The sequence below is a fragment of the Sphingobium cloacae genome (genome assembly GCF_002355855.1).
Classification (GTDB): Bacteria; Pseudomonadota; Alphaproteobacteria; order Sphingomonadales; family Sphingomonadaceae; genus Sphingobium; species Sphingobium cloacae.
Window position 1 is genome coordinate 167,986 of record NZ_AP017656.1, and the last position, 55,674, is coordinate 223,659.

A 55,674-nucleotide genomic window follows, 5' to 3' on the forward strand; every position below is an offset into this window, starting at 1 on the left:
TCGCCGTCTTGAGGATCCCCGCAAGAGGGCTGAAGGCCCTGCCGCTCGGCGAGTCAGCCAAGGCCCATGTCGGCGACTATGTCGTGGCGATCGGCAACCCCTTTGAGGTGGGCCAGACCGTCACCGCCGGCATCATCAGCGCGGTACGGGCGCCGTCCGCGGGGGGGCCGCCCTATGTTCAGACCGATGCCCCCATCAATCCAGGAAACTCGGGTGGGCCGCTGATCAACATGCGCGGCGAGGTCATCGGCATCAACAGCGCAATCATTGGTCCCAGCGGCGGCAATGTCGGTATCGGACTTGCCGTGCCGTCGGATATCGCGCGACGAGTGGTCGAGCGGATTGCGGGCTCGCGATTGGCTCCTGCAGAAAGCTGACCCATATCATCAGTCGCGGAATCGTGCCGCAGCAATGGGGGTCGTCGGGCAGGAGCCGATCGCAACTCGCTCGATGAGCCCCGGCTGAATTAGAAGGTAGACGTGCGGCCGCGCGTCGGGCGACAATTCACGTGGGGATAGGCCGGCACTTCAGCAGCCCGTTTGGAATGAGTGGATGGTTCAATTTAACGACTGGTGCGATGCGGCCGATACTCCTTTGGGCAATCACCATGTCCGCGTGATGACCGGACGCACAGCGGATGCCGCCATGGGCATCGAGCTGACGGCGATGGCGGTTCCCGCCCACTATGCGGCGGAGGAGCGTCTGGCAGCTGCGCTCGCGCGGCTGGGCAAGCCGGCGGCAGCCAAGATGGTTACCGATCTTCTTCCGCAAACACCGCAGATACGCTCCGGTGATCTGGGGGAGATCTACGCGACCGAATGGATTGATGCACACAGCGGCTACCGGGCTCCCATCAAGCGATTGCGGTGGAAGGACCACCGCGACATGGCGATGCGCGGCGACGATGTGATCGGCATGATCCTCGATCCTGCGACGCAGCGCCTACGGTTCCTCAAGACCGAGGCGAAGAGCCGCATCGATCTGCGGGCGCAGACCCTTCAGGAGGCGCGCGCCGGGCTCGACAAGGATGGCGGCCTTCCGTCGTCGCACGCCCTGTCGTTCATCTCGGCGCGGCTGATGGACCTCGGGACGGACGCGCCACTCCTCGACGCCATCGACGAGGCTCTCTATCGCCACGGCATCCCGCCCGATCATGTCCGGCATCTTCTCTTCACCTTCTCTGGCAACGCGCCGGAGGCACTGCTGACGCAGGCGCTGCAGGCCTATCCCGGCCCGATCGGACAGTGGGGCGTAGGGCTGCACGTGGACGGGCACGCCGCCTTTGTCGGCGCGGTCTACGCTCAGGTGATCGCCAATGCCAACCAGCCCTGAGGCGATCTCCGCCGCCATCACCGATGCAGCCGCCACCGGATTTCGCGGTCGTCTGATCGCGCGCGGCCAGGCACGGGCGATGATATGGCGGGAGGGCGTGCTCCCGGCGGGCGCACCGGCCTTTTCTGCGCAACTGAACTTCGACCTGCACAGCTACGGTTACGGGCTGCTCGGGCTTGGGCTGCGTCTTCTTGAGCTCGGTGGCGACCCAGCCCAGGCGCGTGTCGCCTTCGAGCAGGCCGCGACCGCCCTTGAGGCGGTCATGGCCAAGGGCAATCGCGCCGAAGCCGACCGGGACTTTCACTTCGTGATGGCGGCTGCGAGCTACCATCTCGCGCATCTCTCCGCCCGTGCCTACTCCCTCCTTGCGGTCGTGGCGGAGGAGGAGAACTTCTCGCTCATCGAGCAGGCGCTGGCGCTTCTCATGCGGCGGGATATCAACGAGCTGCGTGCCCGGGTCTATGCCTTTCGCCTCGATGGTCGGGGATCGGATGAGGCCATCACCGCGCTCTTCCAGCAGCGTCTTGCCGATCCGCTTGCCGGCGACGCGGCCGAGCGGGATGGCCACGATTTCCTGTTCGAGGGCCTCGACCTCGCTCTAACCGATGCCTTCTTCGGTGCCGTGTCGATGTTCCTGCTCGCGCTTGACCGCGGCGAGCGCGCTCTGATCGACCGTGCGATCGCCCAACTGCGCGAGAGTCTCGCCATTTGCGCTGAGCTGAACCTCTTGCCGCAATGGTGGGCGCACCGCGTCGCGATCCATCTGCTCTCCGACCTATGGTCGAACACGTTTCATGAGAGGGTGCCTCTCATTCCGGCTGGTGGGGAGGCGCCGCCGTGGCGGGGCTTGCGCGATCTCTTCATCGGACTGCTCGCCCGCCGTCCGAGGGCGGAAGTCGACTTGTGGCCGTCACAGATCGAGGCCGCCGCGCGCGCGGTCGATCAGGCTGACAATCTCGTGGTCTCGCTACCGACGAGCGCCGGGAAGACGAGGGTCGCCGAACTCTCGATCCTTCGCTGCCTGGCTGCCGGGCGCCGCGTGATGTTCGTCACGCCACTTCGTGCTCTGTCCGCGCAGACGGAAACGACGCTTCAGCGAACGTTCGGCCCGCTCGGCAAGACCATATCCGCCCTGTACGGTAGCATCGGCGTCTCTGCGTTCGACGAAGATGCGATCCGCGAGCGGGACATTGTCGTCGCAACTCCGGAGAAACTCGACTTCGCCTTAAGGAACGATCCGTCATTGCTCGACGATGTCGGTCTGCTCGTCTTCGACGAGGGCCACATGATCGGTCCGGGCGAGCGCGAAGTTCGCTACGAGGTCCAGATCCAGCGCCTTCTCCGCCGACCAGACGCGGAGCAGCGCCGGATCGTCTGCCTGTCGGCAATCCTGCCCGATGGCCCGCAGCTCGAGGATTTCTCGGCATGGTTGCGGCGTGATCAGCCAGGCGATCCCATCAAGGACGACTGGCGGCCGACACGCCTGCGGTTTGGCGAGGTGGTCTGGTCATCCCCCCGGGCACGCCTCAACCTGAGGGTCGGCGAAGAGCAGCCCTTCGTGCCCGGGTTCCTCACCGGCGTAGCACCGCCGCTCTTCCTACCGCCGAAGAAGCTGCGGACCCGGCTGTTTCCCGACAATCAGCAGGAGCTCAGCCTTGCCACCGCCTGGCGTCTGGTCGACGATGGACAGACCGTCCTGATCTATTGCCCGGAGCGGCGCAGCGTCGAGCCGTTCGCCAAGGTCATCGTCGACCTGCATACGCGAGGCGCGCTTGCGTCACTGCTCACGGTCGATCCGGTGCGGCTGCAGACCGCGATCGCGCTCGGTGAAGAATGGCTGGGCGCGGACAGCGATATCCTCAAATGCCTCCGCCTGGGCGTGGCCCTCCACCACGGTGCGCTTCCGACCGCCTATCGAAAAGAGGTTGAGAGGCTTCTGCGAGACGGCGTTCTGAAGGTGACGATCTCATCACCCACTCTCGCGCAGGGGCTCAACCTCTCGGCGACGGCGGTCGTCATGCATTCGCTCTATCGGCATGGCGAGAAGATCAAGGTCTCCGAGTTCAAGAACGTGATCGGACGCGCCGGCCGGGCCTATGTCGACGTCGAAGGCCTGGTGCTCTTCCCGATCTTCAGCGACACCCAGAACAAGAAGCATGACGAGTGGGTGGGCCTGATCGGGGATCTCGGCGCCCGCGAGATGGAAAGCGGCCTCGTTCAGCTCATCTTTGCGCTCCTGAAGAGGATGCATGCGCGGATCGGCGGCAATCTCGAGCAGCTCGTCGACTATGTGGTCAACAACGCCGCGGCCTGGACCTTCCCCGAAGTGGCGGGCGAGATCCCCGAAAAGCGCGAACGAGCGCTCAAGCAATGGGAGCGCTCCATGGCGACGCTCGATACGGCGATCCTCAGCCTGATCGGCGAAGACGATGTTCCCGATGACCAGATCGAAGCCGCGCTCGACACGGTTCTTCAGTCCTCTCTCTGGAACCGGCGCCTGGAGCGCCTCGATGCCGGGTCGCGCGCCGCTTACCGTGCGACGCTCCTCACCCGGAGCCGCTACATTTGGGCCAATTCGACTGCCGTCTCGCGCCGCGGCTATTTTCTTGCGGGGCTGGGTCTCGAGGCGGGTCACGCGCTCGACGCGGTGGCGCCGGTGGCCAACGACCTTCTGGTGCAGGCGAACGCTGCGCTGCTGGTTGGAGATCACGAGGCTGCGATTACGGCGATCACCGGCATCGCCGAGCGGGTCTTCTCCTTCTATCCGTTCGAGCCGGACCCATTTCCGGACAACTGGCGCGACATCCTTCGTTGCTGGCTGCTCGGGCAGCCACTCGCCTCCACCGTCGCGGGGCAGGAAGGCGATGCGCTGCAGTTCATCGAGGGCGGCCTCGTCTATCGCCTGCCGTGGGCGATGGAGGCGCTTCGTGTGCGTGCGGCCGCCAACGGTGATGTCGTTGGCGTCTTCGGCCTGGCCCTCGCCGATCATGAGCTGGGTCTAGCGGTCCCTGCCGTTGAGACCGGCACCATGAACCGATCGACTTCGATTCTCATCCAGGCGGGCTTCAACTCGCGTTTGGCAGCCATCAAGGCCGTCGTGGACACCGGCGCGACTTTCACGTCGGGTGCGGAATTGCGGACATGGCTGCGCTCGCCTGTCCTCGCGGCCTGGTCGGCTCAGCCGGACTGGCCTTCTCCCGAGACGCGAGCAATGTGGCTCGAGTTCGTCCAGGAAGCCGCGCCTGCGGCGAACCGGACCTGGGCACGACGGGACTATGTGGGGAATGTCGAGTGGTTCGCGGCGCCGGCTCCGCCCGGCTCTCCCGTGAGCTTGCACAACTGGAACGGCCAGCCGTTGGTGCTCTCTGCCGATGGGCGCGGCATCGGCCGCCTCCAGCATCCGCTCAACCATAATCGGCGTGGCCTTCTCCGCGCGACAGTCGCGCCGAACCCTGCGGAGCTCGACCTGAGCTATCTCGGACCCGATGACCTTTGGGCTGTGGCATAGCCGTGCCCATCTACCGAGCCACTGTATCGCATCGGGAAGATCATGATGACAATCTGCAAGACCGCCGAGACGCTTCGCGCCTTCTCTGATACCGAGGGGGGCCGCCAAATGGTGTCTGGGCGGTTCTAGGCCATGCTTGTCGCCCGCGCCCAGCTCGATTTCATTCGGGACCTCGTCGCCCGCTTTCAGCAGGACGACAGCATGATGCGGCCTGTTGCCGACTTCGAGTCGCAATATGTCGCGATCGTTGCGCTCCTGCGGTCGGTTGGACATGTGTTCGCCAATGTCGACTGTCACGATGCCGCTCGGCGCGAATACAGCCGCGAACAATGGCCGATCTGGCGGCGAGATCCGATTTTCAGCGAGTTCATCGAGCCGACGCGCAACGCCCTCCTGAAGGAATTCCAAGGCGGCCTTGAACTGCGCAGCGAGGGCTTCGGAACGATTGCCGTGGTGGTCGATCCGACGATGCCGGGCAACGTGGCTCACGTCGCTGCGTTCAACGCGCGAGAGGTGCGGGATCGTCTTGGCCGGCCGGTATTGCCGAACTTTCATGCCGCGATTGCCTTCTGGGACCGCTGCCTCTCGCAGGCAGAGACAGCTTTCGGCGAAGCGCCCACGTTGCGCAGTTGAGCCGTCGCGAAGGACCGAGCGGCTGCTTTACGGCTATCTCAAAAGGGCTTCGGCCACGTCCATATACCGGCTCGGGTGGACGCCGTCGCGGGAGCGGAAGCGGCCGAGATCCAAGGTCTCGTCACTAAAGCGAGCAGCGACGGCGCTGACGGTGTAGGCTTGGGGGCGGGCGTATGGCAGCAGCCAGATCACACGGTTGAAGCAGAACTGCGCACGTATCTCAGCGAGGCGGGCGGCGAGAGCCGGTCCGGCCATGTCATTGGAGCCCATCGAGAAGATGCAGGTATTGTAGCGTTTTCCCGGTCTTCGCCAGGAAAGGACCTGGGCGGCCGTGGCCCGCTCTGCGGCCTGAACGTCACAATGGCGCTCGTAGCGCGCGTTTATCGCCTGCGCGGTGCCGACGCCCGTGCTGTCCCCAAGGATCAGACACTCGAACATCAAAGCTTCCCTCGGCCTCCGGTCGGCGGCGGGGGTCCATCGCCACGGGCTCGATGTTGGCCCGACCCTCGCGGGTCGGGCCAACGCGTCAGTAGCAGCGCCACACGCGGAGATGCGGTGCTTCCCAGCGCCACCCGCAATGCCGGTACCACCGGCCGTGCCAGCGGTACCAACCATGACGAGGGCCTGGTTCGGCTATCCACACTGGGCCGCGCCATCCTGGCGCCCAGACCTGAGCCGCTGCGGGGGTAAGGGACGTGCCGAGGAGCGCCAGCAGACCGACGATTGCCGACGTCAGCACCTTCATCACGCGCGAGGGCCAGCGACGCGCCTCCGATCGAGAGGGTGGCGTCTGGCTCTCCCGATGGCGGAGCGGGTTGTTGTGGGAGCTATCGGCAGCACCGCGCCGGCGCCCACGGATCAGATCGCGAATAGTCCTCATATCCAAATCCTCTGCATGAGCAATTCGGGCATGAGATGCGCCGGAGAGAGAGCCGGCGCCCTCTAGTCCCAGCCGAACCCGCTATGGCGTTCGGCGTCAGTCGAGCTAGTATTCCTCGGCTCCCCGTCAAGGGTCTAAGGCCAGGCTTTGGCGGCCAGCAACGATTATAGAAACCGGAACGAGGGCAGGCACTTACCCGGATGGCGGTGCGAGTAGGTACGGTCGAAATGGCGCAGCTGACGCAACTCGAATTGGCGAACTGGGCAGCCCTCTATGCTGCTACGGCGCTGTGCTGTGCGATCGCCCTCGCCTTGTCGATTGTCGGCGCTGGAGTGCACGTCTTCCGCGAACGCGCCTGGAACGAAGTACGGAGCCTTCGACAAGCAATCCTCTTCGTGCCCAAGCTCTGGTGGCTGTGGCAACGGCTCTACTTTCGCGCGACGCCGGTTATCATCGCCATTGTGGGCGGGTTCGCGATGACGCTTCGCTGGAGCTGAGAGGCACGGGGCTCAACTCACAGGTCCAGGGCGGCGGCAATCTTTCGCGCTACCCGGCCCAGCACGAGGTCGCCGGAACTGAGGCAGAGCAGCGGAGCGATCTCGCACAGGCGAGAATGCCCGCTGGTGCTCGATCCGTCATGCTCGTCGTCACCGTGGTCGATGGCGTCGATCGCCAGACGCTTGATCTCCCCGGTGATCCGCGAGCGCGCCTCGATCAGGAAGTCCGGTCGCGCAGGGCCGAGCGGCGTCAGAATATCGAACACGGGCTTTTCGATCGCGGCATCGATGCCATGCCGGTGCAGGTTGCGCTGGATCGACAGCAATTCGCGCAGCAGGCTGCGCTCGAACTCGGAGTCGACCGGGATGAACCGCTGCCCCGAGTAGATCGGCTGCGCGTAGGCGCGAAGCGGAGCATAGCCACGCGCCTCGGGATATTGACCAGCGACGACGATCACGAGGAAGGGGCCACGGACCAGGTTGCCCCTCACCGACGGGGACTGCACCCGATTGGCGACGCGCACTGGCCGGTTGTCGGCGGTCTCGATGACATGGCCGGTGATCTGATGCGAGAAGAGCGCGAAGAACGCCTGCGGCGCGTGGCCGGGAGGCCAGTCTCGGGAGAGACGCCTCAGAACCGCATAGGCGCGCCGGCTGTGCAGGGCATCGGCGTGGGTCCAGAAGGCGCGGCTGAGCTCGATGCCGGGCGCGATCTCGATCCTGCTGCTCGCCTTCACCAGAACATCGAACTCCCGCTTGATCGAAGGCTCCTCCGCGCCATCCGACAAGGGAAAAGCTCGGGTCGTCCCTGCAACGTCGAGGAGGCGCCATAGCAACCGGGCGAGCCGAGGCACCGAGGCGTGGCGCGTACGATCGTCGCTGGCGTCGCTCTCGGGCTGTTGCGCGAGCTTGCTGGGGGCAGGCCGCAGGACCTCGAAGAAGCCCTCGGGAGGCGCCGCCGGCGTTTCGCGCGATCGTACCTCCGAGATGCGATGGGTGACCTGATCCCGGAAGAAGGGGCAGTCGGCGCGGTGGTCGGGTCGCTTCGCGCTGGTCAGCCGGCGGAGATAATAGGTCTCCGCCTCCGACAGGAAGGCGGGCGTGAGTATCGGCGGCGGATCGTCCGCGGCCAGGCAATCACAGGCGATCCACTTGGCGCCGATGCGGGCGTTCTGGACGAGCGTGATTCCTGCCTCTTCATCGCCAGGCGATCCCTGGCCGATGTACCAACGCACCAGCGCCTCGCGGAGCGGAGCGGGCAGCGCGATCCGAGGGCCGCGGCCATCCGTATCTCGGTCAATCAGCCACATGATCCAGTTTCGGGCGATCCAATGCAGCCATAGTTTGCCCGCTCCAGGGAATTGACAACTGCAAATCGCCTGATCTCAACTTCCTGAACCAGGGGTCAGGGAGGTTTGATATGCGTGCGTTGTTGCTCGCGAGCACACTTGTCATCGTTGATAGCGGGGCCGCGCTCGCGGCGACCCAACGCGCCGCTTCGCCGGTGCGCAGCGTCCAGCTGATCAGCATGACGGGGCGGTCGGACGTCGCCGCCGACGGTAAGGATGGGACGGCCGGGCCCAGCATGGAGGGTCCGGCCGAGGCCGTCGTAGCGGATGTGGAGGGCTTCCGGGTCCACGATCTGAGCCGTCGCTGGGTCGAGTATCAGATGGGTGAAAGACTCGCGGCAGAGGCCGGCGCAACGACGGCGGTCGCGGAGGAGGACCCCTTTGCCCCGGTCGGTGTTGCCCAGCTCGGCGCCCCGGCCAGTCAGACGGCGGCACTTGCTCCATTTTCCGCGATCGCCGTGCCGGCATGGATGCGCGGCGGCCCGGTATTCGCTGCGGCTGCCACGACCTTCGTCCCCGGGTGCTCGCCGACAGGATACCGGCGAAGCGGCTTCCTGCCCGCCGATGCCGAAGTCCGCCGCCAGACATATTTCTCGATGATGAGCAACGTCGCCTGCGAATACGGGATTCCGGTCGGGCTGTTCGATGCGATGATCATTCGGGAGAGCCGCTACAATGCCTCCGCGGTGTCCCCGAAAAGCGCATTTGGCCTCACGCAGCTGATGCCTGGGACGGCCGCGGGTCTTGGGGTGAACCGCTACGACGTGGAGCAGAATCTTCGTGGCGGAGCGCGGTATCTGCGTCAGCAGCTCGACCGGTTCGGTGCCTATCACCTGGCGTTGGCGGCCTACAATGCGGGGCCCGGGCGCGTCAGGAACGGGAGTGTGCCGCGGATCGTCGAGACCCAGGATTACGTCTCGAACGTCCTGCTCAACTGGTCTCGGCTCAGCGGCGTTTCGAGAGTTGCGACTATCCAGACGAGTGCATCGCCGGCACCGCGCCGTGAGCCTTTCGTTCGCGCCGCCACGGTGTCGAGCTTCTGAGAAGTCGTGCCGATCGCACGGGGTGCCCCGCGCTAGAGGAGTGGGTCGCGTCCCGATCCGAATTGCGAGCGACGCTGGAGGACTGCCGTGATCTCGGTGACCATCCGCTTGATGACCGCCGACTGGAAGTAGGTGCCCCACTCGCTGCGGATCTCGCTGCCGTCCATGCCCTCGAGCTCCTGAAGAGCCTCGACGAGCCGGTGGGGCAGACCTTTGAACAAGGTGCTCAGCATCGCCACGAGTGCGGTGAAGCGATCGTCCTGCACGAGCTCCATCTCGCGGGTCATCTCGACGCTGATGACTGCCTGCATGAGGTCGATGTTAAGGGCCCTGAGGATCGCCTGAAATTCCGGCAAGCTCATCGAGGCGCGCTTCTCCGGGTCCCGGTGAAGGATCGTGCCGAGCCTGCTCTTCTTGATACCTGAGCGCAGCGCCATGGTCCGGATGCCGATGTCGTTGGCCTCCATCGCGCGCATGATCATCGGCACATAGTCGGCCGCTGCTTCAGTTTCTGCCTCGAGGGGCAGCTCCTGCTCCATTCGATTCGTAAGCGATGACACTTTTCGCCCCCGCAGTCCTTTTTGCGGACAGAGCGACACAATCAAACCTTATCGGTCTTGGCAAGCCCTTCGAGAAAAGCCCGAGCACCCCTCACATCCGAATTTATCTAATGCGCACAACCTTTTCGCCCTCGTCACGACCACGCCCGCGCGCGGTTTTTGGCGGCTTATGCTCGTCGATTCCGATCTTGCTCAACAGCTTGGCGGTGCCCTGCTCAACCACATAATCGAACAGCAGCATGGAGATAGCGTCGCCGACCGTCAGGGCCGATCCGAGATGCTTTTCGAGTCGCCGCTTGGCCTCCGTCAGGCTTTCCGCGCTGGTCTTCGTGATGCTTAGATAGATGCGGATCGGGCCCTTGGTCGGCACCTTCTCGAGGTGCTTGCGCAGCGTTTCCACATCGTGCTGCTCGATCGCGCCTGCGGCGCCGGCGGTGGCCCGCGCGTTCACGAGGTTCCCGAGCGACTGGTAGCGCCGTGTCTGATTGGAGTGAATCCGCAGGCTCTCGGTGGTCAGCCGAAACAGATACTCGGATACGTCGAGGGTGTACCCCCGCATTGCCTGCCCGCCCATTCCCGCATGTCCCTGCTTGCCTGGCTTCGGCTGAAGTCGCCAAGGTGAAGTGACATCCCCCTATACGACTCGTCCGGGGCGAGCCAAGTGTACCCGCACAGGGACTTGCCCGCAAAGCCGGACCTGGGTCCGCAACCGCGGACAGCGCGCCTAAAAGCCGGGACAAGGTGTCCGCGAATCGAGATGAAGAATCGTTCTTCGCGGACGATGTTTGGCTCTGCCGAAGGTTCTTTAGGCACGGCCGCTAGATAAATCCGCCGAGAGCCCTGCGGTTCCAACAAAAGCCGGTTGTAGCGAAAGTCGTCGGGGACCCACCCTTCATTTGGGCGCGGAGGTGCCGCGTCTCCATCGAAGGGAAACTCTTATGCAGTCTCTGCTGAATCGGAGCGGGCGCATGGAGATGGCGATCCTCGCCCTCGCTGTGATGCTGTTCGCGCTCCTGTGGTTCGCCGGGCCGGCCTTTGCCGGTGCGGATACCACGTTCGACACGGCCCTTACGAAGTTCACCGACTTCCTCGAGGGGTCGGGCGGCAAGGTCATTACCGTGCTGTCGCTCGCCGGCGGCATCGTGGCGCTCGCCTCGGGCCGCTTCTCCATGGGTCAGATCGCCATTCCGGTCGGCGTCGGTGTCGGCGCCGGCACGGGCATTCCGATCGTCACCTCGACGGTGACGGCGACGATCTGACGCAACGAGCCTGGCGCGTCGGGGTGGCAGCCTCGGCGCCGCACAGGGGGAGGGTGGTGCAATGGCCGCAGACAAGTACGCGATCCCATCTCATCTGGACGATCCAGAACTGATCGGGCTGTGGACGCTGGATGAGTTCCTGGCGATGGTTACGCCATTCGTCTGGGGGATCATGACCCAGCACATCGTCATCGGAACGGCGTTGGCATTCGCCGGCTGGTGGGGATTGAAAAAGGCAAAAGCGGGTCGTGCCGCGTCTTGGCTGCTCCATCTGGCCTATTGGCATCTTCCGGCCGGCTTCACTGGCCTGAGGGCCACGCCACCCTCTTATCTCCGACTGATGGCGGGCTGAGATGGACCTCGCATTCAGCCACGCAAGCAACCAGCGGGTTCTTCGCCAGCGCAACTTCCTGGTCGTGGTCGCCGGCGCGCTCGCGGCGATAACAGCGCTGCTGCTCGCCTTCGGCATCTCGCGAGACCGCGAGATCGTCCTCCAGCCCGTACTGCGCTCGCCGGTCACAGTCAGCAGTGCCGGCGTCTCCCGCGAATATCTCGAGATGATCACGCGCGACGTGGTGGTGCTCACGCTCGACCGCAGTCCGCAAAACCTCGAATATTGGATGAACGCGGTGCTCGAGATCACATCGCCGCGCGTTCAGGGCAAGATCAAGGCCGACCTCCTCAAGATCGTCAACGAGCAGCGCGGCTCCTCGATCTCTCAGTTCTTCACGATCGAGTCGATGGACATCGATCCCAAGAACCTGCGGTCTGAGGTGACCGGCGAGCTCCACACCATCGTCGGCAACAAGGTGATCTCCAGGGAGCGCCGCACCTTCCGCTACGACTGGGAGTATGAGGGCTTGTCGCTCCGCCTGGTCGGCTTCGGGATGGTCCGCACCGGCAAGGAGCAAGACAAATGATGGCTTTCTATGCCGTCGGCAGCGCGGCTGCAGGCACCATCCTCATGTCCCGCATCTACTGCATCCTGAGCAGGGTGGCGGGCGCATGCCTGATCACGCTGGCGGTCTTCCTGTTCGCGCAGCCGGCATGGGCAGACCAGACGGTCGTGGCCGCCGACAGCGCCCAGGTCGACTGCCAGGCGTCGGCGAAGGACCTGACCCGGATCAGCCTGGTCGATGACGAGTTCGCGAGCGTGTCGAAGATCTCGACCGGCAACCCGCAGGACGATTTCTCGGTCGTCAACGAGCCGGTCCGGGGCGACATCTACCTGAGCGTGCCCGAAGGTTTCGGCCGCCCGGCGCTTTCCTTCTTCGGCACGAGCAAGCGCGGCTACGTCTACAAGTTCGTCTGCCGGATCGCCGGCGACCAGGCGGCGCAGGTGTTTGTGTCCAATCCGGCGATCGCCCGGGAAAAGGCAGCCGAGGGCTCGCCCCAGCAGGTCGCCGCGGGGCCGCAGGATGCCGCGGTCGAGCTCGTCCAGGCCATGTACGCCAACAGCGTCGCCGACGGCTATGAGATGCGGCAGCGCGCGCTGAAGCCGGTCTATGTCGGCAAGCTCAAGGTCCAGATGATCGCTGAATATCGCGGGCAGGACCTGACCGGCAAGGTGCTGCGCATCGAGAACACGGGCGATGCGCCGACCGAGCTGACCGAGCGCACGGTCGCTCCGGCAAGCGCGCTCGCCGTCTCCATCGCCGAGCCCAAGCTCGACCCGGGGAAGGTCACGACGGCCTACCTCGTCTCCCAGACTGTGAGGTAAGCCATGGCCTTCTCGGACATTTTCAATCGTAAGCGGAGGCCCCTCGACGAGGCGGAGGGCGAGGGGGTCTCGCCTGTCGGAGGCGAACTGGCGGGCAACGAAGCGGTGCGCCGCAAGCAGCGAATGCTGCTCGCCGGGGTCGCCGGCGTCGGGCTGGTTCTGTCCTCCATGTGGATCTTCAGCGGCGACGAAGGAGAGAAGGCCGCCGACGCCGATGGCGCCGAGAAGGTCGAGGTCTCGACCAAGGATCTGGTGAACCGCAACCTCTCGCAGCAGGAGTGGATGGCGCTCTCGGAAAACCGGTTCGAGTCCACCGAGAACCAGCTGAAGTCGGTGAACGGCCAGCAGGCGAGAATGGACAATCTCGCCGCTCAGATCGAAGCGCTGAAGGGGCAGAACTCGTCGATGCAGGCCGATGGCCAGCGAGTGCTGTCCGCTTACCAGGCGGAGAATGAGCAGCTCCGCAAGCAGCTGAACGAGCGGCCTTCGGCGCCGCCCCCGGCGCCTGGCCCGGCGGCACTGTACGGGCGAGGCGGCCCGCAAGCCTATCAGCGGCCGGACGCGCCGGGCGAAGCCGGCGCAGCGCCTCCGCTCAGCCGCGCCGCCGAGGTCAAAATGGTCAGCTTCTCGTCTTCCGACACGGGGACCGCGTCCAAGGTGGCGAAGGGCAGTACGGTCTATACCGACAGCCCGAACTATCTGCCGCCCAACAGCTTCGCCTCCGCCAAGGTCATCGTGGGCGTGGACGCGAGCGCTGGCGTGAACAGCCAGACCGACCCGCTGCCTGTCGTTCTGCGCGTTACCGGGCCGGCGCGCTCGGTGCTGCAAAACGGCAAGCTCCTCACGACCAAGATCCAGGGCTGCCTCATCAACGGCGCGGCGCGCGGCGACCTTTCCAGCGAGAAGGTCTACGTCAAGCTGCAGAAGATGACCTGCCCGCAGCCCGGCGGCCGCTACGCCGTCTCGGAGGTCAAGGGCTTCATCGCGTTCGGCGGCAAGACCGGCGTGCGCGGGCGGGTGGTCAGCCGCGAGGGTTCGCTTGCCATGCAGGCATTCCTCGCAGGCCTCGTCGGCGGTGCCGGCAACGCGCTGAACACGGCCTTTCAGCAGCCGCTGGCGACGATCAGCACCGATGGCGAGGGCGGCATCAACCGCACCCCCAGCCTCGGCAATGTCGGCCTGCGGGCGCTCGGCGGCGGTGCAGCGGAGTCGGGCAGGGACGTCTCGAAATATCTGATCGAGCGCGCCGAACAGTACCAGCCGGTCATCGAGATGCCGACCGGCGTCGATGTCGAAATCGTCTTCCTGGAGGGTGTTTATGTCCGCAATTGATCGCTTGCGCCGGAGCGCGTTCGCGCGCCCCTGGAAGCTGCTCACCGGCGTCGCGGCGCTTGGCGTTGCCAGCGTTGCCCTCGCGGCCCAGGTCGCGGGTCCGAGCAGCGTCGAGGTCACGAACCTGCTCAAGACGCGCCTGCCGAAGACGCCCCTGACCCAGGTCAATTGCGAGAAGGTGCGTGGCCTCTGCGAGGTGACGGCTGGGTCGAACCTCTTCTACGTCGACGCCGGCGCCCGCTACCTCATCATCGGCCGGGTCTATGACATGGAGACGCGCCAGGATCTCACCGCCGCCCGGCTGCTCGAGATCAACCCCGACATGCTCGTCGGCGGTGCGGCCAAGGCCAATGCTGCGGCTGCGGAAGGCGAGGGCCAGGGAATGGAAGCGGCTCCGGCGCAGGCCAGGGTCGAGAAGACCGCGCTCCCCGCGCGGCCGACCAGGCTGGCGCTGGAAGGACTTCCGAAGGACGGCGCGATCGTCTGGGGCAATCCGGCGGGGCAGACAGTCACGGTCTTCACCGACTTCCGGTGTGGCTATTGCCGCGCGCTGACGAACGTGCTGCGCAGCATGGATGTTCGGGTCGTCGAGCGGCCGATCTCCGTTCTCGGCAGCCGCGATATCGCCGACCGCGTCTATTGCGCCAAGAATCGCGAGGAGGCGCTGCATGCCGCCTATGCCGGCGAGCCGCTCAAGAGCGGCCCGTCGTGCGATACGTCGGGCCTCGATGCGAACGAGGCTTTCGCTCACAAGCACGGCCTGAGCGGGACGCCTGTGATCGTGCGCAGCGATGGGGCGATGCTCGAGGGCTATCGGCCCAGGGAGTTCCTGCAAAGCTGGCTCAAGGACGGACGCTCGTGAGCGCGCCGCGCCTCAGCCGTCGGGCCGCTGTCGCCGCGCTTGGCTTCGGCACGCTGATGAGCCTGAACGGCTGCACGACCTTCGGCGGCAACGTGAAGGGCAGCTTCACCTGCCAGGCGCCGGACGGCATCTGCGCGCCGTCCTCCACGATCGACGATCGCGCGCTGGCGATGATCTCCGGTGACGCCGGCGATGTCATGATCCCGGCAGGGCCCTATCCGACACCGGCACAACAGCCCCGCGCCCTGCGCACCGCTGTGGCAGCGCCGCCCTCAGACGCACATGGGCAGGTCGCGCCGCGAACCCGCGAGAAGGTGCTCCGCATTGTGTTTCAGCCCTATGTCGATGACCGGGGCCGGCTGCATGAATCGAGCGCCGTCCACGCGGTCGTCCAATCCGAGTGGCAGGCGCAGGCGCTTGCGGGTGCGACCCCCATCCCCGACAGCAGGTCGGCTGATGCACCTGTTCAGCTGAGCCTTGTCGATGCGGTCGAGCGCGAGGCTCCCGGTGTGGTGGACGTTGCCGCGTTCGACCCGAACATGCCGGACCCGAATGTGGTGGCGGCTGCCCGGGCCAGAAAGCCGGACCCGGTGGAAGCAATCAAGGCGGATGTCGCGAGCCGTCTGGCCACCAAGGTCAAGGCGGCGGGCGGCGCGCCGACGGTTGGCGCGGCCGCCCCGGCATCCTCTGCGTCGGGGTCGCAGCGGCCGACTGCTTCGGTCATGGCCACCAAGCGCGCAGCTGGCGGCGGCGAGACCGCCGCGGCGGGTGTGCCAGCCAGCCGGCGAAGCGAGGCGCCGGCTCAAGCCAAACAGCGATCGGAGGGTGCTCCCGCCACGAGCACTGCGTCCGGCCAGGAGGCAGCTGCGCGCGTGAAGGCGAGCCAGGAGTACCAGGAAGCGCGCGAGCGGGTCGAGGACAGCGCGCGCGGCGGCGCCGGAGCGACGCCCGGGGCGGGGCTCACGACCCTGACGAGCCCCACCGTCCGCGCTGCGAGCTTCCCCGCCGCGGTTCCGGAGGACAACTGACATGAGCGTAAAGCCCCGTTTCTACGACAACCTGCTCTCCGGTCTGTTCGGCGATAGCAAGCGACCAGAGGCCGAGCGTCCGGACTTGGCCGTGCCGATGCTCGCGCATTGGCTGCCCTATCGCAGCTACGACCCGAAGACGGGCATCTTCTACAACTCCGCCTCGCGCGGATTCGTGATCGAGGTCTCGCCGCTCGTCGGGGCGGATGAGCGTACCGGCGAGATCCTGACACAATTCTTGTCCGAGGGCATCCCGGTGCCCGGATGCCTGCAGTTCCACGACTGGATGAGCCCGCGGATCAGCGAGCGGCTCTCCAAATGGTATCTGCCCCGCTACTCGGCGAGCGGCGTCTACGAGCGGATGGCCAAGCATCGGGTCGACTTCCTCACGGACGGCGTGTGGAACTCGCTTTCGGCCGATGCGCCATTCTGTCTTCGCAACCACCGCGTCGCCATTTCCTATTCGACGCCGGAAAGCTCGCGTGTCTCGGCCGAGGAAATCGTCGCCGTGATGGACGGCCTCATCTCGGTGCTCGGCTCGATCGGGGTCTCCGCGCGCAAGATGGATCCGGTCGCGCTGATCGGGTGGATCGACGACATCACCTCGCCGACCACGGCCGCGGGCGACGACGTCATCAGCTACAATCCGCTCGACCCCATCGCTGACCAGGCGGTGCGCCGCGACATCGAGATGAAGGTCGACCCGGACCGCATCCTGCTGCGGACCGAACGGTTCCGTCCGACCGGCAAGGAGGTCAACGGCGCACCCGAGATCGGCGAGATCTATCCCGACGTATTCGACGTGCGCTCGTTCTCGGTCCGCAATCTTCCTCAGCGCTGGGCGCCCTGGGACTGCGCGCGGCTGATTGGCGACATGTTCGCCGACAAGCTGCGAATGCCGTGCCCGGTCTCCACGAACTTGTGCCTCGACTTTCCCGATCCCCAAGCCTCGAGCAACAAGGCCGGCTTCAAGTTCATGCGCACCACGAGCCTCGCCGACTCCAAGTCCGCGCGCTTCCTTCCCCAACTCCGCGACCAGTCCCAGGAGTGGAAGTTCGTCAATGACGAGATCCGCCAGGGGCGCAAGCTCGTGCGCCTGTTCTACAGCGTCACGTCATTCTCTCCCAAGGGGAAGGGAGACGCCAACGAGCGCGTCCTCAAGTCGGTCTACCGGGCCGCAGGCTGGGACCTGCTCGACGACCGCTACCTCCAGGTGATGGGCCTCTTGTGCGCGATGCCCATGACGATGGCGAACGGGCTGTCCCGCGACCTCGAGCGCATGAAGCGCATGCGGACCATGCTCAGCACGACCGCGGCGAACCTGGCTCCCATACAAGGCGAGTATCTCGGTGGTCACACGCCGCACCTGCTCCTGATCGGCCGACGGGGGCAGCCCTTCTTCTGGAGCCCGTTCGAGAACGCCGCAGGCAACCACAACGTGGCGGTGTTCGGCAAGTCGGGATCGGGCAAGTCGGTCGCCCTGCAGGAGCTGTGCGCCTCGTTGTGCGGCGCGGGATCCAAGGTTGTCGTGATCGACGACGGCCGCTCCTTCGAGCACTCGGCCAAGCTGCAGGGCGGTGCCTTCGTCGAGTTCACGATGTCGAGCGGCTTCTGCCTGAACCCGTTCTCGATGATCGACGCCGCCCAGGCGGCCGAGGACGAGGACTATCTCCTCGACTGCATGGCGATGCTCAAGGCCATCGTGAACCAGATGTCCCGCCACATCGACCGGCTGACCGACACCGAGCGCGGCCTGATCGACGGCGCGGTCAACCGCGTCTGGGAGGCCAAAGGCAGGAACGGCTCGATCGACGACGTGATCGCCGCGCTCAACGAGACTGGCAACGAGCTCGCCTCGCATCTCGCCATCGCGATGATGCCGTTCTCGAGCGCCGGCACCTACGGCAAGTTCTTCCAGGGTGAGGTCTCGTTCGAGCTGCAGGCACAGCTCACGGTGTTCGAGCTGTCCGACCTGTCCTCGCGCGAGGAACTCCGCAGCGTCGTCCTGACCGCGATCATGTTCATGTCGCAGCAGATGATGCGGAAGGTCGACCGCTCGATTCCCAAGGCGCTGCTCCTGGACGAGGCCTGGCAGATGCTTCGCGGTGGGGCGATGGCCGATTTCATCGAAACCTACGCCCGCACGTGCCGCAAGTATGGCGCCTCCTTGGTGACGGCCACGCAGTCGCTCAACGACTACTACAAGTCGGCCGGGTCCATCGCGGCCCTCGAGAACAGCGACTGGTTCGTGATCCTCCAGCAGAAGCCGGAAACGATCGCCGACTTCAAGAAGCACGATCGCTTCGAGATGGACGACTATACCGACGCACTGCTCCGCTCACTCAAGCGCAACGGCTTCGAATATTCCGACATCATGATCAAGGGGCCGGAGACGCTGGCGGTCGGCCGGCTGGTCCTCGATCCTTTCTCTGCCGCGCTGTTCTCGTCGAGTCCGCGCACCTTTGCTGCCATCGAGGCGATGGTTGCCGGCGGGCTCAGCATGGATGAGGCGATCGAGCGGATCGCGTTTCCCGAAAACCCCGAAAAATGGACGATGCCCGCCGGTGATACGGCGGCAATCGCTGCGGAGTGAACCCATGGCGACCATGCTCACAAAGCCGACCACGCCCAGCTCACGACGCCCATCGCGCGGGCTCGATGTCGGCTTTCTGCTTTACTTCTACCTCCACATGGCAGGGTTCCTCGCGTCGACCCTGCTCATCACCTGGGGCCTGTTCGTCCTCTTCTTCCTCGCCATCGGCGGCTTCTCATTCGACGGGATGATGCACCAGCTCGACAATCTTGCGAGCCGGTACGTCGCCGCCGACGCCGCTCGCATCACGTCATTCCGGCACGTCCTGATCGTCGCGCACATGCTTCTCGCGGCCGCGGTCATCTTCTTCCGCCGGCACAGCATCCTGCCTTCGCGCGATCCCAAGGGGAGCAACACCGATGTCTGATCAGCCCCAGCTCGACCTTCAAGCTCCTCCGGCGGCGCCGAAGGCCGCTGCGCCGGCCCGTTCGGGACGTGGTTTCGGCGGGTTCACGCGGGCTCAGCTGGTGATGGGCGCGATCCTGATCGTCGCACTGATCTGGGCGATGTGGGTGACCAAGGCCCTCGTCGAGCCCCGCGAGGAGCATATCGTCAAGGCGAGCCTCTCCAACATCGTTGGCGAATATGTGAGCGCGCAGGCGCGCTCCGCGTCGCCGCCCGGGCAGGTCGAGGCCGAGATGCGTGCCTTCATGTCCTCGCTCGACCACGAACTCCAGCGCCGCGGGGCGGGCGGGCAAGTGGTGCTGGTCGGCGAGGCGGTGCTGACGAAGAACGTGCCCGACATCACCGACAGCCTGCGGAAGGCTGTCTATGCGAGCGGCGTTCGCCAACCCCGGCCGGCGAGCGCTCAGGAGATGCAGCAGCTCCAGCAGCAGATGGCGCCGGGACTGGCGACGCCATCGACGCCCGGCGGGCCCGCTGCCGCTGCCGGCGCAACGCTCGAGCCGATGGCGGCCGTCCCGGCCGGAGCAGCCATGCCGCAGGCCGGCTCCGGTGCCGGCACTGCGCCTCCCGCGGCAATCCCCGGGGCAGCGATCACCACCTTTGGAGGTCCCGATGGCAGTGGCGGTCAGTAATGTGACGGCCGCCCGCTGGCGGCCGCGCAAACGACTTTGGGGCCTGTATGGCGGTCTCGTCGCGGGAAGCGTGGTGCTCGGCGCGATCAGCGACTGGCGCGACAATCACGCGCTCCTGATCAACACCACCGACTCGCTTCCGAACTGGGCGTTCGTCATCCACCGGAGCAAGGTGCCGGTCAGGGGCGAGTACGTCTTCTTCGATCCGCCCCCCAGCGACCTGGTGCGGCGCCATTTCGGCGACAAGCCGCAGATGTTCGGCAAGATCGTCTACGGCCTGCCGGGCGACGTTGTGGCGCACTGGCACCGCGCCGTGACGGTGAACGGACGGGTCGTGGGCTACACCAAGCCCACGACCAGAAGCGGCGAGCGGCTCGCGATCGGGCCGAGCGGCGTGATACCGGCGGGCTGCTACTATGTCGGCACCCCCCACAAGGATGGTTTCGACTCCCGCTACGCAGCGATCGGCTTTGTCTGTCGGCGCCAGATTGTCGGCACCGGCGAGGCGATCCTGTGATCCGCGCGGTCGCTGCCTCGCTCGCCGGTGCTGCCTGTCTGGGCGCCGGGGTCCTGGTCGCAGGATCGGAGCGCGGCGAAGCGCGGGACTTCGGCCAGCTCGGGCAGACGTTCCCTGTCATCGAAGCCGACCTGCTCTCCACGATCGAGGCTCGGTTACAACGCGCGCAGGCGACGGGAGAGATGGACCGCGTCAACGCAGCCTTCGCCAAGCGCGTGGAGGCCAAGGTGCGGCGCCCGGTGCCGGTGGCCGGCATCACGCCTGCCGAGGAGCCGCGGGCCTGGGACTATGACCCGAGCATCACGCTCGAGCGCGAGATCCGGGACCACAAAGGACAGGTGATCGCGCAAGCCGGGCAGAGGATCAATCCGCTCGACTTCGTCTCGATGCGGCAGAGCCTCGTCTTTGTCGACGGCGACGACACAGCGCAGGTCGCGTGGGCGACCCGACGGTTCACCGAGCTCAACGCGAAGATCATCTTCGTCAACGGCTCGCCGATCGAGTCGATGACGGCGCGCAAGCGCCGGTTCTTCTTCGATCAGGACGGTCGCCTGACCGCCAAGTTCGGCATCCGCCACACCCCGGCCGTGGTGTCGCAGACCGGCAGTCTGCTGCGCGTCTCGGAGACCGTCCTCAAGCCGGGAGCAAAGAGCTGATGCCGCTTTGGCTGGACCTTCTGCGGACCCCCATGGCCGCACCGGAAACCGGCGCCCTTCGCCGCATGCGGCTGGTGTGGCAGGGGCTGTGCCTGTCGGTCGCGTTGGTCGTGGGGTTCTTCGCGCGGTTCCATGCCGCCCTTGGCCGGGCTGCGCCGTGCCTCGCGGCCGCGCTGCTCGCCGCGGCGGCGCTGTACACCTGGCTCTATCTTCGCCGGAAGAATGTGGCCGACACCGCCTTCCTCCAGGAGACAGGGGAGGCGGGCTGATGCGCTGGCTGAGGGCCATCCTCGGCGTCTTGGGGCTGCTGCTCGTGGTGGTGGCCTTGGCGCCGCGCGCCGAGGCGGCACCGACGTGCACGGGCAAGTTCGTGAATCCCATCACGGACGTCTGCTGGTCGTGCCTCTTTCCGCTTTCGATCGGCGGGGCGAAGATCTGGCCGGGCAACCGCCCCGACACCAACAATCCTGCGTCGCCGGTCTGCGCGTGCGCCGACCCCTTACCCCGGATCGGCATCTCGGTTGGCTTCTGGGAGCCCGCGAGGCTGGCGGACGTAACGATGAAGCCGTGGTGCTTTTCCAATCTCGGGGGAACGCGGATCGCGCCGGGCTTCGACATCGGCCAAGGCTACCTAGCCGGGCCGTCGATGGTAGGCGGCCGATCACAGAGCACGGCGAAGTGGCACGTCCACTGGTACGTCTACCCGCTCCTATACTGGATGGAGATCCTGACCGACTTCATCTGCTTCGAGCAGGCATCGTTCGACATCGCCTATATGACCGAGGTCGATCCGCTGTGGCAGGATGACTCGCTGACCGCGATCATCAACCCCGAGGCGATCGTCTTCGCGAACCCGATCGCGAAGGCGGCGTGCGCGGGCGACTGCATTGCGGGAACCGCCGCGCTGCCGCTCGACGCGCTGTTCTGGTGCGCGGGGTGCCAGGGCAGCATGTATCCGCTCAACGGCAACATTCCCGCCTCGATCGGGCATGTCCAGTCGTCGCGGCTCGCGCTTTCCCGGTTCGCCTACAAGATGCACCGCGAAGGCCTCGCCTGGGGCACGATGGGCTCGCAGGGGCTCTGCAAGAAGTACCTGATGCCGATCATGCGGAAGCAGCAATACCGCTTCCAGATGGTCAATCCGATCCCGACGGTGAGCGGCCGGTTCGCCTGCTCGGCGATCGGCGCCTCGACCATGCCGCCCGATGCCGGACGCGCCTTTCCCGCCGGCGGCGAGGACATGGGCTACCTCGTCTGGCGCAAGCGCAACTGCTGCGTGTTCTGAGGAGAGAGACATGCGTCTTCTGACATCCGGCATCGTCGCGCTTCTCGGCACCGCTGGCCTTTCGGCATTGCTCGCGCAATCCGTCGAGGGGGTCGACGTTCAGGCCGTCAAGAAGCGCGCGGCCGACATGGCGGCAGAAGCGCAGGCCTTCGTCGACCAGGTGAAGGACCGCGGTGACGAATTCCGCGAGCAGGCGAGCGTCGTCCGTAAGTCGGGCATCGACAACATGCAGCGGGTTGCCGCGACCGATCTGCCAAAGGGACCGGAAGGTAAGATCGACTTTGACGAGCTGGTGCAGGGCGCGGCGACAAATGCCAATGTCCCAGGGGGCGATGCCCCGCAGTTCATCGCCTTCGCCAGCCTGTCGATGCCGCCGGCGTCGCTCAAGCAGTTGATCGCCGATACCGCGCGGGCAGGCGGCGTCGTCGTTTTCCGCGGCTTCCCCAACAACTCGGCCAAGGAGTTCGTCAGCCGTCTCGGCCAGGTCGTGCAGAAGGGCGACATGCCGAATATCGGCATCGACCCGCGGCTTTTCCGCGCCTTCGACGTGCAGGCGGTACCGACATATGTGGCGGTCTCGTCGACCTTCGACTTGTGCGCCGGATTTCACTGCCAGACCAAGGTTCCGCCCCATGATCGCATCGAGGGCAACGTCACGGTCGACTATGCCCTCAACACCTTCGCGGAGGCCAACGGACCGGGCGCGCGCATCGCATCTGTGGCGCTCGGCAACCTGGCGCGGAGCCGGCGCCAATGAAGCTTCGCGCCATCGTGACCGTGCTTGCCGGCGTCTGCCTGACGATCAGCTCTGCTGGCGCGCAGCAGATGACGATCGAGCAGGCGCGCGAAGAGGGCAAAGCGTTTGGCAATGCGAAGCGGGGAGATGAGAGCCTTGTTCCCAGCTCGGAGGCGCAGGCCCAGGCCGTGCCGGGCTATTCCGGGACCAATCAGCCGCAGAGCACCTACTTCGACGATCCGGACGCGCTCATCGCAGCGGGGACGGCCCAGCGCTCGACCAACGAGTCCTACCGGACCGTCACCGATGCGGACCGCACGCGGCCCGCCTTCAGCAACGCGGAGATCCTTGCGACGACTTCGCGCGCGACGTCGATCGAGAACGATCCGTCGGCTTACCTTGCCGATGAGAATATCGGCTCGACCACCGGCCAGTGCCAACCGCTCCCGCCAGGTTCCGGCGCGGGAGGATATTACGAGGCGACGTGCAACCAGGGAACGAAGCTCGACGAAGTGCCGAGGTCCTGTTCCATCAGGATGGCGCCTGAGATCACGAAAATCGATGCGTACAAATATTTCGTCGTTCCCGACAGCGCCTACGGTACGCCGTTCGCACGCTATTCCTCGATGGCGCCGCACGTCGCGGCCGGAACCTGCAAGCCCACGGGCGTGGCCATGCAGGCCTGCGCCGCGCACCGGATCTATGGCGTGTCCACCAACAAGTTCTGCGATGACTACTATGCGACGGAGTATGTCTGCTCGCAGAACCTGAGGGATATCGCCCTCTTGCCGAGCCCCATCACTGGCGAGGGCTGGCACGAGAAGACCGTCCAGACCAGCGTGACGGTGAAGCGGGTCGACGGCTGCGCCGAAATGGCAGCCGATGCGATGTGCACCGCTGCCGCGGCCGGCGAGGTCTGCACCGAAGGACCTGAGACCCGGATCATCGACGGCGTGCCGGTCACGCAGGCCTGTTGGGCGTGGAAGCGCGACTTCACCTGCAATGTCATGAGCGCAGGTAACGACTGCGGCGATCTCGACGCGAACCGACAGTGCACGTTTCTGCGCGAGGACTGCCTGGACGACCCGCAGCAGGGTGCGTGCAAGGTCAAGGAGAAGGTCTATCGTTGCACGACACCGGACACCCCGACCTCAAACGCACCGCAGTACATCTGTGGTGACGACGTCTACTGCATCAACGGGGACTGCGAGCCGATCACCCGCGAAGCCTCGACCGAGTTCAAGGACGCCTTGGTCGCGTTGCACGCGATCGACGACGCTTCAAAGGGCTTCGACCCGAACAACCTCACCGTCTTCTCGGGGACGCGGGACACCTGCCACAAGCCGGTCTTCGGCCTCATCAACTGCTGCGCGGGCAAGGTATCCGGCGCGCTGACGGTCGCCGCAGGCGGCGCAGCGCTCGCCGGCGGGCCCGTCGCGATCGCCGCGCTCGCGACCCCGTTCCTCGCGCTGTTCGCCTGCTCCCAGGACGAGATGAAGCTCGACATCAAGGACCGCATGGGGTTCTGCCACAAGGTCGGGACCTGGTGCTCGTCCAGCTTCCTCGGCATCTGCAAGACGAAGAAGACTGCCTATTGCTGCTTCGAAAGCAAGCTGAGCCGTGTCCTTCAGGAGCAGGGCCGCGTCCAGCTCAACAAACCGTGGGGCAAGCCCAAGAACGAGCAGTGCAAGGGCTTCAGCATTGCCGAGTTCCAGCGGCTCGATCTCTCGAAAATGGACTTCACGGAAGTGTACGCCGACTTCCTCGACGCGGCCAAGCTGCCGGACGAGGTCCAGACCATGACCGAGATCCAGTCCAAGATTCAGAATTACTACGACCTGCATGGAGGCAAGCCATGACCAGCCACGAGCCAGGGGATCGACATGACGGCCACGGCGAATGACCTGCTCTCTGCCGGCGCTCCAGGGTGTGACTGGAAGATGACCGTGTTCGAGCTGGCGATTTTCATGTGCCTGTATCGCGCCGGGCAGCCGCGGCGCGTCGAGGACATCTGCAAGGTGATCGGCGGCTGGTTCGAATGCGTGGTCGACCCGCCGGCCGCAGCCGCGCCGATCGAGCACATGCTGGCCAATCGATGGGTCGCGGAAAAAGGCCATGGCCTTTGCGCAACCGAGGAAGGCCGTCGTGCGGCGCGACCGCTGATGAGCGGCATGGTGCGGATGCTCGATCACGGGACGCGGCTGATCGATGTCGCCCTGATGATGTCCGTGCTGCGCTTGTCGAAAGGAGAACTGGACCATGGCATTCGCGATCTTTGAGCCAGCGATCCTGGCGGTGCTGCTCGCCGGCGCCGGCCAGCTAGCGCCTGCAGCGCCTATGTCCGCGCCCGCGTCGCCGTGCAGCCGTCACGCAACCATCACCCCCGCCTTCGACTGCTGCCTCGACCTCGCGCTGTGGAAGGCGCCGCCCACCGCATCGCTCAACCACCCCGCGCCATCCCTGGACGGTGCGGCCGATCAGAAGGAAGGACGATAAGCATGTCGAAAGTCGCGAAGCTGGCGATGCTCCTGCTGGCGGTCGCGCCCCTGGCAGCGCCGCTGCGGGCGCAGGACGCCGAGCGCCGGGACGACAGCGTCGAGGCGTCCGACCGCGGCGACGATTTCTACTGCGGCGAGCGCAGGCTCGGGCAATGGTTCTACTGCACCAAGCCGAAACCGCCCGAGACCGCGAAGGCGCAGCCACAGACGCCCGAGCGGAGCGCGGCGGAGCGCCTAGCCGCCATCACGCGGGAGCTGGATGAGCTGAAGGCACGGGCGATCCTCGATCCATCGGAGGAGAATGTCATTGCCTATGTCCGTTTCCAGCGCGAGCAGCTGGACCGCGCGTCGACCTTCTCGGACACCTGGCAGCGCGCCCTCTGGCAGAACCCGGACATCGACTACACGCTGCAGCGGCCGGTCAACACGGTGGCCAAACGCGCGTGGCTCGACAACCGGAAGGCCGACCGCGACCAGGTCCTGACCAACCTCGGTCAGCGCTACGGTCTGTTCTACTTCTACGCGCAGAGCTGCGGCGCGTGCGAGGTCTTCTCGCCGATCCTGCGATCGGTCGCGGACGGTCACCGCATGGCGGTGATGGCCGTCTCGATGGACGGCGGGCCGAGCCGCGACTTCCCCAACTATGTGGTCGACTCCGGCCAGCGCGCGCGGATGGGGATACCCGGCAACGAGACGCCGGCGCTCGTCCTGTTCGACACCGCGACGAAGCGCACCATCCCCGTCGGCTACGGCATCCTCAGTGCCGATGAGATCATGGATCGCATCTTCATGCTCACCAACACCAAGGTCGGGAGCGACTACTGATGTCCATTCAACGGCAGAAGGGCCGGCTGAGAAGGCTGGCTCACCGGGCCGGCGCCGCCCTGACCATGGTCGCCGCCTCGCACTTCGCGCTCATCGGTGTCGCACGGGCCGACGTCGCCTCGGAGATGAACGGGTTCTTCAACGACGCCGGCGGCGCGGCGAACGTCACCGGGCCAACAGCGTTCCAGGGGCAGTCGGCTGGCTATTACTCGCTCGGCAACGTCTGGACGCGCTTCCCGCAGAAGAGCGTGTCGCCGTTCAATCTGCAGCTCCCAAGCGCGCGGGCCGGATGCGGGGGTATCGACCTGTTCTCCGGCTCCTTCAGCTTCATCAACGCGAGCGAGATCGTCGCGATGCTGAAGGCGACGGCGAACAACGCGCTGGGCTTCGCCTTCAAGCTGGCGATCGACAGCGTCTCACCCGAGATCGGCAAGGTCATGGACGAGTTCAGCCAAAAAGCTCAGCTCCTCAACCAGATGAACATCTCAAGCTGCGAGACCGCGCAGGCGCTGGTGGGCGGGATCTGGCCACAGATGGAAACCACCCGATCGACCATCTGCGAGGCTGTCGGCAACAGCCAAGGCGTCTTCTCGGACTGGGCCGCGTCCCGCCAAGGCTGCAACAACGGGGGCCAGAGGGACGCGACGCTCGCTGGCAACACCGATCCGGCGATGAAGGAGCAGATCATCGGCGACCCGCACAATTATACGTGGGAGGCGCTGAAGAAGTCGTCGAAGTTCGGAGCGTTCGACCAGGCCTTCTCCGAATATGTGATGACGCTGGTTGGGACGATCGTCACGACCCCGCCGACAGGCAGCGAGCATGGCCCGAAGGTGGTGATCTACGGACCGGCCGAGGAGGCGGTCGTGACGGCATTGCTCGACGGCACCGCGAACGCGCCGGCAGTGAAAATCCTGAAGTGCAACAACGACCCGTGCACTGATGTCTCGGACCAGACGCTCAGCGTGCCTGCGTCAAGCGCGCTGCGGCCCCGGATCGCGACGATGATCAAGAGCATGAGCTCCAAGATTCGCAGCGACAGCGCGCTCGACGCAGCCGAGAAGCAGCTGCTGAACATGGCGACTGTTCCGATCTACAAGATCCTCGCGGTTCAGGCCTACGCCCACTACGCGCTCACCGACGGCGAAATTCAGACGCTCTCCGAGATCGTCGCGGTCGATCTGCTGAACGCCATGCTCGACAACATGCTCGACAGGGTGGAGCAGGCGAAGGTCTTCTACCAGACCGCGGATCAGGAGACGGCCTCGCAGTGGCGCCAGCAGATCGCGGCGACCCGCGCCAAGTTCGCGCAGCGGGACGTGAAGCTCAGCAACAAGCTCCAGGTGACGATGCAGATCATCAACCGGAGCATCATGCTCGAATCGACGCTGCAGAACACCATGACGCCCGGCATGTCCTCAGCGCTCAACTTCTCGCGAGGATTGAACGCGCAGGGCTTGCTCTAGGCGCGCAACAGAGAGGTAGCGGCGTGCTCGAGGTCTACACCGTCGGCGGGGGCGAGTATCTCGTCAATACCTTCAACGCGGTCGCCGCGTGGGCGGGGGGAGGGGGCTATCGCTCTCTCCTGCGGGTCGTGATGGTGATGGGGCTGATCTATTCGCTGCTCGTCGTGGCCTTCACCCTCAACTTCCGCGCGTGGTTGAACTGGTTCCTTCAAGCGACGGGCATTTACCTGTGCCTCATGGTCCCGACGATCGACGTGAAGGTGACCGACCGCCTCAATCCAAGCCTCTCGCCCGCGACGGTGGCGAATGTACCTCTCGGCCTGGGGGTCCTCGCGAGCTTCACCACCCAGATTGGCGACTGGCTCACCCGGACGGCCGAGACCGTCTTCGTCATGCCCGGAGAGCTCAACTACACTACGAACGGCATGGTGTACGGCGCCCGGCTATTCGACGCGACCCGCAATTTCACTATCCGTGACGCGGAATTCTCGACCAACCTCGAGAACCACTTCAAAAACTGCCTCTTCGGCGATGTGATGCTCTACCAGAAGTCGCTCACCAACTTGGCGAAAGCGCCGGACCTATGGGCGGCGATCGGGCCGGGCTCGGAAGCGCGGTCGCAGGAGTGGCTGGAGCGGCAAGGCGACGGCTCGGTCCAGAACTTCATTGTCACGTGCCGACAGGCCTATGACACGCTGAACGGCCAATGGGCGAGCATGATCGAGGCGAGCGCGGAGCCTTGGGCGAAGGAGGTCTATCCCAAGCTCAGCAATGCTGTCGCCGCGGCGAAGCTCAAGCACGACGTCCCGATCGTGAATGCGGCCTTTACAGGCTCGGGTGACGACTTCACCGGCGTCATGAGGCAGAACACCGCCATCAACGCCTTCATGCAGGCGCGAAACTCGATGTCCGGCGGGAGCGGGGCGGCGTCGATCGACACCTTCGCGCAGACCCGCGCGGACATTCAGGCCCGCAACACCTACAATTCGATCGCGCAGCAGGCGATGGCGTGGGTGCCGATCCTGAACATTGTCCTGACCGTCGTCTTCTTCGCGATGTTCCCTGTGATCTTCCCGCTCTTCCTGCTCCCCCAGACCGGGCTGAGTTCGTTGAAGGGCTACGCGATGGGGTTCTTCTATCTGGCGGCCTGGGGACCGCTCTACGTGATCCTCCACATGATCTGCATGACCCGGGCCGAGGCAGCCTCGAACGGCGTCGCTGCAGGAGGGATGTCGCTCGGAAGCTATGCCGGCATCGGCGCGGTGAACGGCGAAACGGCGACGATCGCCGGCTTCATGCTGATGAGCATCCCGTTTTTGGCGGGCGGGCTTGCACGGGGCGCGATGTCGATCGCGGGACAGGCGACGTCGATGCTGGCGCCGGCGCAGAATGCCGCGGAAGCTGCTGCGCTGGAGCAGACCACCGGCAACTACTCCTACGGAAATGTAAGTTGGGCGAACTCGACCTCGAACATGCGGCAAGCCGACCAGTGGCAGACGGCGCCGAGCTTCATGGGTGGCGCGGCGAGCGTCGGCTGGCGCCAGGACAACGGCGCTGTGATCAGCGGTTTCGGCAATGGCCAGGAAGTGTTCGACACCGGTGGCGCGATCTCGCGGCTCTCATTCACCCCAACCGTGACCACCGGCACCGTGGCGGAATGGCGGGAGATGGCGACCGAGGCGCACCGTCAATCGCAAGCCTACGACAACGCGGCTCAGGAGATGCTCACCTGGACCAAGACCGACCGGAGTGCGCACGGGACGTCCAGCGAGCGCTCGTCAGGCTGGGATTCGAGCAGCGGTCGGTCGTCGAACACCTCTGTTGAGCAGTTCGATCGAACGACCGGCAGCAGCTCGCAAGGGTTGGAGGATCGGTCGTCAACGGGGCAGAGTCTGACGGTAACAAATGGCCACGACCGATCGGCAGGCACCCTCAACCAGGTGACGGGATCGTTGTCAGCGGGTCTGGGCGGCGGAGGTCAGAGCGGAACTGGCAAAGCGTCGTCCCGCCTCCCAGGTGTGGGCGGCAGCGTTTCGGCACAGGGCCAGCAGAATGACTTCCTGCGCCATGGTACATCAGACACGAGATCTTCGGACAGCTCTAGCTCTGCTAGCAGTGGGGTGCGGGACGAGCACGCTAATGGCACAGGCGCAACGTCGTCAGATGGCACCTATGACCGCTCGGGCGTGTTCAGCCGCGCGTCGACTACGTCCAGTTCGTCACTCACTCACGAGCAGGCGCTGGCGCGCGCGCGGTCGTATACGGAGACGGCTCGGCAGCTCGAAGAATTGTCGCAGCAGCTCTCCCGCGACGCCAGCTACGCCGAAACGCACGGCATGCAGCTAAGCGAGAACATGAGCCAGGATCTAGCGCAGTGGTACCGGGCGCAACAGGCTTCAAACCCGGGTCTGGATGCTCCGGAGCTGTGGGCGACCGATCTCAGCGACCACCAGCGCGCCGTTCGGCAGGAGATGGTCACTCGCTGGATGCGCGAGAAGCAGGACGACATTCGCGAGGAGATTGCCGGCAAGCTTCAAGAGCCCGACCTCGTTGAGGTAAGCAGGCCGAGCATCGATAGCGCGGCGGACGTCGCGGGCTCGTATCGCCCACAGGGCACATCTGGCATTCCGTCTGGCCCTGCCGGCGGCGACCCTCGGACCGCACAGTCAATCATCGAGGCCGGCGCGGACCGGCTTGAGAGCGATCGTGGCGCGGCGCGGGCTGCTCGGACTAACGCCGCGCAGGGATCGGTTGACGTACAGCAGGAGGTTCACCGCGATCACAACCGCGGCTTCTTCAACGACCCGAAGCTGCGTGAGTAATCGTGTACTCTAGATTGCGACAAACAAGTAGCCGACGAAGCCAGCTAGAAGAGCATACGCCAGCAGGTAGGCAGCTGCGCCTGCCTTGCTAACATTGCCTTCGGCATCAGTGACTGGGCCGTGGGGTTCGACGCCGTCGTCTACGAGAAGCATTATCGGACCGCCAGGATTGTCCTTGGTCGCCGCGAATGTCGCTGTATCGAGCGTCAGCATGAGAACCTCCGAACCTACCCAACATACAAGGTTCGAGGTTCGATCACAAGCAATGGAGACGCGAAGCCGAGATGAAGGCGTTCCTCACCCGCGCGGTTACGCCGTCCCGCCACGATGCAGGCTGCATCGATTACGAACCGCACGAGGTGGACGGGCAGCCCGGCACCTTCGTCTTCTACGAGCGCTGGATCGGCCGGGAAGCGCTCGATGCCCATCTCCACGCGCCACGCATGCAGGAACTGGTGCCGCAGCTCCTGGAGCTGATGGAAGGCTCGATCGAGGACGGGATCAGGCTCCTGCAACCGTTCCGCCCGGCCTGAGTTCGAGCGCCGTCAGCGAAGGAGGATCAGCGCGGAGCTCGAGTCTTTGTAGCGGATTGGGCCTGTGCAGCGTGGGAGGAGCGACGGTGCTCACCGTTGCCGTCAGCCGGCCGCCGGTCATTCCTTGCAAACTCATGACCAGGATAGAGCGCGCGCCGCACCTCGTCAGTGATCGTGTAGACGGCCTGGCGCTGGGCACCGCGATTATGATGATCGACGCGGTAGCCCTGATAGTGACGCTGCATGAGGCCGGCCTTGACGAGCTCCGAGACCGCGCGGCTCACGTTCGTGCGTCCGGAGAGACGGATCCGCTTTTGGACTTCGGCTGTGATCAGCCGTGCGGCGACCGCCGCGTCGGCGGGAAGCTCATTGCGCTGCTCGAGTTCCGCTCGAACCTTGTCGGCGATCGCAAGGCGACGGGGGTCGCGCCGGGCCACGGGCACCAGGGCATCGCATAGCCAGTCCCGCACCGGCACTAGGCGGTCACCTTCACGGACGTAAGGGCCGGCCGAACCACTTTGGGCGCTCGCCTGTGCAATCAGATTGAGTACCATGAAGCTATAGCGGGGCCGCTCGCAGACTGACGTCAAGCGATCCAGAAGGCCCGGCAGGTCCAACGCAGGTGCGGCCTGCGGCGCTGCTCGTTCCGCATTGCCTTCGGCGGCGAAGAAGTCCGGTTGGAACATGAGAACGAATCAAGCACATCTCGATTCTCATGTGAATCCCTCTTGTTGTGGCGCGTCCATTTTATCGAGGTGTCGCGTGCCTGGCTCGCAAGCCGGCACAGCCGCCAAACGTTTGGGCGCCCGGACCTCAGCGCGATGTGGGCTCATGGCTGTCGGGGTCGTCGAGCCACGTCGGAATATCGCGTCGTGCGTCGAGCACGCGCCATATGTCGATGTGATCGTCGCGTTCGACGTAGAAGACGAGCCACGGAAAGCGAGCGAGACGACGATGTCGCAGACCCGGCAACATAAGCTCGTGCGCGTAACGCGGAGAGCCGATGCCCGGTTGCTCTGCGATCGCGCGGTAGGCTGCTTCTAGCGAGGTCACGAAGCCGAGCGCGATGTCCGGCCCAGCCTCGTGAGCATAGTGGTCGATGGCGTTCTCGACGTCGCGATGGGCCTGCTCGCGGGGCACGACCCGCTTCATGGTCATGCCGTGCGGCGAGCCCGCACGCGCAGTCCTTCGAAATAGGTGTCGTCTGCTGGGGCGCCCGGGGCGGATTCAGCGCCGTCGAGCAGCAGCCGGCGCAATCTCTGGCGGTCCTGGTCCTTGCGGATGAGCTCGCGGACATACTCGCTGCTCGTGCCGTAGCCGCGGCCGGCAACCTGCTCGTCCACGAAAGCCTTCAGCGTATCGGGCAGCGAGATGTTCATCGTGCTCATGGCCGCGATAGTTAAGGGGTTTGGCAAAATTTGGCAAGGGGAGCCGCCCGTCCTGCGCCTTCTGACGACTAGTCCGAAGCTTTGCCGATCCGGCGAGGCTCGGGAGGGAATGAACAGCTGTGGCACTTTACCGGCGGGGTAAAGTGCCACGAGCGGTTGTCTTCGCGGCGAGAAACTGTGGGGGAGGTGATCGGCTCAGTGGGGAACAGGCGGGCGGGTAAAGCTCGCCAGGCTCCTCGAGTCGGGTAGCGGCTGACCGGCACCTGCATGACAGACTGATATAGCTCAGGGACGATTACATCTCTGATCCGGCACCCTTTCTGGCGGGGCGCCGTGGGGCAGCAATCCAGGCTTCGCTGGGTGCTTTGTCGGCATGTTCAACGAGGGTCGCTCCTGCCCCGCGATACGTCGTCAGGCGGCGCGGGGCGCGCAGAACGGTCGGGGGAACCCGTGCTCGAAGGGGGCAAGTTGTACGGTGAATAGCGAAGAGCCTGCTGGAACGGGAGTGCCGGGCCTTGATGACATCCTCGGTGGAGGGTTGAGCCGCGGCAGAGTCTTTCTCCTCGAGGGCCTGCCGGGAACGGGCAAGACCACGGTCGCGATGCAGTTCCTGCTCGAAGGGGCCCGGAACGGAGAGAAGGTGCTGTATCTGACGCTCTCCGAAAGCGAGGAAGAGCTGCGCGCCGCCGCCGCAGCGCACGGGTGGGCGCTCGACGGCGTCGAGATCGTCGAGTTGATCTCCCCCGATAGCCTCGTTGACGAGAAGCAGCAGCAGAGCTTGCTCTACTCGTCGGACCTCGAGCTGGTGGAGACGACCCGGAGAATATTCGAAGCCTTCACGCGATCGAAGCCCGACCGGCTGGTCCTTGACAGCCTCTCGGAAATAAGACTGCTGTCGCAGAGCTCGCTCCGCTACCGGCGACAGGTCCTCGCGTTAAAGCACTATTTCGCGGGCCAGGGCACGATCGTGCTGATGCTCGACGACATGACGACGGAGACCGAAGACAAGACCGTTCACAGCGTCGCGCATGGTGTGGTCTGCCTGGAGGAGCTCGCAAGAGAATACGGTCCGGAGCGCCGGCGGATCAGGGTCGCCAAATATCGCGGGCGAGGCTTTCGCGGCGGCTATCACGACTTCGTCATCGAACGAGGCGGCGCCCGCGTATTTCCGCGCCTGATCTCGGCCGAGCACCGGTCCAGCTTCGAGCGCGACAAGGTCACGACCGAGATCACCGAACTGGACGCGCTGACGGGGGGTGGTCTGGAGCGTGGATCGAGCGTGCTGATCCTGGGCCCTGCAGGAACGGGGAAGTCTCTTCTCGTGCTGACGTTCGTCGCCGCGGCCGTGAAGAAAGGAGAGAAGGCGGCGTTGTTCGTGTTCGACGAGGAGGTCGGGCTCCTTGCCGAACGCGCAAGAGGGCTCGGAATCGACATCATCGCGATGATGGACGCCGGTGCCTTGCAGGTCGAGCAGATCGACGCCGCCGAGCTCACCCCCGGAGAGCTTTCAGCGCGGGTCCGGAAATGCGTCGAGGAGAATGGCGCGAGGACGGTGGTGGTGGATAGCCTTAATGGTTACCAGGCCGCGATGCCGGGCGAGAACGCCCTGGTGCTGCACATGCACGAGCTGCTGCAGTATCTGAACCGCCAGGGCGCAACGACGTTCGTGACCATCGCGCAGCACGGGCTGGTCGGCGATACGCGAACCCCCGTCGATGTCACCTATCTCGCCGACACGGTGATCCTGCTGCGCTACTTCGAGACGCGCGGCCGTCTCCGCCGGGCGATCTCGGTCGTGAAAAAGCGAACCGGTGCGCATGAAGACACCATCCGCGAATATAGCATTGGCGCCGACGGGGTCCGGATCGGCGAAGCGCTGGTCTCGTTCCAGGGAATGGCGCGCGGCGTGCGCAGCCTCTTCGGGGATGCACCTGAGCTGATCGAAGAACGCCATTGATGCCCGAACTTTCGGAGCGCGCGCTGATACTCGCGCCCTTCGGCCGGGATGCAGACGTCGCCGCAACCGTTCTGGCGAACGCCGGCATCACCGCGCTCGAATGCCCCTCGGTCGAACGGCTGGTCGAGGAGATCCGGGCAGGCGCAGGGCTCGCGGTCGTTACCTCGGAGGCGCTGATCGGTGCCGACACCGGCTCGCTGCAAGCATGGATCGCGGACCAGCCAGAATGGTCCGACTTTCCGTTCGTGCTGCTCGTGCACCAGGGCAGCGGGCTCGAACGCAACCCCGAGGCTGCCCGCTTGCTGGAGCGGCTCGGGAACGTCAGCTTCCTCGAACGCCCCTTCCATCCGACTACCCTCATGAGCCTGGCGCGCGCGGCGCTGCGCGCCCGCCGCCGGCAATATGAGGCACGCGCGCGCCTCGAGGAGCTGCGTAGCCTCGCTGGCTCCCTTGAGCGCAAGGTCGAGGAGCGGACCGCCGAGCTAACGTTGGGCGAAGCGCGGATGCGGGCGATCTTCCAGACCAACAATCAATATCAGCTGCTCATCGATCTCGATGGGACCGTCCTGGACGCGAACGCCACGGCGCTGGCGGGGATCGAGGCGCGGCTCGAGGATGTGGTCGGCAAGCCCCTATGGGAGACTCCGTGGTTCGCGCATTCGCCCGACCTTCACAACGCCGTGAAGGCTGGTGTGCTGCGGGTCGCAGCGGGCGTGACCTTGCAAAAAGAATTGACCATCCATCTTCCGATCGGCCCGCGCTCATTCGACGTGGGCATGCGGCCGATGCGTGGTCCGCAAGGCGATACGCTGGCACTCATCGTGGAAGCGCTCGACATCACCGACCGCAAGCGGGCCGAGGAGGCGCTCCGTCAGGCGCAGAAGCTCGAGGCGATGGGTCAGCTTACCGGCGGCGTCGCGCACGACTTCAACAACCTCCTGACGCCGATCGTGGGCGGGCTGGACATCCTGAGCCGCAGCGGACTTGGGACGGAGCGCCAGCGCCGCCTCATCGAGGGTGCCATACAGTCGGCCGAGCGGGCGAGGGCGCTCGTGCAGCGGCTGCTGGCCTTCGCGCGGCAGCAGCCGTTGCAGCTCCGCGCGATCGATATCGGCACGCTGGTGCGCGGCATGGTCGAGCTGGTCGGATCGACGATCGGGCCGAAGATCAGCTTGTTGATCGAGGTGCCGGAAGGGCTGCCTGCCGCGCGCGCCGATCACAACCAGGTCGAAATGGCGCTCCTCAACCTTTGCGTGAATGCGAGGGACGCGATGCCCGAAGGGGGCACGCTCCGCATCTCGGCATCCGAGCGGCATTTCAGCGCGGAAAATGACGAGGGCCTGAGCCCAGGCAGCTATATCAGCCTCGCGGTCGCGGATACCGGGATCGGTATGGATGAGGAGACAGCCAGGCGAGCCGTCGAGCCGTTCTTCTCGACCAAGGGGCTGGGCAAGGGAACAGGGCTTGGCCTTTCGATGGCGCATGGCCTGGCGCGGCAACTCGGCGGAACCCTCACGATCACGACCGTTCCCGATGCTGGGACCCGGGTGGACATCCTCCTTCCCGTGTCGACGGAGACCCCGCAGCGCGCGGCGCCAAAGGTCGAGGGAACGCTGCCCCAGGAGGGAACCGCCCTTCTTGTCGACGATGACGATCTCGTCCGTTCGAGCGTCAGTCAGATGCTCTCCGCGATCGGCTATGAGGTGACCGAGGCGAAATCGGCGGAGGACGCGCTGGAGCTGGTGAACAGCGGCATGAACCCGAGCGTCGTGGTCACCGATCATCTGATGACAGGGATGTCGGGCGCGGCCCTCGGCCGCGCGCTGCGGGCGCGCACGCCCGTCCTGATCGTCTCGGGCTATGCCGAGAGCAGCGAGATCACTCCGGACTTTCCGCGCCTCATGAAGCCCTTTCGACAGGACGAACTGGCCGCCAAACTGGCCGAGATCCGGGCGGCGGCGAGCGCGACCGGTGACTCCGCCTAGGAGAAATGCACTCAGTGTTCGGATGGGGGCCTTGCGGCCCCCAATCCTTTAATAGTCCATCGCGGGAACCGGCGCCGGCTTTTCGTCCTTCGGCAGCTCCGCGATCAGCGCCTCGGTTGTGATGAGCAACCCTGCAACCGACGCCGCATCCTGAAGCGCGGTGCGCACGACCTTGGCCGGGTCGATCACGCCGGCCCGGACGAGATCTTCATACTCACCGGTGGCAGCGTTGAAGCCCCAGTTGTAGTCCGATCCCTCGCCGAGCTTCCCGACCACGTAGGCGCCGTCCTCGCCGGCATTGTCGACGATCTGGCGCGCCGGCGCCTTCAAGGCCCGGCGGACGATCTCGATGCCGGCCTTCTGGTCGTCGTTGGCCGCGGAGAGGCTTTCCAGCGCCTTGACCGCGCGGAGCAGCGGGATGCCGCCCCCGGGCAGGATACCCTCCTCGACCGCAGCGCGCGTGGCGTGGAACGCATCGTCCACCCGGTCCTTCTTCTCCTTCACCTCGACCTCGGTGGCGCCGCCGACACGGATCACGGCGACGCCGCCGGCGAGCTTGGCGAGCCGCTCCTGCAGCTTCTCGCGATCATAGTCGGAGGTGGTCGTCTCGATCTGCTGGCGGATCTGCGCGGCGCGGCCGTCGATGTCCGACTTCTGGCCGGCGCCATCGATGATCGTCGTGTCGTCCTTGTCGATCACCACCTTCTTGGCGCGACCGAGCATGTTGACGGTGACGTTCTCGAGCTTGATGCCGAGGTCCTCGCTGACGACATTGCCGCCGGTGAGGACGGCGATGTCCTCGAGCATCGCCTTGCGCCGATCGCCAAAGCCCGGCGCCTTGACGGCCGCGACCTGGAGGCCGCCGCGCAGCTTGTTGACGACCAGGGTAGCCAGGGCGTCACCCTCGACGTCCTCTGCGATGATCAGCAGCGGGCGGCCCGACTGGATCACCTTTTCGAGCAGGGGCACCAGCGCCTGCAGGTTCGAGAGCTTCTTCTCGTGGATCAGGATGTACGGATCTTCCAGCTCGACCCGCAGCTTCTCGGGGTTGGTGATGAAATAGGGCGAGAGATAACCGCGGTCGAACTGCATGCCCTCCACGACTTCGAGTTCGGTCGCGAGGCTCTTTGCCTCCTCGACGGTGATGACACCTTCGTTGCCGACCTTTTCCATCGCCTCGGCAAGGATCTGGCCGACCTCGGTGTCGCCGTTCGCGGAGATCGTGGCGACCTGGGCGATTTCGCTGTTCGCGCTGATCCTGCGCGCATGCGCCTTGAGATCGTCGACCACGGCTCCGACGGCGAGATCGATGCCCCGCTTCAGGTCCATCGGGTTCATGCCGGCGGCGACCGACTTGGCGCCCTCGCGGACGATCGCCTGGGCGAGGACGGTCGCGGTCGTGGTCCCGTCGCCGGCGAGATCATTGGTCTTGGACGCGACCTCTCGGATCAGTTGCGCGCCCATGTTCTCGAACTTGTCCTTCAGTTCGATCTCCTTCGCGACCGTGACACCGTCCTTGGTGATTCGCGGCGCGCCGAAGCTCTTGTCGATCACGACGTTGCGGCCCTTCGGTCCGAGGGTCACCTTGACCGCGTCTGCGAGCGTGTCCACGCCCCGCAGCATGCGGTCACGCGCGTCGGTCGAGAAACGGACTTCCTTTGCAGCCATTGTATCGTTTCCTCCTATGTTCGCGTGGATTTCTGTGGGTGCGCCGCCCTATTTCGACGACGCTTCGGTTTCTACGATCCCGAGGATGTCGCTCTCCTTCATGATGAGCAGTTCCTCGCCGTCGATCTTGACCTCGCTGCCGGACCATTTGCCGAAGAGGACGCGATCGCCGGCCTTAACGGACAGCTCGACCAGCTTGCCGGTCTCGTCGCGGGCGCCGGGGCCGACGGCGACGACCTCGCCCTCCTGTGGCTTCTCCTTGGCAGTATCCGGGATGATGATGCCGCCGGCCGTCTTTTCCTCGGCTTCGATGCGACGCACGGCGACACGGTCGTGCAGGGGACGGAAATGCATGCATTACCTCCAAAGCAGATCATGATGTGATGACCCTCCCGTTCGCGGGGAACGGTCGGTTTCGGCAGAGCTAGGAAGACGATTTTCGACCATCAAGAGATCTGCCGCACTTTCCTGGCGCTTCACCCATGTGAGTGCCAATGCGCATGCGCGGTCGCGCAGCGCACGAGCGGACACTGCCTCGAGAGTCGCGGCGACGAGGTGATGTAGATCAGCGGGCGATTGCGGTTGATTCGCTACGGGACTGCCCAAGAGGACCGGAAGACTTCGGCAAGGACGGACAGCCCGTGATCTCGCTTGGTTCAGTGCTCCAAAGGTGGGTCGCGCGATGGCCCTTGCAGATCGTGAACGCGGGCGCTGTGCAGCGCTCGACGAGCCTTCATAGATCCGGAACGCTTCGAACGGCTTCCAGGCCCAGTCGGGAAGGCGCGCAAGGCCGGAACGGCACGTGCTTCCTCGATCGCTGCACCTTCCGTTGGAGATTTGCAGATGAACACGCCATTTGAAACTTCTGGCGCGGATTTGCACGGCGCCTCCGGGCGAGCGGTAGCTTACGACCCCGGTCTTCGCCGTTACATGCTTGGCATCTATCGCACGATGGCCCTGGGACTGGTCCTTACCGGGCTTGTCGCCTTCCTCGTCGCCGGCACCCCAGCTCTCTATCAACCGATCTTCAACACGCCCCTCAAATGGGTCGTGATGCTGGCGCCGCTCGCCTTCGTCCTGTTCTTCTCCTTCCGCGTCGAGCAGATGAGCGCCAACACTGCGCGGATCGCTTTTTATTCATTCGCGACCATCATGGGGCTGTCGCTGGCCAGCGTCTTCCTGGTGTTCACCGGCACCAGCATCGCGCTGGCGTTCTTCTCGGCCGCCGCCCTGTTCGCGACGATGTGCCTGTGGGGCTATACGACCAATGTCGACCTCTCGCGCTGGTCGACCTTCCTCATGGTCGGGCTCGTCGGCGTCATCATCGCAAGCCTGATCAACCTGTTCCTCGCCTCCGACACGCTGCAGTTCGCCGTCTCGATCATCGCCGTGCTGGTCTTCACCGGCCTTACCGCCTGGGATAGCCAGCGCTTGAAGAATCAATATTTCGCCTATGCGGGGACAGAATCAGCCGAGAAGCTCGCGGTGATGGGGGCGCTATCCCTTTATCTGGATCTCATAAACCTGTTCCAGCTCCTGCTCAACCTCATGGGGGAGCGTGAACGAGCATAGCGACGTCACGTCATGCGCCCTTTAGGGTGCCAAAAGAGGAGGCCTTATGGTTGGAGTCAAAGTCGATGCCGTTTCCGGCGTGTCCGACGCGGTCGGTCAGCAGATGTTAGGGACACTGCGCCGCAACTGGGGATGGATCGTCTTTCGCGGTGTCCTCGCGCTCGCGCTTGGCGTGGTATCCTTCCTGTTCCCGCTCAGCGCCCTGTTCGCCTTTGCGATGGTATTCGCCGCCTATGCCGGTGCCGATGGAATCCTTTCCATGGTCGCGGCGGTGCGCGGCGCCCGGCGTAAGGAGGAGCGCTGGTGGGCCTACGTGATCCGCGGGATCATCGGCATCGCGACTGCGGTCCTGTTCGTGCTGATGCCCGAGGTCATGACGGTCGGCTACGCTCTGGTCACGCTGGTCATGCTGGCGATCTGGGCTATTGTGACCGGCGCCCTCGAAATCGTGGCCGCAACGAGCCTGCGCAAGGAGATCAGCGGCGAGTGGTTGATGGGGCTCTCAGGTGCCCTCTCGGTCGTTCTTGGGATCGTGATCATCATCCTGCTGGTCCTCGATCCCCTCACAACTTTGCCTTCGGCCGCGTGGGTGATCGGTTCGTACGCGATCTTCGCTGGCGTTGTTCTTCTCGGGCTCGGGTTCAAGCTTCGCCGGGCTTAATGGCTCGCCCGTTGCGACTGGCCCAGGCCCCAACAATTTCGCTAGCGCGGCAGGGAAGTATTTGGAATTCCCTGCCGACCGGCTCCAGCAGCAGGGCCGTGCCGCTCACCAGACACTCACATTGCATGGGCTCGGTCGCCAGGCCTGGCTAGGGAGCGTCCAGCGCCTGTGCGCTGGCGATCCGCCCCGACGAACCTTCTACCGTTATCGCTTTCTGGTGGCGCGGACTGGAAGCGGCGTGCCCGCCCGGGCATCAGTTTCGGATAGCAGGAGTATATGGGTTCAATGATCGGCGTGCTTGAACGGCGACGAAAGTGGCTCGCCTTTTGTCTTACCGGGCTGGCGGGCTACGTCGACGGGCTCGGCTTCCTGGCCGCAGGCGGGATGTTTGTGTCGTTCATGAGCGGCAACTCCACACGGCTCGCCATCGGGGCGGCCGAACGGTCGGTGACGGCGTTGATCGCGCTGGGATTGATTGGTGCGTTCCTCACGGGGGTGATCGCAGCCACGCTCGTGGCCACCCTGGTTCAGAAGCGCCGGAAGTCCGCTGTCTTGGGACTCGTGTCATTGCTCCTCGCCTCGAGCGCGACGCTCGCGCACGCCGGCGCGGGCGCATTCGCACCGCTGCTCATGGCTGCTGCGATGGGAGCGGAGAATCTTGTTTTCCAGCGCGATGGCGAAGTGAGCATCGGCCTCACCTATATGACCGGTGCGGTCGTGAAGGCGGGGCAGCGGATCGGCATGGCGCTGCTTGGCGGACCCAGATGGGATTGGCTCCCACACTTGTTGCTGTGGTCGAGCCTCGTCACAGGGGCGATCATAGGCGCGCTTAGCTTCCACCGGTTGGGCGTCGACGGCCTCTGGTTCACAGCGCTGGCCGCGCTTCTCCTCGCCGTCTGGGCAGGCCTCATCGAAAGGACGGGCGAACCGGCGTAATCGCTGCAGGCGTTCTATCCGCGGCCTTGAGGCTGTGGCCGTCGCCTTTTCGGAAGGACGCGCGCACGTCTTTGCCGGCGACCGCCTGAGACAAGCCAAGCGGAGCTGATCTGAGTCAGGGCCTGGTCCATCCTGACAGGCAGAATGTGCAGTCGGTTCGCGCGGATGCAGAGGTGCAGCGCTCACTTTGCTGGAGAATGAAAGGATGACGGACCCCAAAGCGTCGGTGAATCCCGACAAGGACAGGAAGCCGGAACTGGCACCTGATGAGAGCGTGGCCGAGGAAGGTCAGGAGGGGACGGATCTCGACCCGGTCGACGAAGCGATCGAAGAGTCTTTCCCCGCGAGCGATCCGCCGAGCTGGACGCTTTGAAGGTTGGCAGCAGGCCTTTCGCGCCGGAGATCCGAGCCGGAAAGGAGAACGTGCAACGCCGACGATCTCGACGGTTTAGTTGGACATTGCCACAAGCTGCCTTCGCCGACGTTTTCTGATGGCGGCTGCACGCGATGCTTCTAGTAACTGGATGGATCGAGCGAAGCGAAGGACTGGGCATGGCAAAGTTCCTGGCGTTGTACATTGGATCAGCAACAGACGCGGAAAAAGTCGCGTCACCGATAAGTCCTGACAAGCAGTCAGAGGGGATGGCTGCTTGGGGGGCATGGATGGGCAAGAACGCTGACAACATAAAAGATGCTGGCGGCCCGCTCGGCCGGACCCTGCGGGTTTCCTCGTCGGGCGTCGAGGCAGGGCGAAACAGCCTCACCGGCTACATCATCGTCGAAGCGGACACGCACGAGGCTGCCGCGCGCCTTTTCGAGAGCCATCCTCATTTCACGATCTTTCCGGGCGAAGCGGTCGAAGTCGTCGAGTGCCTCGAGATACCCGGAGCAGAGTGAAGCGAGCAGCCCCGACCCGCCGCCCTTGGCGGAAAGCACTTGATCCCCGCGAGAGGCGTCCGGTTCATGCTTCACCACTTTCTCGTCGATGCGGTGATCCTGATTTTCGCCTCCCTGGCGTTCGTCGCGCTCTTCACAAAGTTCCGCCTCTCTTCGATTGCAGGATATCTCGTCGCCGGATCGGTCGTAGGGCCCTACGGGCTTCACCTCGTTTCCGCGAATGAGGGAACCCGTTTCCTCGGTGAGCTCGGCATCGCCGCGCTGATGTTTGTCATTGGCTTTGAATTCTCCTGGCCACGCATTGTCGCGGCCCGTCGCTTGGTTTTCGTGCTGGGCACGCTTCAGGTCGTTGTCACCGCATTGCTCGTAGCCGGGGTCGCCCTCCTCGGGGGACTGTCCCTGACCGCATCATTGATCCTGGGCTTTGCACTCGCGCACTCGTCGAGCGCCATCGTCCACAAGCAGCTACTGGATCAGGACGAGGTGACGACCAGTCATGGCATAGCAACGACGGGTATCCTCCTCTTCCAGGATCTCGCGGCCCTCCCTGTCCTGCTCTTGGTTGGCGCGGTTGCCTCGGGCGCTGAGCAGGACCTCGCCGGCCTGATGTTGCGGTTGGGCGCTGCCGTGCTCGTCTTCACGGGTGCCGCGCTCTTCGCGCGCAAGACGATCGGCCGCATCTTCGATTGGATCGCTCGGAGTGGATCCAACGAGCCGCTGATGCTTGCCGGGCTGGCGTTGGTTGCAGGCGTCGCGCTTCTCGCCGAGATGATCGGTCTCTCCCTGGCGGTAGCAGCCTTCATCGTCGGCATGGTCGTCGCCGAGAGCAACTACCGCCATCACCTCGCAGACGAGCTCCGGCCGCTGCGGGACATCTTCCTCGGTCTGTTCTTCCTGACGATCGGTATGAGCGTTGATTGGTCGATCGTTCTCACCGAGCCGGCGGCGACGGTCGGCGCGGTGGCTATCCTCGTCCTCGTGAAGCTCGCGATCATCTTCGCTCTCGCGCGGTTCAGCGGACTTGCGACCAATGCGGCATTGCAGACCGCGCTGGTCCTGGCGCACGGCGGCGAGATCTCCCTGCTCATCCTGACCCAGGCGATCGGTGGCGGCTTGCTGCCGGAGGTTGTGGCGCAAACGGCACTCGCAGGGACGGCCGTGAGCATTTTCCTGGCTCCGTTCCTCATCCAGTTCAATCGGCGCATCTCGGCCGAGGTCCTGTCGACGCCGCAGCTGGTCGCTGAGCCAGACGTCATGATCGGCGGCTCGGCGGGCGATCTACGCGGTCACGTCATCCTGGCGGGGTGCGGCCCGGTCGGACGGCTGGTGGGTACGGTTCTGAAGGCGAGCGGGATACCTTATATCGCGATCGAGCGCGACGTTGACCGGCTTCGGATTGCCCATCGCGAGGGGCATCAGGTCATTTTCGGTGACGCAACACGCCGCGGCGTGCTTGAGGCAGCCAACATCGATACGGCCGCAGTGGTGGTCGCCCTTCTGAACAGCCAGCCAAGGCTAGAGCAGCTGGTACGCCAGGTTCGGCAACTCAATCCGGCGTTGCCAGTCCTTGTCAGCACGAGAGACAATCGAGGTCTGACATCCATCGCCAAGGCCGGCGCGACCTACATCTTTCCGGAGAACTTGGCTGCGGGCTTGGGGCTGGCAGTGCAGACCTTCGTCGCGCTTGGTGTCTCTCCGGAAGAGGCGCTCGCCCGCGTCCGGGCGGTCCGCCTCCGCCTCAATCCTGAGCTTCGAGCGTTGCGGACGATCTGACCCGTCGCTGGAAACTGCCCTTGCATGAAGGCGGCGCTCAGCGACGGAATCATTGCCGATTAGCTCTCCACCAGGTGAGCGAGTCCGTCGACATCCTCGGACTCCGCTTCTGAGACCAGCGCCGCCATCTTGGCTGCTGCTGCCTTCTCCGCCAGGACGATTGCGTCAGCACCCATCGCCTTCAGGTGGTCCACCTCCGCCTCCGAATGGGCACGCGCGATGATGCGCAGGTCCGGGTTCATGGCGCGGGCACGCTTCGCGATGATCGCGGCTTCGAACCCCTCAGGGATCGCGATCAGCAGCGTCGATGCCCCGGTGATGCCGGCCCGCGTGAGGATGGAAGCTTCGGTGGCGTTACCCTGGACGGCGCGCAGCCCTTCCGCTTGCGCTGCTTGCACGGCCTCTCTGCTGTCCTCGACTATGCTCAGCGCGTATCCCGAGGCCCCGAGCGTTGCAGCGATGAAGCGGCCGACTCGGCCATAGCCCACGATGATCACATGCCCAGGGGGCGGGCCCTGCTCGGGCGCCGGCTCTTCTGAAGATCCTTCCGCAGGGCCGGCGTGCCGAAGTGGACGAACCCCCTGCCTGGTTACGAATGAAAAGAGCAGGGGATTAAGGAAGATCGAGATGATAGCGGCCGCGAGGATCAGGTCCCGGCCTTGGGGAGGCAGAAGGCCGGCGCTGACGCCAAGGCCGGCAAGAATGAACGAGAACTCGCCGATCTGTGCCAGGCTTGCCGAGATCGTGATCGCGGTTTGGTCACGATATCCGAACGATCGGACGATGGCATAGGCAGCCGCGGACTTGCCGACCAGGATGATGGCGAGCGTCGCCAGAAGCGCAATCGGCTGATTGAGGATCACCGCTGGGTCGAACAGCATGCCGGCCGAAACGAAGAACAGGACGGAAAAGGCGTCTCGGAACGGGAGGATCTCCTCGGTCGCGAGCCGACTGAGCTGGGTTTCACCCAGGATCATGCCGGCGAAGAAGGCGCCGAGAGCGAACGAGACGTCGAAGACGAGCGCGGCGCCGAAGGCAACCCCAAGGGCGATCGCGAGTACTGCCAGACGGAACAACTCGCGGGAACCGGTATCGGCCACCCAGTGAAGGATTGCCGGCATCGCGCGGCGGCCCACGAGGAGCATCAGCGCAATGAAGCCCGCCACCTTCATCAGCGTAGTGGTCACGGCGCTCGCGGCAGCGGCGCCCGCGTTCGCCGATGTGCCCGACAGGATGGCGGCTACGGACGGCAGAAGCACCAGCGCCAGCACCATCACCAGGTCCTCGACTACCAGCCAGCCCACCGCGATGCGGCCTTGATCGGTCTGGACGAGGTTGTGCACCTGAAGAGCCCGCACTAGGACGACAGTGCTCGCAACGGATAGCGCGAGACCGAAGACTAGGCCCTGGCCAGCGCGCCACCCGAGCGCCCAGGCCAGCGCCATGCCGAATAGCGTTGCGACAACGATCTGGATCAACGCTCCAGGGACCGCGATCTTTTTCACTGACAGGAGATCCCGCAGCGAGAAGTGCAGGCCGACGCCGAACATCAGGAGAATGACACCGATCTCGGCAAGCTGCGATGCGATTTCCGGGTGCGCCGCGAAGCCGGGCATCGACGGCCCGACGAAGGCGCCAGCGAGCAGATAGCCCGCGATCGGGGATATCTTGAGCCGGTGCGCCACGGTCCCTGCGATGAAAGCAGCGACCAGGCCGGCGACAATCGTGGCGATTAATGGTGCGTCATGGTGCATGGTCATTCCATCAATAGCAAAGTCTCGTTCTCACTCCGGCTCAGCTGGTCCGAGCAGATCACAACAACGGGCTGAAGAGCCGCGCTACGTTCTCGGCACACTTGCGCGCGAGATTGCGGCGCTCCCAGTCGCTTGCTCTCAGTGGAACGGATTGTTCCAGCCTTGAGCGCTCGATCTGGCGCAAGGTAAGTGTCGCCTCGCGGTCGTAAAGGACGAGGTTGATCTCCGAATTCAGGGCAAATGATCGCATGTCGACGTTGCTCGATCCGACGACGGCGACTGCCTCATCGATGCTCATATGCTTGGCGTGCAGGAAGCCCGGCTGGAACAGGTGGATCACCGCACCGGCCGACAGCAGCTCGGAATAATAGGACTGCTGGGCGAGGTGTACGAGCGGATGATCAGAGCGGCCGGACAACAGCAGGTGGACCTCGGCTCCCTTAAGGATCGCCACCTGCAACGCTTGCAAGAGGGGCTCGCTCGGGACGAAGTAGGGCGTGGAGATCAGGACACGCTCTCGAGCTGAGTGGATGAGGGCAACGAAAAGCTCGTCGATGCCCCCATGCTCGAGATCGGGCCCGCTCGGCAGAACTTGCCCGAGGCTGCTGCCCGCGTCCTCCGCCGGGGGGTAGAGATGTCCGTCGGCGAGCTCCTTCTCCGTCTCGAGGAACCAGTCCGCCACGAAGACCGCCTGCAATTCGCCGACAACCGGCCCTCGGACCCGAACCATCACCTCTCGGTTTGGCCAGCCCCATCCCTGATCGGAGTCGATGATGTTCTGGGACCCGGTGTAACCGGTCCGTCCGTCGATTACGGCGATCTTGCGGTGATTGCGCAGGTCGAAGCGCGTGGTGCGGCCGAGGACGCGGATCGGCAGCATTTCGTGAACCTCGACGCCTGCGGGCCGCAGCTCCCGCTCGATGCGGGCGGCCCACGTGCGCGATCCGATCGCATCGACCAGCACCCTGCACCTGACGCCACGCAGCGCCGCCTGGCGCAGCGCGGCGATCACTTTCTGGCCGGTGGCGTCCGTGGCGAAGATGTAGAAGAGAAGGTGGACATGGTCCTCGGCGTGCCCGATATCCTCAACGAGGAGATCGATCGTCGCGTCGTAGTCCGTCAGGAAGTCGACCTCATTGCCTTGTAAGAGCGGCATGCGACCGATCCCGCTAACGAGGGAAGCCGCTGACGCCTGGACGGGCGGCAGCTCGGCCGGCCGGGCGACCCGGTCGATGCAGGAAACCGCCCGGTCAATGATCGGCCAGAGTTGCGCGACGCGCTGGCGACGCCATCGAGGGTGGGATGGCCGGCCGATCGCCAGATAGAGGACGAGGCCGAGCCACGGCGCCACGAAGAAGAGGAGCAGCCAGCTTTGCGTCGCAGCCGGCGACCGGCGAAAGGGAACAACGATCAGCGCGCCGATACGGATCGCCCAAGGCGCTGCGGCGGCCAGCCACTCGAGAGCGACGCCCAGGTTCACCTCATCGCCTTTGGCGATGAGGAAGCCGTGTTGCGAAGTGATCCGATCCCGGCGTCGCGGCCGCGGGTGAACGCCTTTTGTGGAGCGTGCCTCCCGACGCATTCTTTGTGGAGGTCCAGAGAGGCTAAAGTCGTGTGGGAGGCGATCGGCTCGGTTCGGTCCATGGGCGTTTGGTCGATCAGCATGCTGGGCTGGGAGACCACTTGGCGCGTTGCGCACGGTGCCGCCTCATGCCGGCGGGCCGGCGTCCTCGTACACGAACCGCTGCTGCCGCTTCCGGATGACGCGAGCCGCGCCCGTTAAGATCAACTCGCACATAATCACCTCCTGGAAGGAGCGAGCTTCCCACCGGCAAGGTGGCGCGGCCCTGACATAGCTCAGGACGAGCTCGACGAGAGTTAAGGTATGAGCTGCGCGCCGGACCTTCCGGAACCAGGTGATGCCCAGACGAAGGGTAGAATGGCGTAGCGCGTGCCGCCGTGCGTGACGGCCGAAGGGCCAGGTGGGCGCTCGGGCTCGGCGCCTTGCGTCGCCCCGACGTTCAGCTCGTGCGGCAGATGTGCTCGCGCCATGCGCCGGCGTCGCGGTGGGGATCAGGTCGGCGTGGCCGTGAGGCCAACACGAGACAGATCGGGGTGGGCACACATGGATAAGCCACTTGTCATCATCACCGGCGCGACGGGCAATCTTGGACGTTCGGTGGCGGCTGTGCTTTCGGCGGATTACCGGATCGTCGGCCTCGATCTCAAAGCAGAGGCGCTAACCTTCCCGGTGATCAAGGTCGATCTTGCTTCGGACCAATCTGTGCTCGATGCCCTGGCGCAGATTCGCGCAAGCCATGGTGGACGCGTGGCGTCGGTGATCCACCTCGCTGCCTACTTCGACTTCACGGGCAAGGAACATCCGCTCTACCGGTCGGTCAATGTAGAGGGCACGCGCCGGCTCCTGCGAGCGTTGCAGGGCTTCGAAGTCGAACAGTTCGTCTATTCAAGCACGATGCTCGTGCACGCGCCGTGCGCGCCGGGCGAACAAATCGACGAAAGCTGGCCGATCGATCCCCGTTGGGCCTATCCGAAGTCGAAGGCGCTGGCCGAAGAGGTAATCCGCGAAGAACACGGCTCCATCCCCTATGCGATCTTGCGCTTCGCCGGCGTGTACGACGAGGAGTCGGCGGTGCCTACGCTGTCCAATCAGATAGCCCGGATCTACGAGCGCGAGTTCGAGAGCTTCTTCTATTCGGGCTCGCCGCTAGTGGGCCAGTCCATGGTCCATCGCGAGGATCTTGTCGAAGCTGTCCGTCTCGCCGTTCAACGCCGGGATACGCTGCCGCCCGATGCGGAGATCCTGGTCGGCGAGCCCGAAGCGCTGGGGTATGATGCGCTGCAAGACGAGATCGGATATCTCATCCACGGCATCGAGGACTGGCCGACGTTGCGAATACCAAAGCCGGTGGCGGCAGTCGGTGTCTGGGCTCAGGATAAGCTCGAGCCCGTCGTCCCCGACGCAATCGACGAGGGTGAGAAGCCGTTCATCAAGCCCTTCATGATCCGGCTTGCGGATGACCATTACGCGCTGGATATCGGCCGCGCCGAGAAACTGCTGGGCTGGCGACCCCATCATCGCCTCAAGGATGAGCTCCCGAAGATGATCGCGGCGCTGAAGCGCGATCCTCTGGCTTGGTACAAGAGAAACGGTCTCCGGCCGCCGCACGATCTCGCCGAGGCCGCCGCGCTGGGCAAACATCCTGAGGAGGTCAGGAGGGCGAGCGACGAGCGCTACCGGATGGAGCATTCCGAGACGCGCTGGGCGCATTTCGTAAACTTCATGCTCGGAACCTGGCTGCTCACTCAGCCGCCGCTGATCGGAGTAGCCGAGCCTCTGCTCCGATGGACCGAGATCGTCTCCGGCGCGCTGCTGATCGTCTTCGCATCGCTGTCGCTGAGCTGGCACGCGCCCTGGGCGCGATGGATATCGGCCGCGATAGGCGCTATCGTGATGGCAGCGCCGTTTGTCTTTTGGACCGACAATCCAACAGCATACCTTTCCGACACGCTGGTGGGTATGTTGATCTTCGGCTTTGCCGTCGGGACAAAGCCCGAAGTGGGGCCGTCACCCCTGGCGCGAGTGACCGGTCCGCAGGTGCCTCAGGGGTGGACGTATAATCCGTCGAGCTGGACCCAGCGCGTCCCGATCATCGCCCTTGCACTGATCGGCCTCTATGTCTCCCGTTACCTCGCAGCATATCAGCTCGGCTATGTGTCCGACGTCTGGGAGCCCTTCTTTCAGGGGAGCCTCGAAGACCCGCGCAATGGCACCGAGGAGATCATCACCAGCGAAGTCTCGGAAGCATGGCCTGTTTCCGATGCCGCGCTCGGCGGCTACACCTACGGCCTCGAGATCCTCACCGGGATCGTCGGGTCGCGCGCGCGCTGGCGGACCATGCCGTGGCTCGTGCTTCTGTTCGGACTGATGATCGCCCCGCTCGGCATTGTCTCGATCTTTTTCATCATCATCCAACCGATCTGGATCGGCACCTGGAGCACGCTGGCGCTGATCGGCGCCGCGGCGATGCTGATCCAGATACCCTACTCGCTGGACGAACTGGTGGCGGTCGGCCAGTTCCTTCGCCGCCGCGCACGGGCAGGCAAGAATGTGCTTCGGGTCTTCCTGTTCGGAGACACGGACGAGGGCGGCGCCGGTGATGTGCCTGACGAGTTCGACCGGCCGGCCCGCGCGATCATGAAGGACGTGGCGATCGGTGGCGTGAGCCTGCCCTGGAACCTGTCCATTGCGGCCGTGCTGGCGGCATCGCTCTTGTTCACGCGGGTCACGTTCGGCGCGGCTCCGCCGATCGCAGATTGGGATCATCTGCTTGGATCGCTGGCGCTGACCGTGATCTCGGTAGCCGCCGCCGAGGTCGCACGCTCCGTCCGCTTCCTGCTCATCCCCATTGGCGCGGCGCTCTGTGTCACGCCATTCGCTTTCGGCGCAGAGGCTCTGCATGCGGCATATAATGTGCTGCTAGGTCTTGCGTTGATCGGTCTCGCCATCCGGAGAGGCGAGGTGTCAGCGCAGTACGGGTCGTGGAACCGCCTGATTGCCTGACCATGGCAGGCGCGGCGGGACTCGTGACACGCGGCCGCAGCGCGGCTGAGACGCGAAGGGTGCCGCGTTCTTTCGCGGTGGTATCGGGTCAGGACCTGCCCGGCGCTGCTCGCGGCAGGTGCAGGATGACTCGGGTTCCCGCGCCCTGGTCGCTCTCGACTGCGACATCACCGCCAAATTGGGTCGCGAACCTTCGGACCTGGCCCAACCCGAGCCCGGTTCTCTTGAGCGACTGCCGCGTCGTGAAGAACGGATCGAAAACGCGGGTCAGAACGTCGGGCGCGATGCCTTCGCCGGAATCGACCATTTCAAGCCGAACGAAGTCGCCCGCTGCGCCTATAGGGCTCGCCGTGCTTCGGAACGTGTTGAAGGCTCGCAGGACCAGCACGCCACCCTTTGGCATCGCGTCGGCGGCGTTCGCCAGGAGATTGAAGAGCGCAAACTGGAGATAATTGGGGAGGACGCGGACCGGCCAGAGGTCACGCGCGATCTCTGTCCGAAAGTCCACGCCGTCTCCCAGAATGGTGCTGGCCCGCGCTTCCAGCCCGCGGATCAGCGCTTCAACCGAAATCCGCTCGGTCGTGACGCCGCGATCGGTACTGAGCTCCGCAATATCGTCAACCAGGGAAGCGGCATTCCGGATCGCGTGCTTCATTCCGGCTACGAGGCGCGCCAGCTGCTGCTGATCCGCTCCGCGCTCGATCGAGACCAGACCGGAGGCGATCACCGCCAGCATATTGTCGAGGTCGTGCGCCATTCCACGCATCAGCATGTCGGGTTGGCGAACGACCCGATCGGCCGGGCTGCTCAACACAGTCGTGATGTCCATGACCACTCCTTCGGTCGACGGATGCCAGGCTTCGGTCGCCATGCCATGCCGGAGCATATCGCGACCGGCGCCAATCCGGGGCTGAGCTAAATCAGTGTTAGCCTGCCCGGAGCGCTTACCGATGAAGCTCGCCACCGGCCGCCTCGGCGGGATTGACTGGAAGTACCAAAGTAGCGTGGAGAGCTTTGTGCCTTAGCCGGCGAAACGGCGCAATCACGCGCCGGCGCGTTCAGCCTGAGGCGACCGGCCACCCAGCTTCTAGTCAGCGTGCCAGGCATGTCGGCGGCTCCGCGATGACGCTGTTCGAAGAAGGAGTTAGATGCCATGTCCATTCGTGATCTGATCCCCTGGAGCCGTCAGGAGAACAAGGTTCCTGCTCAGGTCAGCGCTGCGGGCGCTGCGAGCGACCCGGTGCTCTCGCTGCACCGGGAAGTGAACCGCCTGTTCGAGGATTTCTTCCGCGGCTTCGGTGTGCCGGCGCTCGCCGGCGTCGAGCGAGGGCTCCTCGCCCCGAGCGTCGAGCTTGCCGAAACCGACAAGGAAATCCGAGTCATGGCCGAACTCCCCGGACTCGACGAAAAGGACGTGGAAGTGACCGTCGAGGAAGGCGTCCTCACGCTCCGTGGCGAGAAGAAGTCGGAGGTCGAGGACAAGGACCGGGGTTATTCCGAGCGGAGCTACGGGCGATTCGAGCGCCGCATCGGCCTTCCCAATGGTATCGAGCAGGACAAGGCGAGTGCCACGTTCAAGAAGGGTGTTCTCACCGTCACGGTGCCGAAATCGGCGTCTGCCGCCGAGAGCGTCCGCCGCATCGCCGTCAATTCGGGTCAGGCATGATAGTGACCGCCCGTGGGCCGCGTGCCCACGGGCGGGGCCATCTCAGTGATTGCGCCCGTTCTGGTGAAGTTGTCCCACTCCCGGCAACGGCATATCACACATGATCAGAGCAGAAGGCGAGGGTGCTCCCGAGTTGACAGTGTATAGCCCGAAAGGTTGATCATGAGCTGCCGGTTGCGGATCACGAGCGAGTTCGCTGCGATCGCTGCCAGATCGCCGCGGCGAAGTTGCTGCATCGAGCGGCTGACATGGGTCTCAGATAAGCCGAGGAGGTCAGCCAGATGGCGACGCTGCAATGGGAAATACGACATCGCATCGTGCCCGAGGTCCAACGCAACGAGGCGATCTACAAGCTCAAGGAGGAAGTAGGCTAGGCGTTCAGCGCCATTCTGCTTCGCGACAAGCGCAATGCGGCGATCGGCGCGGCGCTGGTCCTCCATGAGCGCGAAGACCATCGCCTCGGAGAGCTGGCTCTGCCGCTGAAACAGCTCGTCGATATTGCGCCCTGTCAACACGCACAGCGTCACGGGGGTTAGGCTTTCGACACCGCTCTCCGAATCACCCAGCATCAACTGTTGAAGACCGATCAGGCTACCCGGCAGCAGAATGTCGATGATCTGTCGTTGCCCGGTTGGTGTAAGCTTGTAGCGATATGCCCATCCCGCATACAGCGTGTACAGCTTTCCGGCGAACCGCCCAGGCTCGATGATCACGCGGCGCGCAGGAACATCTATCTGATTATTCTTGAGGGCGCGCACAAAGCTGAGCTCGGGCGCTGTAAACTTCTTGAACAGCGCCAACCGGCGAAGCGCGCAGTCCTCACACGGTATGAAGTTCATTCGAGTCCGAACCCGTTCCCATAACCAGTGCGCTATAGCAGAGGTGGGCCCACATGTCACACGGCCGCTGCGTGGGCCCGGCGCCGTCAGATCGTGACCACCGCCGCCGCGAGACGCGCAAGCCCGATAGGATCAAGGATTTCCAGGTTGCGCCCATTCACCTGCACATAGTTATGCCGTTGCAGCAGAGTGAATGTACGGGTCACGGTCTCGCTGGTTAACCCGAGATGGTCGCCGATGTCGGCTCTCGACATGAGCAGATGGAAGTGGCGACGCCCCTCCAGCCTCTGCATGAGATCGAGAAGAAAGAACGCTAGCCGCTCGATGGCATTCGACCGCCCGAGCAGGAAGCCGGTGCGTAGCGCGATCCGATAGGTCCGCAGAAACCAGGTCGTGATCGTGGCGCATGTGAAGTGATCGAACTGCGACAGGCCCTCAAGCACGCTGCGATCCGTCATGATGAGCGAGGTCGGGCACAGGGCCTGGGCGAACTGGCTGCGCACCTCGTCGCGTTCGAGCAGAATGAATTCCCCCGGCAGGTAGAAGCCGCCGATCCACCGGCGACCATCCTCGGAGATGATGCTGGTTTGGATGGCGCCCGAGAGGATCCAGTAGAGGCCATCCGACTCGGGCCGCGCAGGGAGTTCCTGGCGGTCCTTCAACATGATGAGTTTGGAGTTGAAGCCATTTCCTAGAGGCGGAGGAACGACCTTTCGCCCGCGATTCATCGCGGGCGTCTCCGTCTCAAATAAGCAGCCGAGCCGTTCCACATGTCACGACGCGTAACATATGTCACGGCATTGGGCAATCTCTATGGCCGAGTCGTGCCACAGTTCGACCGCCAGAAAGCTGAGCTATGTCAGGGCGGCAGAGGGCCGGGCCTGCAATTCCAGGCGCGACCTGGAGAATATCGATGAGCGCGTTGAGCTGGATATCGGCCAAGATCGCGATCTCGCCGCCCGCGCCGGTCCCGCCAGCGGACGGCCGGGTGGATCAAGATCCGATGTTCAGGATGTCGGGAAGCGGCTCGGGAAACTGTGGCCAAAACCTTCAAAGGCATTCCGCAATTCGCAGCTCTTCAGGAGGAAGCGCTGCGGCAAACCGCGCCCCGCGGACCGGGGGCTCGATGCGGGACGGCCGATATCCTTTCTCGACGAGAAACCCCGGCGAGCGGTCCCTCGCCCTTTGTGAAGGAGTCGAACCGTGAACGTCGTTCCTAAGGCGGAATGGCCACAATATCTGAACCGCGTGTCCCGCGGCCTGACCGGGCTTCGAGCCGAAATCGAAGTCGCATCGCTCGAACTCGGCGATCAGATCGAAGCGCAATACCTGCCGATCACCGGAATCTTCTATGACCACAAGGATGACTTGGTCGGTGTGACGCTCGAGGGGCTGGATCACATGATCCGCCACCCGCAGTCGATCTATGTCGAAGAATCCGGCGATGGCGTTGCGGCGATCGCGGTGATCGATCGCGACGGAACGAATCACCTCATCAAGCTGAGGCGGCCGCTAGCGCTGCCCGCTCCCGACCAATGAGCCCGTATCCTCAACAACCAAAGGGAAGATCATGAAACGCAGTCTTTTCGCCGCGACCGCAGCCTCCGCCCTCATCTTGACGGCGGGCTGTTCCAAGCAGGACGCCGACAACCAGGCCGCCGAGAACACGACCACGGCGGCGAACAACGCCACCGCGCAGGCGACGCCGGCCCCGCCGGTCGATCGCGAAGAGCTGCTCCAGGACGCCGTTTCGGCGCTGCAGGAGACGGAGAATGCTCTTGCCGCGCTCGACAAGAAGGATGCCAAGGCCGCGACCGCCGCTCTCGAGCGCGCGACCGGCAAGCTGGAAATCGTGCTCGCGCGCAACCCTAACCTTGCTCTCGCCCCGGTCGACGTCAGCGTCGTCAGCTACGACGTCCTGGGTTCGGTGGACGCCGTGAATGCGCTGCGGAAATCGGCCGAGGATGCGCTCGAGGATGGGCGGCTGCAGGAAGCACGCCATCTCATCGACGGGCTGGCGAGCGAGACCGTCGTGCGGGTCAGCAATCTCCCGCTCGCGACCTACCCGGACGCGATTAAGGCGGCCGCGGTCCTGGTCGCGCAGAACAAGCTCGATGAAGCGAAGGCGGCGCTCGAAGCGGCGCTCAGCACGATCGTGATCCGCGACGTGATCCACCCGCTGCCGCTGACGCGGGCAAGCGCGGCAATCGAAGAGGCGCGCAAGCTGGCCGCGAACGCCCAGCGGGGCGCCGGAGACGAAGCGAGGATTCAGCGGCTGCTGACCACTGCACGCGAGCAGCTCCGGCTCGGTCAGGCGCTCGGCTATGCGACAAAGGACGAAATGAAGGATCTGCTGAAGACGGTCGACGAAATCGAGGACGGCACCAAGAACAAGGGCGCGGCGACCAGCATCTTCGACAAAATCCGCGAGCGCTTCAAGAAAGCAACGGAGTCGAGTCAGCCTGCGGAAAAGAAGTGAGCTTTTGCACTCTCTAGGCAGTGCGGCAGGCGCGGACGCCCTCGGGTTCGACGGTTCCGCCGGTCGGCAATGAGGGGAAACATAGGAAGATGAGTGCGGACGTTCCGATCCTGCGAAGTCCGCACTTCATCAAACCCGACCATCGAAGAACGGTTATACGAACGTTCATGCCCGGCGACTCGCCGAATGCCTTGGAGCAGGGTCAGACCCGGGCCGAGCGCATTGTCGAGCGGATCCTCGGCCTGCCTGAGGATGAATTGGCGGACGAGTACGCACGGCTGCTGAGTGTTCTTTGCGGCCGCCACCGCGACGTGGAAAAGGTCTTTCTCCAGCGCTACGAGAACGCCAGAGAACTGCTCCGCGGGAGCTTCTCGGCGAGTGGCGCTCGCGCAAAGCTGATCGGCGCCTATTTCAGCGAGGAATATGCCTACCAGTCGGCTGCCCTGTTCAACCCGAGCATTGTCAGGCATCCGGATCAGTCGGGTTGTCCGCCAGGCGCGCTGCGGTTCATCCTATCGCTACGGGCGATCGGCGAAGGGCATC

56 protein-coding genes (2 of these 56 cut by a window edge) are annotated in these 55,674 nt (G+C 64.8%); 41 read left to right on the forward strand and 15 right to left on the reverse strand.

What is annotated here, in order from left to right:
* The 4 genes from SCLO_RS19470 to SCLO_RS19485 all read left to right on the forward strand — a co-directional run.
* Positions 1-377, forward strand: partial view of a trypsin-like peptidase domain-containing protein gene (locus SCLO_RS19470; protein ID WP_231726632.1) — the 3' end only. 472 nt of this gene lie to the left of the window's left edge; 377 of the gene's 849 nt are visible here — the last part of the coding sequence; its start codon lies beyond the left edge, outside the window; its stop codon occupies positions 375-377.
* A gap of 175 nt (positions 378-552) precedes the next feature.
* Positions 553-1,332 carry a Hachiman antiphage defense system protein HamA gene (locus tag SCLO_RS19475; protein WP_066519557.1) on the forward strand — a complete coding sequence of 260 codons (780 nt, stop codon included), beginning with the start codon at positions 553-555 and terminating at the stop codon, positions 1,330-1,332.
* Positions 1,316-4,840, forward strand: a complete 3,525-nt coding sequence (locus SCLO_RS19480) for a DEAD/DEAH box helicase (protein WP_066519555.1) — start codon at positions 1,316-1,318, stop codon at positions 4,838-4,840. Before SCLO_RS19475 ends, SCLO_RS19480 begins: the two co-directional genes overlap by 17 nt.
* Before the next feature lie 132 nt (positions 4,841-4,972).
* Positions 4,973-5,473, forward strand: coding sequence for a hypothetical protein (locus tag SCLO_RS19485; RefSeq protein ID WP_066519553.1), 501 nt, complete (start codon positions 4,973-4,975; stop codon positions 5,471-5,473).
* 33 nt (positions 5,474-5,506) lie between these two features.
* On the opposite strand, the gene SCLO_RS19490 is transcribed toward SCLO_RS19485, so the two are convergent.
* Positions 5,507-5,911 (reverse strand): SGNH/GDSL hydrolase family protein, encoded by a 405-nt coding sequence (locus tag SCLO_RS19490; protein WP_066519595.1) that lies wholly within the window; start codon positions 5,909-5,911, stop codon positions 5,507-5,509.
* A 642-nt stretch (positions 5,912-6,553) separates the two neighbouring features.
* Between SCLO_RS19490 and SCLO_RS19495 the strand changes: the two genes are divergently transcribed.
* A complete protein-coding gene (locus SCLO_RS19495; protein WP_082730938.1) occupies positions 6,554-6,850 on the forward strand; it encodes a hypothetical protein in 297 nt (98 codons plus the stop codon).
* Positions 6,851-6,867: 17 nt separating this feature from the next.
* On the opposite strand, the gene SCLO_RS19500 is transcribed toward SCLO_RS19495, so the two are convergent.
* Complete coding sequence (locus SCLO_RS19500; protein ID WP_066519551.1) at positions 6,868-8,160, reverse strand: hypothetical protein; 1,293 nt, start codon at positions 8,158-8,160, stop codon at positions 6,868-6,870.
* A gap of 110 nt (positions 8,161-8,270) precedes the next feature.
* Here SCLO_RS19500 and SCLO_RS19505 point away from each other — a divergent pair, with 110 nt between their 5' ends.
* Positions 8,271-9,242: a lytic transglycosylase domain-containing protein gene (locus SCLO_RS19505; protein ID WP_066519545.1), complete on the forward strand. Its 972-nt coding sequence runs from the start codon at positions 8,271-8,273 to the stop codon at positions 9,240-9,242.
* 32 nt (positions 9,243-9,274) lie between these two features.
* On the opposite strand, the gene SCLO_RS19510 is transcribed toward SCLO_RS19505, so the two are convergent.
* Entirely contained in the window at positions 9,275-9,781 is a 507-nt protein-coding gene (locus SCLO_RS19510; RefSeq protein ID WP_066519542.1) for a hypothetical protein, read from the reverse strand.
* Positions 9,782-9,905: 124 nt separating this feature from the next.
* Complete coding sequence (locus tag SCLO_RS19515; RefSeq protein ID WP_066519536.1) at positions 9,906-10,376, reverse strand: hypothetical protein; 471 nt, start codon at positions 10,374-10,376, stop codon at positions 9,906-9,908.
* Positions 10,377-10,740: 364 nt separating this feature from the next.
* Here SCLO_RS19515 and SCLO_RS19520 point away from each other — a divergent pair, with 364 nt between their 5' ends.
* From SCLO_RS19520 to SCLO_RS19620, 21 genes are all read left to right on the forward strand, one after another.
* Positions 10,741-11,061, forward strand: a complete 321-nt coding sequence (locus tag SCLO_RS19520; protein WP_030541416.1) for a TrbC/VirB2 family protein — start codon at positions 10,741-10,743, stop codon at positions 11,059-11,061.
* A 61-nt stretch (positions 11,062-11,122) separates the two neighbouring features.
* Positions 11,123-11,413, forward strand: a complete 291-nt coding sequence (traL, locus tag SCLO_RS19525) for a type IV conjugative transfer system protein TraL (protein WP_007406717.1) — start codon at positions 11,123-11,125, stop codon at positions 11,411-11,413.
* Between the two features lies 1 nt (position 11,414).
* Positions 11,415-11,981 carry a type IV conjugative transfer system protein TraE gene (locus SCLO_RS19530; RefSeq protein WP_042469291.1) on the forward strand — a complete coding sequence of 189 codons (567 nt, stop codon included), beginning with the start codon at positions 11,415-11,417 and terminating at the stop codon, positions 11,979-11,981.
* Positions 11,978-12,781, forward strand: coding sequence for a type-F conjugative transfer system secretin TraK (locus SCLO_RS19535; protein WP_066519535.1), 804 nt, complete (start codon positions 11,978-11,980; stop codon positions 12,779-12,781). Before SCLO_RS19530 ends, SCLO_RS19535 begins: the two co-directional genes overlap by 4 nt.
* Before the next feature lie 3 nt (positions 12,782-12,784).
* Complete coding sequence (locus SCLO_RS19540; protein WP_066519534.1) at positions 12,785-14,113, forward strand: TrbI/VirB10 family protein; 1,329 nt, start codon at positions 12,785-12,787, stop codon at positions 14,111-14,113.
* On the forward strand, positions 14,100-14,975 hold the full coding sequence (locus SCLO_RS19545; RefSeq protein WP_066519532.1) for a DsbC family protein: 876 nt from the start codon (positions 14,100-14,102) through the stop codon (positions 14,973-14,975). The genes SCLO_RS19540 and SCLO_RS19545 overlap by 14 nt, the downstream gene beginning before the upstream one ends.
* Positions 14,972-16,003: a TraV family lipoprotein gene (locus SCLO_RS19550; RefSeq protein ID WP_066519530.1), complete on the forward strand. Its 1,032-nt coding sequence runs from the start codon at positions 14,972-14,974 to the stop codon at positions 16,001-16,003. The genes SCLO_RS19545 and SCLO_RS19550 overlap by 4 nt, the downstream gene beginning before the upstream one ends.
* 1 nt (position 16,004) lies before the next feature.
* Entirely contained in the window at positions 16,005-18,596 is a 2,592-nt protein-coding gene (gene traC / locus SCLO_RS19555) for a type IV secretion system protein TraC (RefSeq protein ID WP_066519528.1), read from the forward strand.
* Between the two features lie 13 nt (positions 18,597-18,609).
* Positions 18,610-18,963 (forward strand): hypothetical protein, encoded by a 354-nt coding sequence (locus tag SCLO_RS19560; protein ID WP_096362245.1) that lies wholly within the window; start codon positions 18,610-18,612, stop codon positions 18,961-18,963.
* Positions 18,956-19,633, forward strand: a complete 678-nt coding sequence (locus SCLO_RS19565; protein WP_066519512.1) for a type-F conjugative transfer system protein TrbI — start codon at positions 18,956-18,958, stop codon at positions 19,631-19,633. Before SCLO_RS19560 ends, SCLO_RS19565 begins: the two co-directional genes overlap by 8 nt.
* Positions 19,614-20,150 (forward strand): S26 family signal peptidase, encoded by a 537-nt coding sequence (locus SCLO_RS19570; RefSeq protein ID WP_066519510.1) that lies wholly within the window; start codon positions 19,614-19,616, stop codon positions 20,148-20,150. Before SCLO_RS19565 ends, SCLO_RS19570 begins: the two co-directional genes overlap by 20 nt.
* Complete coding sequence (gene traW, locus SCLO_RS19575) at positions 20,147-20,806, forward strand: type-F conjugative transfer system protein TraW (RefSeq protein WP_082730940.1); 660 nt, start codon at positions 20,147-20,149, stop codon at positions 20,804-20,806. Before SCLO_RS19570 ends, traW begins: the two co-directional genes overlap by 4 nt.
* Entirely contained in the window at positions 20,806-21,075 is a 270-nt protein-coding gene (locus tag SCLO_RS19580; protein WP_066519508.1) for a hypothetical protein, read from the forward strand. The genes traW and SCLO_RS19580 overlap by 1 nt, the downstream gene beginning before the upstream one ends.
* On the forward strand, positions 21,075-22,091 hold the full coding sequence (traU, locus tag SCLO_RS19585; RefSeq protein WP_066519503.1) for a conjugal transfer pilus assembly protein TraU: 1,017 nt from the start codon (positions 21,075-21,077) through the stop codon (positions 22,089-22,091). Before SCLO_RS19580 ends, traU begins: the two co-directional genes overlap by 1 nt.
* 10 nt (positions 22,092-22,101) lie before the next feature.
* Positions 22,102-22,848, forward strand: a complete 747-nt coding sequence (gene trbC / locus SCLO_RS19590) for a type-F conjugative transfer system pilin assembly protein TrbC (protein WP_066519501.1) — start codon at positions 22,102-22,104, stop codon at positions 22,846-22,848.
* Positions 22,845-24,686, forward strand: a complete 1,842-nt coding sequence (locus SCLO_RS19595; protein ID WP_066519498.1) for a conjugal transfer protein TraN — start codon at positions 22,845-22,847, stop codon at positions 24,684-24,686. The genes trbC and SCLO_RS19595 overlap by 4 nt, the downstream gene beginning before the upstream one ends.
* Before the next feature lie 24 nt (positions 24,687-24,710).
* A complete protein-coding gene (locus SCLO_RS19600) occupies positions 24,711-25,106 on the forward strand; it encodes a hypothetical protein (protein ID WP_231726493.1) in 396 nt (131 codons plus the stop codon).
* A complete protein-coding gene (locus tag SCLO_RS19605) occupies positions 25,087-25,323 on the forward strand; it encodes a hypothetical protein (protein WP_066519497.1) in 237 nt (78 codons plus the stop codon). The genes SCLO_RS19600 and SCLO_RS19605 overlap by 20 nt, the downstream gene beginning before the upstream one ends.
* A 2-nt stretch (positions 25,324-25,325) precedes the next feature.
* Positions 25,326-26,150, forward strand: coding sequence for a conjugal transfer protein TraF (locus tag SCLO_RS19610; RefSeq protein ID WP_066519496.1), 825 nt, complete (start codon positions 25,326-25,328; stop codon positions 26,148-26,150).
* 65 nt (positions 26,151-26,215) lie between these two features.
* Positions 26,216-27,616, forward strand: a complete 1,401-nt coding sequence (locus tag SCLO_RS19615) for a conjugal transfer protein TraH (RefSeq protein WP_066519584.1) — start codon at positions 26,216-26,218, stop codon at positions 27,614-27,616.
* A gap of 23 nt (positions 27,617-27,639) precedes the next feature.
* Entirely contained in the window at positions 27,640-30,438 is a 2,799-nt protein-coding gene (locus tag SCLO_RS19620) for a conjugal transfer protein TraG N-terminal domain-containing protein (protein WP_066519495.1), read from the forward strand.
* 9 nt (positions 30,439-30,447) lie between these two features.
* On the opposite strand, the gene SCLO_RS23060 is transcribed toward SCLO_RS19620, so the two are convergent.
* Entirely contained in the window at positions 30,448-30,651 is a 204-nt protein-coding gene (locus tag SCLO_RS23060) for a hypothetical protein (RefSeq protein WP_123905545.1), read from the reverse strand.
* Between the two features lie 71 nt (positions 30,652-30,722).
* Here SCLO_RS23060 and SCLO_RS19625 point away from each other — a divergent pair, with 71 nt between their 5' ends.
* The gene (locus SCLO_RS19625) at positions 30,723-30,971 is read left to right on the forward strand and encodes a putative quinol monooxygenase (protein WP_096362243.1); all 249 of its coding nucleotides are present in this window, start codon (positions 30,723-30,725) and stop codon (positions 30,969-30,971) included.
* A gap of 26 nt (positions 30,972-30,997) precedes the next feature.
* Here SCLO_RS19625 and SCLO_RS19630 read toward each other — a convergent pair whose 3' ends face one another.
* The 3 genes from SCLO_RS19630 to SCLO_RS19640 all read right to left on the reverse strand — a co-directional run bounded on the left by SCLO_RS19630 (position 30,998) and on the right by SCLO_RS19640 (position 32,359).
* The gene (locus tag SCLO_RS19630) at positions 30,998-31,657 is read right to left on the reverse strand and encodes a hypothetical protein (protein ID WP_082731042.1); all 660 of its coding nucleotides are present in this window, start codon (positions 31,655-31,657) and stop codon (positions 30,998-31,000) included.
* A gap of 127 nt (positions 31,658-31,784) precedes the next feature.
* The gene (locus SCLO_RS19635) at positions 31,785-32,129 is read right to left on the reverse strand and encodes a type II toxin-antitoxin system RelE/ParE family toxin (RefSeq protein ID WP_066519486.1); all 345 of its coding nucleotides are present in this window, start codon (positions 32,127-32,129) and stop codon (positions 31,785-31,787) included.
* Positions 32,126-32,359: a type II toxin-antitoxin system ParD family antitoxin gene (locus tag SCLO_RS19640; RefSeq protein ID WP_030541394.1), complete on the reverse strand. Its 234-nt coding sequence runs from the start codon at positions 32,357-32,359 to the stop codon at positions 32,126-32,128. Before SCLO_RS19640 ends, SCLO_RS19635 begins: the two co-directional genes overlap by 4 nt.
* 475 nt (positions 32,360-32,834) lie before the next feature.
* Here SCLO_RS19640 and SCLO_RS19645 point away from each other — a divergent pair, with 475 nt between their 5' ends.
* The gene (locus SCLO_RS19645; protein WP_082731047.1) at positions 32,835-34,316 is read left to right on the forward strand and encodes an ATPase domain-containing protein; all 1,482 of its coding nucleotides are present in this window, start codon (positions 32,835-32,837) and stop codon (positions 34,314-34,316) included.
* A complete protein-coding gene (locus SCLO_RS19650) occupies positions 34,316-36,301 on the forward strand; it encodes a PAS domain-containing sensor histidine kinase (protein WP_066516331.1) in 1,986 nt (661 codons plus the stop codon). Before SCLO_RS19645 ends, SCLO_RS19650 begins: the two co-directional genes overlap by 1 nt.
* A 48-nt stretch (positions 36,302-36,349) precedes the next feature.
* Here the strand turns inward: SCLO_RS19650 and groL are convergent, their stop codons facing one another.
* Both groL and groES read right to left on the reverse strand, forming a co-directional pair.
* On the reverse strand, positions 36,350-37,969 hold the full coding sequence (gene groL, locus SCLO_RS19655) for a chaperonin GroEL (protein ID WP_066516333.1): 1,620 nt from the start codon (positions 37,967-37,969) through the stop codon (positions 36,350-36,352).
* Between the two features lie 48 nt (positions 37,970-38,017).
* Entirely contained in the window at positions 38,018-38,323 is a 306-nt protein-coding gene (gene groES, locus SCLO_RS19660) for a co-chaperone GroES (protein WP_007406608.1), read from the reverse strand.
* A gap of 489 nt (positions 38,324-38,812) precedes the next feature.
* Here groES and SCLO_RS19665 point away from each other — a divergent pair, with 489 nt between their 5' ends.
* The 6 genes from SCLO_RS19665 (at position 38,813) to SCLO_RS19690 (ending at position 43,808) form a co-directional block, all read left to right on the forward strand.
* Positions 38,813-39,541 carry a Bax inhibitor-1/YccA family protein gene (locus SCLO_RS19665; protein WP_066516334.1) on the forward strand — a complete coding sequence of 243 codons (729 nt, stop codon included), beginning with the start codon at positions 38,813-38,815 and terminating at the stop codon, positions 39,539-39,541.
* Positions 39,542-39,587: 46 nt separating this feature from the next.
* A complete protein-coding gene (locus SCLO_RS19670) occupies positions 39,588-40,202 on the forward strand; it encodes an HdeD family acid-resistance protein (protein ID WP_066516335.1) in 615 nt (204 codons plus the stop codon).
* Positions 40,203-40,487: 285 nt separating this feature from the next.
* Positions 40,488-41,138 carry a YoaK family protein gene (locus SCLO_RS19675; protein ID WP_066516336.1) on the forward strand — a complete coding sequence of 217 codons (651 nt, stop codon included), beginning with the start codon at positions 40,488-40,490 and terminating at the stop codon, positions 41,136-41,138.
* A 205-nt stretch (positions 41,139-41,343) separates the two neighbouring features.
* Complete coding sequence (locus tag SCLO_RS23500; protein WP_164542692.1) at positions 41,344-41,511, forward strand: hypothetical protein; 168 nt, start codon at positions 41,344-41,346, stop codon at positions 41,509-41,511.
* Positions 41,512-41,690: 179 nt separating this feature from the next.
* Positions 41,691-42,035: a YciI family protein gene (locus SCLO_RS19685; protein ID WP_066667017.1), complete on the forward strand. Its 345-nt coding sequence runs from the start codon at positions 41,691-41,693 to the stop codon at positions 42,033-42,035.
* 66 nt (positions 42,036-42,101) lie between these two features.
* Positions 42,102-43,808, forward strand: coding sequence for a cation:proton antiporter domain-containing protein (locus SCLO_RS19690; RefSeq protein WP_066516444.1), 1,707 nt, complete (start codon positions 42,102-42,104; stop codon positions 43,806-43,808).
* Positions 43,809-43,867: 59 nt separating this feature from the next.
* On the opposite strand, the gene ybaL is transcribed toward SCLO_RS19690, so the two are convergent.
* Positions 43,868-45,562: a YbaL family putative K(+) efflux transporter gene (ybaL, locus tag SCLO_RS19695; RefSeq protein WP_066516446.1), complete on the reverse strand. Its 1,695-nt coding sequence runs from the start codon at positions 45,560-45,562 to the stop codon at positions 43,868-43,870.
* A 58-nt stretch (positions 45,563-45,620) separates the two neighbouring features.
* Positions 45,621-47,042 (reverse strand): cardiolipin synthase, encoded by a 1,422-nt coding sequence (cls, locus tag SCLO_RS19700; RefSeq protein ID WP_066516448.1) that lies wholly within the window; start codon positions 47,040-47,042, stop codon positions 45,621-45,623.
* 645 nt (positions 47,043-47,687) lie between these two features.
* On the opposite strand from cls, the gene SCLO_RS19705 reads away from it, so the two are divergent.
* Positions 47,688-50,147 (forward strand): NAD-dependent epimerase/dehydratase family protein, encoded by a 2,460-nt coding sequence (locus SCLO_RS19705; protein WP_066516337.1) that lies wholly within the window; start codon positions 47,688-47,690, stop codon positions 50,145-50,147.
* An 88-nt stretch (positions 50,148-50,235) separates the two neighbouring features.
* Here SCLO_RS19705 and SCLO_RS19710 read toward each other — a convergent pair whose 3' ends face one another.
* Positions 50,236-51,018 (reverse strand): sensor histidine kinase, encoded by a 783-nt coding sequence (locus tag SCLO_RS19710; protein WP_231923439.1) that lies wholly within the window; start codon positions 51,016-51,018, stop codon positions 50,236-50,238.
* Between the two features lie 282 nt (positions 51,019-51,300).
* Between SCLO_RS19710 and SCLO_RS19715 the strand changes: the two genes are divergently transcribed.
* Positions 51,301-51,813, forward strand: a complete 513-nt coding sequence (locus SCLO_RS19715) for an Hsp20/alpha crystallin family protein (RefSeq protein WP_066516343.1) — start codon at positions 51,301-51,303, stop codon at positions 51,811-51,813.
* A gap of 104 nt (positions 51,814-51,917) precedes the next feature.
* Here the strand turns inward: SCLO_RS19715 and SCLO_RS19720 are convergent, their stop codons facing one another.
* Positions 51,918-52,613: a Crp/Fnr family transcriptional regulator gene (locus SCLO_RS19720; protein WP_197419156.1), complete on the reverse strand. Its 696-nt coding sequence runs from the start codon at positions 52,611-52,613 to the stop codon at positions 51,918-51,920.
* Positions 52,614-52,738: 125 nt separating this feature from the next.
* Positions 52,739-53,317 (reverse strand): helix-turn-helix domain-containing protein, encoded by a 579-nt coding sequence (locus SCLO_RS19725; RefSeq protein ID WP_231923440.1) that lies wholly within the window; start codon positions 53,315-53,317, stop codon positions 52,739-52,741.
* Positions 53,318-53,855: 538 nt separating this feature from the next.
* Here SCLO_RS19725 and SCLO_RS19730 point away from each other — a divergent pair.
* The 3 genes from SCLO_RS19730 to SCLO_RS19740 all read left to right on the forward strand — a co-directional run.
* Complete coding sequence (locus SCLO_RS19730; RefSeq protein WP_007406253.1) at positions 53,856-54,191, forward strand: DUF5335 domain-containing protein; 336 nt, start codon at positions 53,856-53,858, stop codon at positions 54,189-54,191.
* A gap of 31 nt (positions 54,192-54,222) precedes the next feature.
* Positions 54,223-55,131 (forward strand): YfdX family protein, encoded by a 909-nt coding sequence (locus SCLO_RS19735; protein ID WP_030541378.1) that lies wholly within the window; start codon positions 54,223-54,225, stop codon positions 55,129-55,131.
* An 89-nt stretch (positions 55,132-55,220) separates the two neighbouring features.
* A protein-coding gene (locus SCLO_RS19740; protein WP_082731045.1) for a glycoside hydrolase family 130 protein crosses the window boundary here: on the forward strand, positions 55,221-55,674 show its 5' end (the start). The gene runs 836 nt beyond the window's last position; 454 of the gene's 1,290 nt are visible here — the first part of the coding sequence; the start codon lies at positions 55,221-55,223; the stop codon falls past the right edge of the window.

What these genes read in the sequence shown, in the direction of transcription:
- SCLO_RS19515 (WP_066519536.1), bottom strand. Translation starts at nt 10,376, where the DNA reads ATGGGCGGGCAGGCAATGCGGGGGTACACCCTCGACGTATCCGAGTAT.
- SCLO_RS19605 (WP_066519497.1), top strand. Translation starts at nt 25,087, where the DNA reads ATGGCATTCGCGATCTTTGAGCCAGCGATCCTGGCGGTGCTGCTCGCC.
- SCLO_RS19490 (WP_066519595.1), bottom strand. Translation starts at nt 5,911, where the DNA reads ATGTTCGAGTGTCTGATCCTTGGGGACAGCACGGGCGTCGGCACCGCG.
- groES (WP_007406608.1), bottom strand. Translation starts at nt 38,323, where the DNA reads ATGCATTTCCGTCCCCTGCACGACCGTGTCGCCGTGCGTCGCATCGAA.
- SCLO_RS19625 (WP_096362243.1), top strand. Translation starts at nt 30,723, where the DNA reads ATGAAGGCGTTCCTCACCCGCGCGGTTACGCCGTCCCGCCACGATGCA.
- SCLO_RS19580 (WP_066519508.1), top strand. Translation starts at nt 20,806, where the DNA reads ATGCCGCTTTGGCTGGACCTTCTGCGGACCCCCATGGCCGCACCGGAA.
- SCLO_RS19705 (WP_066516337.1), top strand. Translation starts at nt 47,688, where the DNA reads ATGGATAAGCCACTTGTCATCATCACCGGCGCGACGGGCAATCTTGGA.
- SCLO_RS19595 (WP_066519498.1), top strand. Translation starts at nt 22,845, where the DNA reads ATGAAGCTTCGCGCCATCGTGACCGTGCTTGCCGGCGTCTGCCTGACG.
- SCLO_RS19600 (WP_231726493.1), top strand. Translation starts at nt 24,711, where the DNA reads ATGACGGCCACGGCGAATGACCTGCTCTCTGCCGGCGCTCCAGGGTGT.
- traL (WP_007406717.1), top strand. Translation starts at nt 11,123, where the DNA reads ATGGCCGCAGACAAGTACGCGATCCCATCTCATCTGGACGATCCAGAA.
- SCLO_RS19635 (WP_066519486.1), bottom strand. Translation starts at nt 32,129, where the DNA reads ATGACCATGAAGCGGGTCGTGCCCCGCGAGCAGGCCCATCGCGACGTC.
- SCLO_RS19610 (WP_066519496.1), top strand. Translation starts at nt 25,326, where the DNA reads ATGTCGAAAGTCGCGAAGCTGGCGATGCTCCTGCTGGCGGTCGCGCCC.
- SCLO_RS19560 (WP_096362245.1), top strand. Translation starts at nt 18,610, where the DNA reads ATGCTCACAAAGCCGACCACGCCCAGCTCACGACGCCCATCGCGCGGG.
- SCLO_RS19710 (WP_231923439.1), bottom strand. Translation starts at nt 51,018, where the DNA reads ATGGCGACCGAAGCCTGGCATCCGTCGACCGAAGGAGTGGTCATGGAC.
- SCLO_RS19475 (WP_066519557.1), top strand. Translation starts at nt 553, where the DNA reads ATGGTTCAATTTAACGACTGGTGCGATGCGGCCGATACTCCTTTGGGC.
- SCLO_RS19690 (WP_066516444.1), top strand. Translation starts at nt 42,102, where the DNA reads ATGCTTCACCACTTTCTCGTCGATGCGGTGATCCTGATTTTCGCCTCC.
- trbC (WP_066519501.1), top strand. Translation starts at nt 22,102, where the DNA reads ATGCGTCTTCTGACATCCGGCATCGTCGCGCTTCTCGGCACCGCTGGC.
- SCLO_RS19565 (WP_066519512.1), top strand. Translation starts at nt 18,956, where the DNA reads ATGTCTGATCAGCCCCAGCTCGACCTTCAAGCTCCTCCGGCGGCGCCG.
- SCLO_RS19530 (WP_042469291.1), top strand. Translation starts at nt 11,415, where the DNA reads ATGGACCTCGCATTCAGCCACGCAAGCAACCAGCGGGTTCTTCGCCAG.
- groL (WP_066516333.1), bottom strand. Translation starts at nt 37,969, where the DNA reads ATGGCTGCAAAGGAAGTCCGTTTCTCGACCGACGCGCGTGACCGCATG.
- SCLO_RS19685 (WP_066667017.1), top strand. Translation starts at nt 41,691, where the DNA reads ATGGCAAAGTTCCTGGCGTTGTACATTGGATCAGCAACAGACGCGGAA.
- SCLO_RS19545 (WP_066519532.1), top strand. Translation starts at nt 14,100, where the DNA reads ATGTCCGCAATTGATCGCTTGCGCCGGAGCGCGTTCGCGCGCCCCTGG.
- SCLO_RS19510 (WP_066519542.1), bottom strand. Translation starts at nt 9,781, where the DNA reads ATGGAGCAGGAGCTGCCCCTCGAGGCAGAAACTGAAGCAGCGGCCGAC.
- traU (WP_066519503.1), top strand. Translation starts at nt 21,075, where the DNA reads ATGCGCTGGCTGAGGGCCATCCTCGGCGTCTTGGGGCTGCTGCTCGTG.
- SCLO_RS19520 (WP_030541416.1), top strand. Translation starts at nt 10,741, where the DNA reads ATGCAGTCTCTGCTGAATCGGAGCGGGCGCATGGAGATGGCGATCCTC.
- SCLO_RS19630 (WP_082731042.1), bottom strand. Translation starts at nt 31,657, where the DNA reads ATGTTCCAACCGGACTTCTTCGCCGCCGAAGGCAATGCGGAACGAGCA.
- SCLO_RS19540 (WP_066519534.1), top strand. Translation starts at nt 12,785, where the DNA reads ATGGCCTTCTCGGACATTTTCAATCGTAAGCGGAGGCCCCTCGACGAG.
- SCLO_RS19615 (WP_066519584.1), top strand. Translation starts at nt 26,216, where the DNA reads ATGGTCGCCGCCTCGCACTTCGCGCTCATCGGTGTCGCACGGGCCGAC.
- SCLO_RS19675 (WP_066516336.1), top strand. Translation starts at nt 40,488, where the DNA reads ATGATCGGCGTGCTTGAACGGCGACGAAAGTGGCTCGCCTTTTGTCTT.
- SCLO_RS19570 (WP_066519510.1), top strand. Translation starts at nt 19,614, where the DNA reads ATGGCAGTGGCGGTCAGTAATGTGACGGCCGCCCGCTGGCGGCCGCGC.
- SCLO_RS19505 (WP_066519545.1), top strand. Translation starts at nt 8,271, where the DNA reads ATGCGTGCGTTGTTGCTCGCGAGCACACTTGTCATCGTTGATAGCGGG.
- SCLO_RS23500 (WP_164542692.1), top strand. Translation starts at nt 41,344, where the DNA reads ATGACGGACCCCAAAGCGTCGGTGAATCCCGACAAGGACAGGAAGCCG.
- SCLO_RS19500 (WP_066519551.1), bottom strand. Translation starts at nt 8,160, where the DNA reads ATGTGGCTGATTGACCGAGATACGGATGGCCGCGGCCCTCGGATCGCG.
- ybaL (WP_066516446.1), bottom strand. Translation starts at nt 45,562, where the DNA reads ATGCACCATGACGCACCATTAATCGCCACGATTGTCGCCGGCCTGGTC.
- SCLO_RS19670 (WP_066516335.1), top strand. Translation starts at nt 39,588, where the DNA reads ATGGTTGGAGTCAAAGTCGATGCCGTTTCCGGCGTGTCCGACGCGGTC.
- SCLO_RS19485 (WP_066519553.1), top strand. Translation starts at nt 4,973, where the DNA reads ATGCTTGTCGCCCGCGCCCAGCTCGATTTCATTCGGGACCTCGTCGCC.
- SCLO_RS19495 (WP_082730938.1), top strand. Translation starts at nt 6,554, where the DNA reads ATGGCGGTGCGAGTAGGTACGGTCGAAATGGCGCAGCTGACGCAACTC.
- SCLO_RS19480 (WP_066519555.1), top strand. Translation starts at nt 1,316, where the DNA reads ATGCCAACCAGCCCTGAGGCGATCTCCGCCGCCATCACCGATGCAGCC.
- SCLO_RS19650 (WP_066516331.1), top strand. Translation starts at nt 34,316, where the DNA reads ATGCCCGAACTTTCGGAGCGCGCGCTGATACTCGCGCCCTTCGGCCGG.
- traC (WP_066519528.1), top strand. Translation starts at nt 16,005, where the DNA reads ATGAGCGTAAAGCCCCGTTTCTACGACAACCTGCTCTCCGGTCTGTTC.
- SCLO_RS19665 (WP_066516334.1), top strand. Translation starts at nt 38,813, where the DNA reads ATGAACACGCCATTTGAAACTTCTGGCGCGGATTTGCACGGCGCCTCC.
- SCLO_RS19735 (WP_030541378.1), top strand. Translation starts at nt 54,223, where the DNA reads ATGAAACGCAGTCTTTTCGCCGCGACCGCAGCCTCCGCCCTCATCTTG.
- SCLO_RS19715 (WP_066516343.1), top strand. Translation starts at nt 51,301, where the DNA reads ATGTCCATTCGTGATCTGATCCCCTGGAGCCGTCAGGAGAACAAGGTT.
- SCLO_RS19725 (WP_231923440.1), bottom strand. Translation starts at nt 53,317, where the DNA reads ATGTTGAAGGACCGCCAGGAACTCCCTGCGCGGCCCGAGTCGGATGGC.
- SCLO_RS23060 (WP_123905545.1), bottom strand. Translation starts at nt 30,651, where the DNA reads ATGCTGACGCTCGATACAGCGACATTCGCGGCGACCAAGGACAATCCT.
- SCLO_RS19640 (WP_030541394.1), bottom strand. Translation starts at nt 32,359, where the DNA reads ATGAGCACGATGAACATCTCGCTGCCCGATACGCTGAAGGCTTTCGTG.
- SCLO_RS19535 (WP_066519535.1), top strand. Translation starts at nt 11,978, where the DNA reads ATGATGGCTTTCTATGCCGTCGGCAGCGCGGCTGCAGGCACCATCCTC.